Annotated in this window: 69 protein-coding genes, 2 tRNA genes and 1 pseudogene (1 of these 72 running past the window's edge); 44 read left to right on the forward strand and 28 right to left on the reverse strand. The window is 54.1% G+C overall.

Annotated elements, in window-relative coordinates; all coding sequences use genetic code 11:
- The 3 genes from BWM17_RS04425 to BWM17_RS04435 all read left to right on the forward strand — a co-directional run.
- Positions 1-260 carry the end of an Eco57I restriction-modification methylase domain-containing protein gene (locus BWM17_RS04425; RefSeq protein WP_309492727.1) on the forward strand. 1,792 nt of this gene lie to the left of the window's left edge, so the window shows 260 of its 2,052 coding nt (coding positions 1,793-2,052); its start codon lies off the left edge, out of view; its stop codon occupies positions 258-260.
- Between the two features lie 291 nt (positions 261-551).
- Positions 552-1,136, forward strand: a complete 585-nt coding sequence (locus BWM17_RS04430) for a transposase (protein WP_309493723.1) — start codon at positions 552-554, stop codon at positions 1,134-1,136.
- The gene (locus tag BWM17_RS04435; RefSeq protein ID WP_309492728.1) at positions 1,108-1,401 is read left to right on the forward strand and encodes a type II toxin-antitoxin system RelE/ParE family toxin; all 294 of its coding nucleotides are present in this window, start codon (positions 1,108-1,110) and stop codon (positions 1,399-1,401) included. Before BWM17_RS04430 ends, BWM17_RS04435 begins: the two co-directional genes overlap by 29 nt.
- Before the next feature lie 463 nt (positions 1,402-1,864).
- On the opposite strand, the gene BWM17_RS04440 is transcribed toward BWM17_RS04435, so the two are convergent.
- A complete protein-coding gene (locus BWM17_RS04440) occupies positions 1,865-2,797 on the reverse strand; it encodes a tyrosine-type recombinase/integrase (RefSeq protein ID WP_309492729.1) in 933 nt (310 codons plus the stop codon).
- 65 nt (positions 2,798-2,862) lie between these two features.
- On the opposite strand from BWM17_RS04440, the gene BWM17_RS04445 reads away from it, so the two are divergent.
- The 4 genes from BWM17_RS04445 to selD all read left to right on the forward strand — a co-directional run bounded on the left by BWM17_RS04445 (position 2,863) and on the right by selD (position 5,531).
- Positions 2,863-3,051, forward strand: a complete 189-nt coding sequence (locus BWM17_RS04445) for a hypothetical protein (RefSeq protein WP_309492731.1) — start codon at positions 2,863-2,865, stop codon at positions 3,049-3,051.
- Positions 3,052-3,079: 28 nt separating this feature from the next.
- Positions 3,080-3,262 (forward strand): hypothetical protein, encoded by a 183-nt coding sequence (locus tag BWM17_RS04450; RefSeq protein WP_309492732.1) that lies wholly within the window; start codon positions 3,080-3,082, stop codon positions 3,260-3,262.
- 307 nt (positions 3,263-3,569) lie between these two features.
- Positions 3,570-4,016, forward strand: coding sequence for a hypothetical protein (locus BWM17_RS04455; RefSeq protein WP_309492733.1), 447 nt, complete (start codon positions 3,570-3,572; stop codon positions 4,014-4,016).
- Positions 4,017-4,523: 507 nt separating this feature from the next.
- A complete protein-coding gene (selD, locus tag BWM17_RS04460) occupies positions 4,524-5,531 on the forward strand; it encodes a selenide, water dikinase SelD (protein ID WP_414641338.1) in 1,008 nt (335 codons plus the stop codon).
- A gap of 25 nt (positions 5,532-5,556) precedes the next feature.
- Here the strand turns inward: selD and BWM17_RS04465 are convergent, their stop codons facing one another.
- A complete protein-coding gene (locus BWM17_RS04465) occupies positions 5,557-6,246 on the reverse strand; it encodes a class I SAM-dependent methyltransferase (RefSeq protein ID WP_309492735.1) in 690 nt (229 codons plus the stop codon).
- A gap of 143 nt (positions 6,247-6,389) precedes the next feature.
- On the opposite strand from BWM17_RS04465, the gene BWM17_RS04470 reads away from it, so the two are divergent.
- Both BWM17_RS04470 and BWM17_RS04475 read left to right on the forward strand, forming a co-directional pair.
- Positions 6,390-6,749 (forward strand): hypothetical protein, encoded by a 360-nt coding sequence (locus BWM17_RS04470; RefSeq protein WP_309492736.1) that lies wholly within the window; start codon positions 6,390-6,392, stop codon positions 6,747-6,749.
- Positions 6,750-6,846: 97 nt separating this feature from the next.
- A complete protein-coding gene (locus BWM17_RS04475) occupies positions 6,847-8,925 on the forward strand; it encodes a thioredoxin domain-containing protein (RefSeq protein WP_309492737.1) in 2,079 nt (692 codons plus the stop codon).
- On the opposite strand, the gene BWM17_RS04480 is transcribed toward BWM17_RS04475, so the two are convergent.
- The 4 genes from BWM17_RS04480 to BWM17_RS04495 all read right to left on the reverse strand — a co-directional run bounded on the left by BWM17_RS04480 (position 8,918) and on the right by BWM17_RS04495 (position 11,288).
- Entirely contained in the window at positions 8,918-9,709 is a 792-nt protein-coding gene (locus BWM17_RS04480; RefSeq protein WP_309492738.1) for an SDR family oxidoreductase, read from the reverse strand. The genes BWM17_RS04475 and BWM17_RS04480 overlap by 8 nt on opposite strands.
- 13 nt (positions 9,710-9,722) lie before the next feature.
- On the reverse strand, positions 9,723-9,962 hold the full coding sequence (locus BWM17_RS04485; protein ID WP_309492739.1) for a hypothetical protein: 240 nt from the start codon (positions 9,960-9,962) through the stop codon (positions 9,723-9,725).
- 132 nt (positions 9,963-10,094) lie between these two features.
- Entirely contained in the window at positions 10,095-10,787 is a 693-nt protein-coding gene (locus BWM17_RS04490; RefSeq protein WP_309492740.1) for a ZIP family metal transporter, read from the reverse strand.
- Between the two features lie 9 nt (positions 10,788-10,796).
- Positions 10,797-11,288: a cation diffusion facilitator family transporter gene (locus BWM17_RS04495; protein WP_309492741.1), complete on the reverse strand. Its 492-nt coding sequence runs from the start codon at positions 11,286-11,288 to the stop codon at positions 10,797-10,799.
- Between BWM17_RS04495 and BWM17_RS04500 the strand changes: the two genes are divergently transcribed.
- Complete coding sequence (locus tag BWM17_RS04500; protein WP_309492742.1) at positions 11,289-11,558, forward strand: cation diffusion facilitator family transporter; 270 nt, start codon at positions 11,289-11,291, stop codon at positions 11,556-11,558. It begins immediately after the preceding gene.
- Positions 11,559-11,754: 196 nt separating this feature from the next.
- On the opposite strand, the gene BWM17_RS04505 is transcribed toward BWM17_RS04500, so the two are convergent.
- Positions 11,755-12,156: a hypothetical protein gene (locus BWM17_RS04505; protein WP_309492743.1), complete on the reverse strand. Its 402-nt coding sequence runs from the start codon at positions 12,154-12,156 to the stop codon at positions 11,755-11,757.
- Positions 12,157-12,227: 71 nt separating this feature from the next.
- On the opposite strand from BWM17_RS04505, the gene BWM17_RS04510 reads away from it, so the two are divergent.
- From BWM17_RS04510 to BWM17_RS04535, 6 genes and pseudogenes are all read left to right on the forward strand, one after another.
- A complete protein-coding gene (locus BWM17_RS04510; RefSeq protein ID WP_309492744.1) occupies positions 12,228-12,674 on the forward strand; it encodes a putative metallopeptidase in 447 nt (148 codons plus the stop codon).
- A 33-nt stretch (positions 12,675-12,707) separates the two neighbouring features.
- Positions 12,708-13,844: an MFS transporter gene (locus BWM17_RS04515; protein WP_309492745.1), complete on the forward strand. Its 1,137-nt coding sequence runs from the start codon at positions 12,708-12,710 to the stop codon at positions 13,842-13,844.
- A gap of 175 nt (positions 13,845-14,019) precedes the next feature.
- Positions 14,020-14,850: pseudogene (locus BWM17_RS04520) on the forward strand (DUF2156 domain-containing protein).
- Positions 14,851-14,991: 141 nt separating this feature from the next.
- On the forward strand, positions 14,992-15,261 hold the full coding sequence (locus BWM17_RS04525) for a Gar1/Naf1 family protein (protein WP_309492746.1): 270 nt from the start codon (positions 14,992-14,994) through the stop codon (positions 15,259-15,261).
- 52 nt (positions 15,262-15,313) lie between these two features.
- Positions 15,314-16,180: a transcription initiation factor IIB gene (locus BWM17_RS04530; protein ID WP_342766492.1), complete on the forward strand. Its 867-nt coding sequence runs from the start codon at positions 15,314-15,316 to the stop codon at positions 16,178-16,180.
- 163 nt (positions 16,181-16,343) lie between these two features.
- Positions 16,344-17,504, forward strand: coding sequence for an MFS transporter (locus BWM17_RS04535; protein WP_309492748.1), 1,161 nt, complete (start codon positions 16,344-16,346; stop codon positions 17,502-17,504).
- Positions 17,505-17,528: 24 nt separating this feature from the next.
- Here the strand turns inward: BWM17_RS04535 and lysA are convergent, their stop codons facing one another.
- The 3 genes from lysA to BWM17_RS04550 form a co-directional block, all read right to left on the reverse strand.
- Positions 17,529-18,842, reverse strand: coding sequence for a diaminopimelate decarboxylase (lysA, locus tag BWM17_RS04540; RefSeq protein ID WP_309492749.1), 1,314 nt, complete (start codon positions 18,840-18,842; stop codon positions 17,529-17,531).
- 544 nt (positions 18,843-19,386) lie between these two features.
- Positions 19,387-20,070, reverse strand: a complete 684-nt coding sequence (locus BWM17_RS04545) for an RAD55 family ATPase (RefSeq protein WP_309492750.1) — start codon at positions 20,068-20,070, stop codon at positions 19,387-19,389.
- Between the two features lie 14 nt (positions 20,071-20,084).
- Positions 20,085-20,840, reverse strand: a complete 756-nt coding sequence (locus BWM17_RS04550; RefSeq protein WP_309492752.1) for a V4R domain-containing protein — start codon at positions 20,838-20,840, stop codon at positions 20,085-20,087.
- Positions 20,841-21,130: 290 nt separating this feature from the next.
- On the opposite strand from BWM17_RS04550, the gene BWM17_RS04555 reads away from it, so the two are divergent.
- Positions 21,131-22,453 carry a site-specific integrase gene (locus tag BWM17_RS04555; protein ID WP_309492753.1) on the forward strand — a complete coding sequence of 441 codons (1,323 nt, stop codon included), beginning with the start codon at positions 21,131-21,133 and terminating at the stop codon, positions 22,451-22,453.
- On the opposite strand, the gene BWM17_RS04560 is transcribed toward BWM17_RS04555, so the two are convergent.
- A complete protein-coding gene (locus BWM17_RS04560; protein ID WP_309492754.1) occupies positions 22,450-22,737 on the reverse strand; it encodes a hypothetical protein in 288 nt (95 codons plus the stop codon). The two genes, BWM17_RS04555 and BWM17_RS04560, sit on opposite strands and share 4 nt — an antisense overlap.
- 91 nt (positions 22,738-22,828) lie before the next feature.
- Between BWM17_RS04560 and BWM17_RS04565 the strand changes: the two genes are divergently transcribed.
- The gene (locus BWM17_RS04565) at positions 22,829-23,137 is read left to right on the forward strand and encodes an HTH domain-containing protein (protein ID WP_309492755.1); all 309 of its coding nucleotides are present in this window, start codon (positions 22,829-22,831) and stop codon (positions 23,135-23,137) included.
- 231 nt (positions 23,138-23,368) lie between these two features.
- Here the strand turns inward: BWM17_RS04565 and BWM17_RS04570 are convergent, their stop codons facing one another.
- Positions 23,369-23,779, reverse strand: coding sequence for a hypothetical protein (locus tag BWM17_RS04570; protein WP_309492756.1), 411 nt, complete (start codon positions 23,777-23,779; stop codon positions 23,369-23,371).
- 353 nt (positions 23,780-24,132) lie between these two features.
- Complete coding sequence (locus BWM17_RS04575) at positions 24,133-24,291, reverse strand: AbrB/MazE/SpoVT family DNA-binding domain-containing protein (RefSeq protein WP_309492757.1); 159 nt, start codon at positions 24,289-24,291, stop codon at positions 24,133-24,135.
- Between the two features lie 108 nt (positions 24,292-24,399).
- On the opposite strand from BWM17_RS04575, the gene BWM17_RS04580 reads away from it, so the two are divergent.
- The 14 genes from BWM17_RS04580 to BWM17_RS04645 all read left to right on the forward strand — a co-directional run bounded on the left by BWM17_RS04580 (position 24,400) and on the right by BWM17_RS04645 (position 34,175).
- Positions 24,400-24,654, forward strand: a complete 255-nt coding sequence (locus tag BWM17_RS04580; RefSeq protein WP_309492758.1) for a hypothetical protein — start codon at positions 24,400-24,402, stop codon at positions 24,652-24,654.
- Positions 24,651-24,824: a hypothetical protein gene (locus BWM17_RS04585; RefSeq protein ID WP_309492759.1), complete on the forward strand. Its 174-nt coding sequence runs from the start codon at positions 24,651-24,653 to the stop codon at positions 24,822-24,824. The genes BWM17_RS04580 and BWM17_RS04585 overlap by 4 nt, the downstream gene beginning before the upstream one ends.
- Positions 24,825-25,148: 324 nt before the next feature.
- Positions 25,149-25,418: a hypothetical protein gene (locus BWM17_RS04590; protein WP_309492760.1), complete on the forward strand. Its 270-nt coding sequence runs from the start codon at positions 25,149-25,151 to the stop codon at positions 25,416-25,418.
- Complete coding sequence (locus BWM17_RS04595) at positions 25,415-26,296, forward strand: hypothetical protein (protein ID WP_309492761.1); 882 nt, start codon at positions 25,415-25,417, stop codon at positions 26,294-26,296. The genes BWM17_RS04590 and BWM17_RS04595 overlap by 4 nt, the downstream gene beginning before the upstream one ends.
- A gap of 1 nt (position 26,297) precedes the next feature.
- Entirely contained in the window at positions 26,298-27,185 is an 888-nt protein-coding gene (locus BWM17_RS04600) for a hypothetical protein (protein WP_309492762.1), read from the forward strand.
- Positions 27,178-28,707, forward strand: coding sequence for a hypothetical protein (locus BWM17_RS04605; RefSeq protein ID WP_309492763.1), 1,530 nt, complete (start codon positions 27,178-27,180; stop codon positions 28,705-28,707). Before BWM17_RS04600 ends, BWM17_RS04605 begins: the two co-directional genes overlap by 8 nt.
- A gap of 1 nt (position 28,708) precedes the next feature.
- A complete protein-coding gene (locus tag BWM17_RS04610; protein WP_309492764.1) occupies positions 28,709-28,903 on the forward strand; it encodes a hypothetical protein in 195 nt (64 codons plus the stop codon).
- A complete protein-coding gene (locus BWM17_RS04615; protein ID WP_309492765.1) occupies positions 28,875-29,087 on the forward strand; it encodes a hypothetical protein in 213 nt (70 codons plus the stop codon). Before BWM17_RS04610 ends, BWM17_RS04615 begins: the two co-directional genes overlap by 29 nt.
- Entirely contained in the window at positions 29,084-32,275 is a 3,192-nt protein-coding gene (locus tag BWM17_RS04620) for a hypothetical protein (protein ID WP_309492767.1), read from the forward strand. The genes BWM17_RS04615 and BWM17_RS04620 overlap by 4 nt, the downstream gene beginning before the upstream one ends.
- The gene (locus tag BWM17_RS04625; RefSeq protein ID WP_309492768.1) at positions 32,275-32,514 is read left to right on the forward strand and encodes a hypothetical protein; all 240 of its coding nucleotides are present in this window, start codon (positions 32,275-32,277) and stop codon (positions 32,512-32,514) included. The genes BWM17_RS04620 and BWM17_RS04625 overlap by 1 nt, the downstream gene beginning before the upstream one ends.
- Complete coding sequence (locus BWM17_RS04630) at positions 32,498-32,836, forward strand: hypothetical protein (RefSeq protein WP_309492769.1); 339 nt, start codon at positions 32,498-32,500, stop codon at positions 32,834-32,836. The genes BWM17_RS04625 and BWM17_RS04630 overlap by 17 nt, the downstream gene beginning before the upstream one ends.
- A gap of 88 nt (positions 32,837-32,924) precedes the next feature.
- The gene (locus BWM17_RS04635; RefSeq protein ID WP_309492770.1) at positions 32,925-33,833 is read left to right on the forward strand and encodes a hypothetical protein; all 909 of its coding nucleotides are present in this window, start codon (positions 32,925-32,927) and stop codon (positions 33,831-33,833) included.
- 12 nt (positions 33,834-33,845) lie between these two features.
- Positions 33,846-33,954 (forward strand) — tRNA-Pro (locus BWM17_RS04640).
- 68 nt (positions 33,955-34,022) lie between these two features.
- Positions 34,023-34,175: transfer RNA gene (locus tag BWM17_RS04645), tRNA-Ser, on the forward strand.
- Positions 34,176-34,301: 126 nt separating this feature from the next.
- Here the strand turns inward: BWM17_RS04645 and BWM17_RS04650 are convergent.
- Entirely contained in the window at positions 34,302-34,589 is a 288-nt protein-coding gene (locus BWM17_RS04650; protein ID WP_309492771.1) for a hypothetical protein, read from the reverse strand.
- Between the two features lie 182 nt (positions 34,590-34,771).
- Between BWM17_RS04650 and BWM17_RS04655 the strand changes: the two genes are divergently transcribed.
- The 3 genes from BWM17_RS04655 (at position 34,772) to BWM17_RS04665 (ending at position 37,395) form a co-directional block, all read left to right on the forward strand.
- Positions 34,772-35,932, forward strand: a complete 1,161-nt coding sequence (locus BWM17_RS04655) for a pyridoxal phosphate-dependent aminotransferase (protein WP_309493726.1) — start codon at positions 34,772-34,774, stop codon at positions 35,930-35,932.
- A gap of 28 nt (positions 35,933-35,960) precedes the next feature.
- Complete coding sequence (locus tag BWM17_RS04660; protein ID WP_309492772.1) at positions 35,961-36,545, forward strand: glutamine amidotransferase-related protein; 585 nt, start codon at positions 35,961-35,963, stop codon at positions 36,543-36,545.
- A gap of 76 nt (positions 36,546-36,621) precedes the next feature.
- Positions 36,622-37,395, forward strand: a complete 774-nt coding sequence (locus BWM17_RS04665) for a tRNA (adenine-N1)-methyltransferase (RefSeq protein ID WP_309493727.1) — start codon at positions 36,622-36,624, stop codon at positions 37,393-37,395.
- A gap of 23 nt (positions 37,396-37,418) precedes the next feature.
- Here the strand turns inward: BWM17_RS04665 and BWM17_RS04670 are convergent, their stop codons facing one another.
- The 4 genes from BWM17_RS04670 to prf1 all read right to left on the reverse strand — a co-directional run bounded on the left by BWM17_RS04670 (position 37,419) and on the right by prf1 (position 40,894).
- Positions 37,419-38,102, reverse strand: coding sequence for a phosphoadenylyl-sulfate reductase (locus tag BWM17_RS04670; protein ID WP_342766502.1), 684 nt, complete (start codon positions 38,100-38,102; stop codon positions 37,419-37,421).
- Between the two features lie 45 nt (positions 38,103-38,147).
- Complete coding sequence (locus BWM17_RS04675) at positions 38,148-39,248, reverse strand: sulfite exporter TauE/SafE family protein (RefSeq protein ID WP_309492774.1); 1,101 nt, start codon at positions 39,246-39,248, stop codon at positions 38,148-38,150.
- Positions 39,249-39,261: 13 nt separating this feature from the next.
- Positions 39,262-39,486 (reverse strand): hypothetical protein, encoded by a 225-nt coding sequence (locus BWM17_RS04680; protein WP_309492775.1) that lies wholly within the window; start codon positions 39,484-39,486, stop codon positions 39,262-39,264.
- A gap of 136 nt (positions 39,487-39,622) precedes the next feature.
- Positions 39,623-40,894 carry a peptide chain release factor aRF-1 gene (prf1, locus tag BWM17_RS04685; RefSeq protein WP_309492776.1) on the reverse strand — a complete coding sequence of 424 codons (1,272 nt, stop codon included), beginning with the start codon at positions 40,892-40,894 and terminating at the stop codon, positions 39,623-39,625.
- Between the two features lie 211 nt (positions 40,895-41,105).
- On the opposite strand from prf1, the gene pyrH reads away from it, so the two are divergent.
- Positions 41,106-41,786: a UMP kinase gene (gene pyrH / locus BWM17_RS04690; protein WP_309492777.1), complete on the forward strand. Its 681-nt coding sequence runs from the start codon at positions 41,106-41,108 to the stop codon at positions 41,784-41,786.
- Between the two features lie 72 nt (positions 41,787-41,858).
- The gene (locus BWM17_RS04695) at positions 41,859-42,128 is read left to right on the forward strand and encodes a hypothetical protein (protein ID WP_309492778.1); all 270 of its coding nucleotides are present in this window, start codon (positions 41,859-41,861) and stop codon (positions 42,126-42,128) included.
- A gap of 19 nt (positions 42,129-42,147) precedes the next feature.
- Here the strand turns inward: BWM17_RS04695 and BWM17_RS04700 are convergent, their stop codons facing one another.
- Positions 42,148-42,390: a sulfurtransferase TusA family protein gene (locus BWM17_RS04700; protein WP_309492779.1), complete on the reverse strand. Its 243-nt coding sequence runs from the start codon at positions 42,388-42,390 to the stop codon at positions 42,148-42,150.
- A gap of 160 nt (positions 42,391-42,550) precedes the next feature.
- Here BWM17_RS04700 and BWM17_RS04705 point away from each other — a divergent pair, with 160 nt between their 5' ends.
- Both BWM17_RS04705 and BWM17_RS04710 read left to right on the forward strand, forming a co-directional pair.
- A complete protein-coding gene (locus BWM17_RS04705; RefSeq protein WP_309492780.1) occupies positions 42,551-43,051 on the forward strand; it encodes a YkgJ family cysteine cluster protein in 501 nt (166 codons plus the stop codon).
- Positions 43,052-43,172: 121 nt separating this feature from the next.
- Positions 43,173-43,724, forward strand: a complete 552-nt coding sequence (locus tag BWM17_RS04710; RefSeq protein WP_309492781.1) for a uracil-DNA glycosylase — start codon at positions 43,173-43,175, stop codon at positions 43,722-43,724.
- On the opposite strand, the gene BWM17_RS04715 is transcribed toward BWM17_RS04710, so the two are convergent.
- Together BWM17_RS04715 and BWM17_RS04720 are read right to left on the reverse strand one after the other, a co-directional pair.
- A complete protein-coding gene (locus BWM17_RS04715; protein WP_309492782.1) occupies positions 43,721-43,846 on the reverse strand; it encodes a hypothetical protein in 126 nt (41 codons plus the stop codon). The genes BWM17_RS04710 and BWM17_RS04715 overlap by 4 nt on opposite strands.
- On the reverse strand, positions 43,836-44,150 hold the full coding sequence (locus tag BWM17_RS04720; protein ID WP_309492783.1) for a hypothetical protein: 315 nt from the start codon (positions 44,148-44,150) through the stop codon (positions 43,836-43,838). The genes BWM17_RS04715 and BWM17_RS04720 overlap by 11 nt, the downstream gene beginning before the upstream one ends.
- Positions 44,151-44,333: 183 nt before the next feature.
- On the opposite strand from BWM17_RS04720, the gene BWM17_RS04725 reads away from it, so the two are divergent.
- Together BWM17_RS04725 and BWM17_RS04730 are read left to right on the forward strand one after the other, a co-directional pair.
- Positions 44,334-45,302 carry a TIGR03560 family F420-dependent LLM class oxidoreductase gene (locus tag BWM17_RS04725; RefSeq protein ID WP_309492784.1) on the forward strand — a complete coding sequence of 323 codons (969 nt, stop codon included), beginning with the start codon at positions 44,334-44,336 and terminating at the stop codon, positions 45,300-45,302.
- 85 nt (positions 45,303-45,387) lie between these two features.
- A complete protein-coding gene (locus tag BWM17_RS04730; RefSeq protein ID WP_342766503.1) occupies positions 45,388-45,606 on the forward strand; it encodes a NifU family protein in 219 nt (72 codons plus the stop codon).
- Positions 45,607-45,656: 50 nt separating this feature from the next.
- Here BWM17_RS04730 and BWM17_RS04735 read toward each other — a convergent pair whose 3' ends face one another.
- Positions 45,657-46,661, reverse strand: coding sequence for an MtaA/CmuA family methyltransferase (locus BWM17_RS04735; RefSeq protein ID WP_309492786.1), 1,005 nt, complete (start codon positions 46,659-46,661; stop codon positions 45,657-45,659).
- Between the two features lie 84 nt (positions 46,662-46,745).
- Positions 46,746-47,336 carry a hemerythrin domain-containing protein gene (locus BWM17_RS04740; RefSeq protein ID WP_309492787.1) on the reverse strand — a complete coding sequence of 197 codons (591 nt, stop codon included), beginning with the start codon at positions 47,334-47,336 and terminating at the stop codon, positions 46,746-46,748.
- 149 nt (positions 47,337-47,485) lie between these two features.
- Between BWM17_RS04740 and BWM17_RS04745 the strand changes: the two genes are divergently transcribed.
- Complete coding sequence (locus BWM17_RS04745) at positions 47,486-48,640, forward strand: glycosyltransferase family 4 protein (RefSeq protein ID WP_309492788.1); 1,155 nt, start codon at positions 47,486-47,488, stop codon at positions 48,638-48,640.
- Here the strand turns inward: BWM17_RS04745 and BWM17_RS04750 are convergent.
- The 3 genes from BWM17_RS04750 to BWM17_RS04760 all read right to left on the reverse strand — a co-directional run bounded on the left by BWM17_RS04750 (position 48,632) and on the right by BWM17_RS04760 (position 51,163).
- Positions 48,632-49,498, reverse strand: coding sequence for a UbiA prenyltransferase family protein (locus tag BWM17_RS04750; RefSeq protein WP_309492789.1), 867 nt, complete (start codon positions 49,496-49,498; stop codon positions 48,632-48,634). The genes BWM17_RS04745 and BWM17_RS04750 overlap by 9 nt on opposite strands.
- 79 nt (positions 49,499-49,577) lie before the next feature.
- The gene (locus tag BWM17_RS04755; RefSeq protein ID WP_309492790.1) at positions 49,578-50,642 is read right to left on the reverse strand and encodes a hypothetical protein; all 1,065 of its coding nucleotides are present in this window, start codon (positions 50,640-50,642) and stop codon (positions 49,578-49,580) included.
- Complete coding sequence (locus tag BWM17_RS04760; protein ID WP_309492791.1) at positions 50,639-51,163, reverse strand: hypothetical protein; 525 nt, start codon at positions 51,161-51,163, stop codon at positions 50,639-50,641. The genes BWM17_RS04755 and BWM17_RS04760 overlap by 4 nt, the downstream gene beginning before the upstream one ends.
- A 116-nt stretch (positions 51,164-51,279) precedes the next feature.
- On the opposite strand from BWM17_RS04760, the gene BWM17_RS04765 reads away from it, so the two are divergent.
- Both BWM17_RS04765 and BWM17_RS04770 read left to right on the forward strand, forming a co-directional pair.
- A complete protein-coding gene (locus tag BWM17_RS04765) occupies positions 51,280-51,579 on the forward strand; it encodes a hypothetical protein (RefSeq protein ID WP_309492793.1) in 300 nt (99 codons plus the stop codon).
- A gap of 136 nt (positions 51,580-51,715) precedes the next feature.
- A complete protein-coding gene (locus tag BWM17_RS04770) occupies positions 51,716-52,504 on the forward strand; it encodes a hypothetical protein (protein WP_309492795.1) in 789 nt (262 codons plus the stop codon).
- A 45-nt stretch (positions 52,505-52,549) separates the two neighbouring features.
- On the opposite strand, the gene BWM17_RS04775 is transcribed toward BWM17_RS04770, so the two are convergent.
- A complete protein-coding gene (locus BWM17_RS04775) occupies positions 52,550-52,942 on the reverse strand; it encodes a DNA-binding protein (RefSeq protein ID WP_309492796.1) in 393 nt (130 codons plus the stop codon).
- Complete coding sequence (locus BWM17_RS04780; RefSeq protein WP_309492797.1) at positions 52,909-53,040, reverse strand: hypothetical protein; 132 nt, start codon at positions 53,038-53,040, stop codon at positions 52,909-52,911. Before BWM17_RS04780 ends, BWM17_RS04775 begins: the two co-directional genes overlap by 34 nt.
- Between the last annotated feature and the right edge of the window lie 23 nt (positions 53,041-53,063).

The raw sequence follows: 53,063 nt of genomic DNA on the forward strand, positions 1-53,063 counted from the left end.
ACATCTGGTACAAGATTCAGAACATTCCCCTGGCTAAATTCCACAAAAATGAGGGGCAAAATGAAAAAGTTGTGGTTAAACTTATTAATGATTACTTGAGAGCAATTAATAACCGAAGACTGTTGCAACAAGAAATTCAAGCCACGGATAAAATACTAGATGAAAAAATCTATAAACTCTACGATCTAAATCAGGATGAAATATCCTTAATAGAGAGTTCTATACAGCGATATTTTGTTGAGGAATCCTTTTACATCTAAAGAATTACCCTACCAAACTAAGGCTTTCATCACTTTCCATGGGAAGATGCATGTTTAAAGACTTATCATGGTGGCTGCCATGGATGTTGATTACTTCATTGAGTATTATTAGGTTAATGCATAATTCGTTTTTCTTCCTTTTATTCTTTGGCGTCTGATGAGTCGTCTCCTAACCCTTAGGCGTCTCTCCGCAAAGGTCGATTTGGCTTCTCTGGCTGGGGTTGAGGTTTCCTACTCCGGGCTTGGGCCTAGGCATTACCCTGTGAGGGCTAGTTCCTTGCTTTGGTTTTGATGCACCTTCTGGCTGTGCCTTCGGAGACCATGCTGGCCGGGTATCTCTCGGCTCACAGGGATGTGGCTGAGGCCTGCGGCTTCAACCGAAACCCTAAGAGCCATAGGGGGGCTCCCAGCCAGTCGGCTCTGAACAGGTTCAAGCACAGGGTCGGAGTTGAAGGCTTCCAAAGTGTCTTCGAGGAGCTGGCCCAAGGCCTCATGAAGGCTGGTGTGGCCAAGGGCCGATGGGTTGCCGTGGACTCCTCGGCTGTGAAGGCCTACTTCCGCGGCGACCCAGATGCGCGGTGGGGCTATACAGATGTGGATAAGCCCTTCTTCGGCTATAAGCTCCATATCCTCATCGACGTTAAGACCGAGCTGCCCGTAGCCTTCAGAATCACCCCGGGCAACGTCCACGACAGTCAAGAGTACCTAAACCTCTTGGAGGATGCGGAGGAGGCCGACCCTGAGCATGCTTACGGGGATGCTGCCTACGACTCCGAAGCCCTCAGGGAGACATCCAGAAGCCTCTACAACCTAGAGCTCCACACACCCAGAAACCCGAGACGTAAGGGTGGAAGGCCCGAAACAGCAAGACCCTGAAGCGCATGCTGTCAGCAGTGGAACGGAGCTTCTCCCGGCTGAAGCTCTTCCGCCTCAAAGACCTCAAGGTGAAGGGCTTCACATCCACAGCCATCCACATCCTCCTCGCCCTAGTAACCATGCCCCAGACCTGGCTAAGCTGAAGGGGAGGGAAAACTATTACAGGCTCAGAGTCGGCGACGTCAGGGTCGTGTTCAAGATAGACAAGCCTGCAAAGACCATATACGTCGAAAAGATAGGCTACAGAGAAGCAGTCTACAGATAACGTTGCAGCATCGTCGAAGCCGGAAGGCTACCTTTTCTTCGGCCTCAGCCTGACCTCGTCGCCCGCACGCTCAAACTCCAATTCTTTGTCGACTAGGTCGCTTACGTCGAAATCTGCGGGGAACTCATTATCCATTACCTGCATAAAATCTCCTCCTAATCTTTAAAATCATTCCATCGCCCAGCTCATTCCACGGTTCCGTTACAACCTCAAAATCAAGCTCAGTTTCAAAAGCACTCATTTTTCCTCCTCGCCTTGACGTATTAAAGCCCCTTTTATCTAGAACGTTTTTAGCTAAAAAACTCTACGACTACGTCTCACAAGGTGACTGGTAAATAGTTTTTCAGAGTAGATGGCATTTTACAGGCGGCTGGATTTGAACCCTCAATTTACCCTCTCAGCCCCAGTACCACTTCGCTGGGCGTCGGGGTTGCAAAGCGGCGTGCTGGCACTCCAAACCCCGTCACCTAACAGGGCGTTCAGGTCCGTAAGGGGATAGGTAGGGCTCTGCTTTCAGGTAGGCCCGTTCCAGCTCCGGCCGCGGCGGAATGAAGTAGGCGACCCTCAGCCGGCCTAGGCTGTGGCCCATCATGTATTCGACCACGGCCTCGTTGACTCCCGCCAGCTTGGCCATGGTGTTGAACCACTTCCGGAGTGAGTGGCAGGTTATCTGACCGTCGACTCCGGCTTCGGCGGCCAGCCCTGTGACCAGCCGGCGGGCTGTGCGGTCGCTGATGGGGAAGACCCTCTCTTCTGCGCTCGGTTTCCCGTCCTCTTGGAAGTAGGCTTGGAGGGCGCTGCAGGCGTCCCGGCCTAGGAAGGTTTCAAACCACCCTTGGGTTTTCTGCCTCCGCAGCCGCAGGTAGACAGGCCGTTTTCCAGCCTCCAGCTCGGTTTTGACGGCGCCGTAGGTGAGGGCCAGCAGGTCCGCCTCGGAGAGGCCGCTCTGAGCCTGGCAGAGCACGTAGGCCCGCCCGCGGGGGTCCGCCAGGTCGCACATGGCCCTGAGCTCCTCCCGGCTGGGCACCCGGCTGGCGGTCTCCGTCCAGCTCTGCGGAGCCTTCACCTTGAGGGGGAGGTAGTTGGCCGTGAAGAAGCTGCGCACCGCGGCGTGGGCGAACGCGGCGGAGCTCCGGCGGAGGCCCTCCCTGCGCTGGAGGTGGTTGAACCAGGCTGTGAGCCGCTCCTCCATCCTCCGCCGGACGGCCTCATCCTTCGCCTCCAGCTCCCGGCGCCGCCGCTCCACCAGCTCATCGGGGGACATTTTGACGAACCCGCAGAACCTTCGCAGCCAGAGCCCGTAGGCCCGCCGGGTGTTGGGGCTGCCGGAGTGTTCCCCGGCCAGCCTCTCGAACCACCGCTCCACCGCTTCGCCGCCCGGCTCCTGAGGGCCCACTTAACCCACCTGAGAGAAAAATTGTCCGATTTTCTTACGCAGCCCTTTTTTTGTGGGTGGAAGTGTTGCGCAGAAGATTCGCCGTGGAAAGGGGGCGCAGGTTCAGGGAGCCTGTGCGAAGAATTCCGCCGCGCCAGTTGACGCCCTCCATCAGGAAGATGCTGGTGGGCGACGCTAGGGACGCAGCCGTCTTTCGCGTTGTCCACGAAGGTTTGAAGCACGGCGCAGACATCACCCCCTGCTCTTTTATGTAGGCCTTCAATTCGCGTTCCACTTTTTCGGGTGAAGGCCGCAGGTGTGACACCCACCGAGGAGCAGGTGAAGGAAATCCTGGATGAAGTGACATACGGCGCCGATGTCCACGGCTTGGTCGAATCGGTGCTTGAGCAAGCCCTCAAAGCAGATTTGGGAGAGAAAATCAGCAGAAAAGTCGAAGTCGACGTTAAAATCGAAAGACAGGGCTGAATCCGCCGGGCTGCCTTTATTTTTCAGCGGAAATTCAAATTTTAAAAAAAATTGTAGGATAACCCACATTTTTTGACCGATTACAATAAATAATCGGACACCCCGTTTTTAGGCCTGTTTTGGGCTTTTTTCTGCCTGCTGAGGCTGTTTCAGGGCTTTTCCCCGAGGCCCCTCAGGCCGGCCTCTGTGGGATAGGAGGGGGTATAGTTCTATAAAATTATAAAATCATATTAGCTTATCAAGGACGACCCCCCGGGCCAGACTTGTCGTACAGTCACACTGTCACACATTTTTCGGTTGAAGGGCCATGGGAGACTACACCAAGATGACTCTATACCTTGGAAAGGCGGAAGTAGGGGAAAAACTCGAAGCAGCCGTGAAGGCGCTGGGCTACCGGAGCATCAGCCACTGGGCCTCGGAGCAGGCCAGGAGGGCCATAGCCGAAGCCGAAGGCAGCCGGGGTCAGGGTCACCCCCGCCCCTCCGGCCGAGACAGGGAGGCCCTCCTAGCCGAGCTGGTCTCCGTCCGCGAAAGGGCGCAGCGGCTGAGGGCCAAGCTGGGCGGGGAGCTGCCCGCCCTCAGAAAACTCTACGCCCAGCTGGGCGGCGACGAGAAGGAGCTGAGCAACCTGGACGAGGCCCTGCCCCGGGTCTACGCCCACTACCGGGGGCCGCTGGAGAAGGCCGTGGTCTTCGAGCAGTACGCCCGGCTGAGCAGGCGGGTCTTCGAGCTGCGGCGGCAGCTGGGAATATAGCCCGCCCGCTTTTTTCTCCCGAGAAAACCTTGGCCGGCAGGACGCCCAAGCCGTTGCTCCGCATCTGGCTGGCCTTCACCACGGCCGGCGGAGAGCTCAGACGCTGGAGCCTCCTCGTCTTCAGGGCCCCGCCCAGCACCCTGAGGTCTGAGACTCGCCAAGCGTCAGCCTGTTCGACAGTCGAAAAGGCCATAAAGGGTAGAGGAGAGTGAAACTGTTACCCGGCTGGGATTTTAACAAAAAGTCAGAAGCCCGGCCAGGGCGCCAAATCATTTCTCCCTAATTTAGTCCCTCCGACTGTAGCAGACTGGCGGCTCATAGTTGGCAAGAGATAAAAGAAAAAGATAGGGTTAAGTATGCGCAGGAAGTGAGTATGTTAATGAGTGTTAAATATTCTTGAAAGAAAAATCTAGCGTTACAAAAGTGGATGGGTGTGGAGGTAGACGGAGGGAGTTTGAACAGCCGTAAAAGGAGAGATAATGTATGACGTCAGACAGATTGACACAGATGGCGGAGCTGCATGGGTGTAACTGTAAACTTGGAGAGCGGGACTTGAAGTCCTTGCTTGAAGCCTCTGGGATGTTCGTCCCCGAGTCAGGAAGCCTTCTCTTGGGGCCTGGTGACGATGCGGGGTCTATACGGGTTCGCGGCGATCTCGCCTATGTGACCCACTTGGACTTTTTCACTCCCATTGTGGATGACCCTTACCTCTACGGGAAGATTGCCGCCTGCAATGCGGCCAGTGATGTTTATGTGAAGGGTGCTGTTCAAAACGTCGGGCTGCTGGTTATAATGGGGTTCCCCTTGGAGGTTTCCAGAGAAACCATGCAAAAGGCCCTTGGGGGAATACGGGATTTCTGCTCGGAGACAGGCGCCCAAATATTGGGGGGTCATACCATAATAAATCCCTGGCCTCTCCTAGGAGCTGCTGTTACGGCGACGGCTTCCCCCAGTCAGATAATCCGTAACTCCACCGCTAAACCGGGAGACCTTCTCTTCCTGACTAAGCCCCTCGGCACCCAGCCGGCTATGGGGGCTGTGAGGAGTCTGGCGCAGATGAAGGAAGAAATAACCTCCGTCTTGTCGGAGGATGAGGTTTTAGCCGTGGGAGACTTCGCAGCGGAGCTCATGTCCACTCCCAATAAGGGAGCGGCGGAGGCCATGCTGGAAGTGGGGGTTAACGCAGCGACGGATATCACTGGCTTCGGCCTTTTAGGCCAAGCAAAGACCATGGCGAAACGGAGTGGGGTGGACATTCTGATCAGCCGAATACCGGTCATCAAAGGAACGTTAGAGCTCTCTCGGCTCTTCGGCTACGGTTTAGAAAAAGGAGAGGCGGCGGAAACTTCGGGAGGGGTTTTGGTTTCTGTTTCACGAAGTCGGAGAGAGCTGTTCGTTCGCAGTCTTGAAAAGCGGGGTATCCCCGCCTACCAAGTCGGCGTGGTTGAAGAGGGGAAAGGCACGGCGGCCGTAGAAAAGGATATTGAATTAATCGAGGTCCCTCCCCCTCGCTGAGGGGTCTGAAAACATATTGGATGTGTTATCTTTTCCCGCCAGTAGCCGGTTTCCGCTTCAGCGTGCTTGAATCCCTAGATGATTCTGGGGCGGCGTTTCCCTTTTTCTTGGCCTCCATAAGGAAGGAGAGAAAGTAGAGTTTACGGCCGGAGACGTTTTCCACGAAGGATTCTTCCCGGGTTTCCAGTATTCGGAAGTGCTTGGAGAAGTATCCTCTGATGTCGCTTACCTTAAAGTGGTTCCAAGCCGGGCCGTTCCGCCAGCTGAAACAAGTCATGAAATATCGGCCCCCCTCCGCGAGCACCCGGTGGAGACCTTTGATGAACCTCTCTCTACGCTGAGGTCTGATGTGGTGGAAGCACCCTCGGTCGAAGATGAAGGTGAAGAAACCGTCTGGGTACTTTAGGTTCGCAGCGTCCCCGGCGGTAAGATGGCAGACAGCTCCCTTCTTTCTACATCTCTGTTTCGCCATGTCGACGGCGGTGGGGGAGATGTCTATTCCGTAGACTTCGAAGCCTTGGACTGCTAAGTATATGGTTTGGGTTCCTAAGCCGGAGCAAATGTCGAGGACGCGTCCTCTGGCTATTTTTCCCTTTTCCACAAGCTCTACTAGATTGCTGTCTGGCTTGCCGGTTTCCCAAGGCAGCCTGTCGGGGGCGTATTTTCTGTAGAAGCTCTCCCACCCCCACTTGACATCCTCAGAAGAGCCGCTCATGACGGTCACATCCATTTCAAGGTTTTTGGGAGGTATACGGGATTTCTTTTAAAAGTTTCCGCTTCGGCTTCTCTGCGGCGTGGAGGCTCTGTTGAAGGTAGGTTAATATCGGATGCAGGGAATAGCCTTGTTGGGATGGTTTTATGGAAGCTGTTTGGGAGAAGCCTGTGATAGTGTTCTTCAGGGAGAAACTCAGCAAGCCTGAAACTGAGCCCTTCGCCGTGGTTAAAGCTCGAAGGCTGACGGTGAATCGAAGCGATAAAACCGGCGCGTACAAGGGGAAGATAACCGATTTCTTCACCTACATGGGTGATGTGGACGTTATCTCGCCGGCTAAGAGCCCCTATGTGCTGTGCTGGATGGATGACAGGGAAGACGACTTCGGGAAGGCTTGGAGGCGCTTAACCGGAGTGACTTTCCCCCGGGGGTTGAGCTTCAAGGTTAAAGCTGGCAAACGCACCTATCAAGCAGCGTTTGAGGCTAAACATGCAAAACTGGAGTAGACTCCCAGTCATCGGCCAAGTAGGCAGCCGGTTTAGAGCTCCCGGCTGTGCTCTGCATGTTTTCTAGCATTCATCTGGTTTAGAGAGGTAGGCTAACTTGTCCTCTGAGAGAGGGGAAGATGACGGGAAAAGGACTCCCAATGCCTTGATAAGGGAGAAGAGCCCCTACCTGCTCCAGCATGCTTACAACCCTGTAAACTGGCAAGCGTGGAATGAGGGGGCTTTAAAACGCGCCAAGCTGGAGGATAAACCCATCTTCTTAAGCATCGGCTACTCCGCATGCCACTGGTGTCATGTCATGGAGAGGGAGTCCTTTGAAAACCTGGAAACAGCCAGAATCCTCAACGAAAACTTCGTCAGCATAAAGGTAGACCGAGAAGAGCGGCCAGATTTGGACGAAGTCTACATGAAGGCTGTTCAGCTGATGACAGGCTCCGGAGGTTGGCCTCTCAATGTCTTCCTCACACCAGACCTGAAGCCCATCTTCGGCGGAACCTACTTCCCCCCGGAGCCGAGGCATGGTTTACCCCCCTTCAAGGAGGTGCTTCTGAGCGTGGCGAGGCTTTGGCGGGTGCAACGGTCGCAGATTGAAAGCCGCGCGGAGCGGATGTTTCAAGCTTTGCAGGGATTGTATCTGCAAAAACCGGGGAAGGAGACACCTTCCGAGGGCCTTCTAGACGGCGCCTACGAGCAGCTGGTACTTCAATACGATTCAACCTACGGAGGGTTCAGCCGGGCTCCCAAGTTTCCCATGCCCAGCCATCTTTCCTTTCTCCTCCGATACCACTTCAGAAGACGGGAAAGCCTAGCCTTGAGCATGGCGGCCAAGACCCTCAGAGCCATGGCGAGGGGCGGCATCTACGACCAACTGGCAGGAGGCTTCCACCGCTACTCCACCGACCGGTTTTGGCTGCCCCACTTCGAAAAAATGCTCTATGACAACGCCCTGTTGGCGAAGGTCTACTTGGAGGTCTTCCAAGCCACCGGCGAGGCCTTCTTCGCCCAAGTCGCCCGGGAGACGCTGGAGTGGGTGCTGCGGGAAATGACCAGCCCTCAGGGAGGCTTCTATTCCGCCATAGACGCTGACACCGAGGGCGTAGAAGGCGCCTTCTACCTGTGGACTGTGGAAGAAATGAAGGCGGTGCTAGGTGAGCGGGAGGGAGAAGCAGCTTGCCGCTATTACGGCGTCACCCAGCATGGAAACTTTGAAGGCAAAAACATCCTCTACTTGGCCGGCCGAGCTGACGATGAGGAAACCTCCGAGGAGATGCATAAGATTCGGTTGAAGCTTCTGGAAGCCAGAAACCGGCGGACCCGTCCGGCTGTGGACGACAAGGTCATCACCGGGTGGAACGGCCTCATGATAGCCGCCATGGCTTACGGGTACCAAGTGCTCCGGGAGCAGCGTTTCCTCCAAGCCTCTGCCTCCGCTGCAGATTTCATCTTAAATAACCTCCAAAAACAGGGACGGCTGCGGAGGCGTTACTGCGCCGGTGAAGCGGCTGTGGAGGGAATGCTGGAGGATTACGCCTGCCTCATCCTCGGGCTGCTTGACCTTTACGAGGCTGACTTCAACCCTCGATGGCTTCGAGAAGCCCTCAGGCTCAACGAGGTCATGGTGGAGGTTTTCTCAGACCGGGGAGGGGGAGGATTCTTCCTGAGAAGCGAGGAGAATGTAGGGTTGAAGCTGCCGGTGAAGGACGCCTACGACGGCCCCATGCCCTCCGGTAACTCCTTGGCCGCCTCAAACCTTCTAAGACTTGCTGCCTTGACGGGGAGGGAGGACCTTCGAACCCTAGCCGGAAACGTGTTCAAGGCCTTCTCCACGCAGCTGGAAGAAAACCCCACAGCGCACACGCAAATGCTCTGCGCCCTAGACTTCTACTTAAGCAACCCTATGCAGATCGTGCTCGTAAGTCCCCGCGGCGCAACCGGGGGTGAAGAATTCGCCGCGGAGATCAGCCGCCACTACCTGCCCCACAAGGTTGTAGTCTCCGTTCCTGAAGAAGATGCCGGCCGGGAGCTTGTGGAAATGATTCCTCTCCTAGAGAGCAAGAGGTCTCTTTCCGGAAAGCCCACCGTCTACATCTGCGAGGCCTTCACCTGCCGGGTTCCCGTCACCGACTTAGAGGCCTTGCGCCGGGAAATGGCCTCCTTGGCTGCGGGGGCTAGATGAGGCTTTTGATGAATCCGCCGTCCACTTGGATCACAGCCCCGGTTACGTAGCTGGCTCTTTCCGAGGCTAGGAAGACGACCACGTCGGCTATTTCTCGAGGCTGCGCCATCCGCCCCAGGGGGATGCCTGCCTCCCAGCCTCGGAGAACCTCCTTGTAGGGTCTACCTGTTTCCTCGGCTTGCGCCTTGGCCAGCTGCTGAACTCTTTCCGTCAGTGTCCACCCCGGGCAGACACTGTTCACCGTGATGCCGTAGGGAGCCAGCTCGTTGGAGAGGGTTTTGGTCAAGCCGAGGATCCCTGCCCTGACCGCGTTGGACGTGACCAGCCGCTCGGCAGGCTGCTTGGCGGCGAAGGAAGCCATGTTGACGATCCGCCCCCATCGCTGCTTCTGCATGCGAGGAATCACCTTATGGCAGATGTGGACGACGCTCATCAGCAAGGAGTTCACAGCGTTTCTCCAAGCTGTTTCCGTGGTTTCTGAAAACGTGGAGGGAGGAGGCCCCCCGGTGTTGTTGACCAAGATGTCCACGCTGCCGAATTTCTTCACCGTCTCAGCCACCAGCCTTTCTATGTCGCCGCGGTTATTCAGATCGGCCTGAACCGCCAAAACCGAGGCCTCAGCGGCGGAGCGAAGCTCCTCGGCGGCCTCCCTCAGCTGAGCCTCGTTTCTAGCGCAGATGGAAACATTCACTCCTTCTTGGGCTAGGCCTAGGGCTATGGCTTTTCCGATGCCTCTGCTGGACCCTGTCACTAGAGCTGTGCGCCCTTTCAATCCCAGCTCCAAAACCTCAGCCTCCTCACATGCGGTGGACGTGTCTGACTTTCCCCAGCCCCGCGGGCTCCATGTTGAAGATGATGGTTTTCAGGTAGGTCATTTCTTCAATGCTGTAGCCTATGCCTTCTCTCCCCACTCCTAAGTCTTTCCACTTCACCCCGCTGAATATCCTGAGCAGGGAAATGCCTTCGGCGCCCCGTTTCAGCAAGGGGTCGGGGAAGCTGTCTAGGCTGATGTTTAGATCGAATTTTTCAGAACCCAACTAAACCTCCTCCTTGTAAGAGATCTGAAAAGGCGGGAAGTTTATATGTAGATCTAGGGTCAGCTGTCTTTCCATGCTTCCGGCGGTGGGAACACTCCAGAGATTTTCACCTATTCTGAGGGATGATCCAGCCTAAAGGCCTGAGGCCAGTTCTAAGAGGGCGATGACGGCTACACCTAGGATCACCATCAAGACCACCTGAACGTTGAGAACCCTGTGAGCCTCGGGTAGAAGCTCCCCTGCGCCAATATAAAGGAACTCTCCCGCCACGAAGGCGATGATAAGCCCGTAAACCTCCTCGGGAAGGAGAACCGAAAGGGAGGCGCCCGCTGGGTAGAGCATCGCCGCGACGCCTAGGACAGTGAGAATTTTCACCGAACTGTAGCCTTCGCTCTTCATGACCACGGTGGTGGTTAAGCCTTGGGGCACCTCGTGGACCACCACAGCCAAGGCTATGAACAGCCCTAAGAGGGGGTTGGTGAAAAAACCCACGGCTATGGCTACCCCGTCGACGAGGTTGTCTAGGGTGATTCCCAGCAGCGCCGGCAGTCCTATGCGCTCGATTCTGCATTCTTTTTCTCCGCAGGTGTGGATGGTGACGGCCATTTCGATGAGGTAGAAGGAGAAGAAGCCCAGCCCTATGATAAGCCAGTTACCGGCGGGGTTGGCGGCGGGGATCATCTCGAAGAGGGCTGTGCCTATGACGATGCCTGAAGCAAAGCCGACCACGTACCTGAGGTTGAACTTCACCCTCGGATGGAGGGGGAGAAGCCCGCTGAGAATGGTGGCGGCGCCGGCGATGCCTGCGTAGACAAGATACAGCATGGTTTTCCCTCACTCGGCTTTTCCGTGCACCTCGCCCAGTTCCTTGTACTCTTCGCTTTCCATCTGCAGGGTGGTATGCCTGATCCTGTATTTTTTCTCCATCTCCGCCTTGATGCTGTTCATAATCTGCTCGCTGTCTTTCAGGTGCCGCTTATCGACGACGATGTGGGCGGTCAGGTAGTGCATGTAGGAGGTGATGCTCCAGACGTGGAGGTTGTGCACGTCTCTGACCCCCGCAATCCCCTTTATGGTTCGGTCGATTTCCTTCAGGTTCATTTTCCGGGGAGCCCCTTCGAGGAGAATGTGGACGACCTCCCTCATCATCCGCCCGGTGTTGAAGATGATGATGAAGGCGATGGCGACGCTGAGAAGGGGGTCAGCGTAATACCAGCCGGTGAAATACATGAGAATCCCCGCAGCCACCACCCCCACGGAGGACAGGGCGTCGCCCAGCACGTGGAGGAAAGCTGCCTTAACGTTCAAGCTCATCATACATGGCATATGCTCACCGACCTCTTGGCTTTGGTCCTCTGCCTTCTAGCCGGGAAGATGGCCCTCAAGCCACCCACTTGGGATAAGACCTTCGGATACTACCGGGTGGAAATCCTATCCGCCTTAGCCAACGGCATCACCCTCATCCTCGTAACCTTCTACATCTTCTACGAGGCCTACCGCCGGTTTGTGTCTCCCGTCGAAGTTCGCACCGTTGAGATGATCATCGTCGCCGTAATCGGCTTGACGGCGAACCTCGTGTCCATGACGCGTCGCTGAGCAGGGCGAGGCTGCCAGATATTATTCCGCCGAAGATTTCAACCGCCATGATTCCCGCGGTTACGCCGATGGCGATCTGCAGGCTTTTCTGCTCAGTCCGCTTTTCTCTGCTGGGGTTGCCCATGTGTACACCGCATTTTCCGTTGAGCTTCAACATTCACCTAAATCAGGCTGCTGATTCTCTAGACGTAACGGCTCAAAAGAATTTTGCAGGCGGCGATATGGGCGGGTGGAGGAAAGGTATCCCTATCAGGGCGAAGGCGAAGGCTAAGGCCACCATGATCACCACCAGCATAAAGACAGCCAGAAGCGCTATGCCGAAAGCCCCCAGCCAGCCTGTCTGAAAAAACGACCTGATGAGCGCCAGCCAGATGATGAAGACCAAGAACCCTCCGATGATGGGGGTGAAAAGCGCTGCTAAGAGAACAGAGAAGAGGCTGATGACCACGACGCCGACAAGGGTTAAGGCAAGAGCCTGAGGATAGGTCGCCCTGCTGCCCGCGACAACCCGGGCTGCAAAGAAGACGGAAAGAGCAGTGATCAACCATACAGCCACGCTTATGATGAGGAAGCCGGCTAGGTTGATGAGCGGCAGCATACAATGGACTAAGATAGAACGGAGTAATTATATCTTTGGAAAGACCTCGCTCCCCCGAGGCTAAACTATAAATGCTCCCTGAACAACGCATCAAAGTCATGGGCTCCATCAAGTACTACGCCGCGCCGGATGTGAGAGAACTTTTCGAGAACATCGTAACCAAGCTAGGCTTCAGCCATGTGGACTGTGGCAAAATCAGCTTCTTCCGGAGTCAAGGCTCGAAAAGCCGGTACACCGTCGCCCGAGTCTACGGGCTTCCGAGAATTTGGCAGCAGGCCTTAGGCCTTGAACCGCACTACGTGCTGGAGGTAATCTCAGAAAGATACGACAGACTAACCGAGGAGGAAAAAGAGAAAACCCTCATCCATGAGGCTCTCCATATTCCCAGAGGCTTTCAAGGTGGTTTCAGGCATCACAAGGGAAACATCGACAAAAGAAAGATTGACAGACTTCACAAGGCCTACAGGAAATGCTTTGCAGCCTCAGCCTCGCAGAGTATATCCGTTACTAAACATTAAATAAGCCTCTCTAACTGCTGGTTTGAAACAGCCATGAAAAAAGAGTGGGTTATTCTCTTCGTTTCCTTTTTCACCGCCTTCTCCTACCTTTTCGCTCTTCAGTCCTACCCACCCATAATCCCCCAGGTGATGGAAGAGTTTGCGCTGTCGTACACCGCGGCCAGCTTGCTGATGTCCTTGGTGACCTTGGCAGGAATCTTCCTGTCGCTGCCCGCTTGGGTTTTTATCTTCAAATGGGGGCTTAAAAAAGTCGGCGCTCTAAGTCTCGCCCTCTGCACGTTGGGGGGTCTTGTCACTTTTCTCAGCGGCTCCTTTCTCATGCTGGGGTTGGGGCGGGCTATCTTGGGTGTGGGCGGCGCTTTGATCAACATCATCAGCTTCGCCATGGTGCCTCTTTGGTTTCCTAGGAAACATAGGGGAAAAGCCATGGGCATCAAAGGACTGGATATGCCTGTGGCCACCGTGGTCGCTTTGAACTTCCTTCCTCTGGTGGCGGCAAGCTACGGCTGGAGAGCCAGTTTCGCAGCCTCCACCCTTCTCCTCCTAGCGTCCACGGCGGTCTTCATTCTTCTGTTCGAGGATAGGCCGCTGGGAAACTCGGCGGCCAAGATGTTCGAGGGCCTCTGGAACAGGCAGATGTGGCTTTTGGGGGCAGTCTGGTGTTTCGTCAACATGGGGACCATAGCCTATTCTACTTGGGCTGGAACCTTTTTCCTCCAGCTTAAAGGTGTCCCCGCCCACTTGGCTTTTTTCATGGCGGGCATTTTGATGCTGACTGCTCTACCGTTAAATCCCGTGGTTGGAACCCTATCCGACAGGTTGGGGAAGAGAAAAATATTCATCACTCTCTCGATGGCTCTCATGGGAGTTTCCTTCACGCTCATCGCCTTCCTCTCCCTTCCTCTGCTCTTTTCAGCAGTAGTCTTGCTGGGATTTTCCGCCTTCTACGCTCCAGTCATCTTCGCTTCGACCTCCGAGCTTCTTCCAGAGGAGAAAGCAGGATTAGGCTTCAGCATCCTGTTCACCTGCGGTTTTGCGGGGACCTTCCTTGGCCCTTTCTTAGTGGGATATATTCAAGACGCATTCCCTGGAGGTACTCCCAGCTTCTTAGCCATGGCCGTTTTCTCCGTTTCAGCATTGATGTGCAGTAGGCTTCTGAAGGTGCGTTGAAAATCTCTTCCCTTTGCTTGGCTTCATATTTAACCCTCTCAGCCTTCACGTTATGTCAGTGGCGAAAAATTCTAGGCTGACGGTGACGCGGATTTAAGGTGTGGAGTTATAAATGGACTCAGCCGGACTGCCTCGTTTCCCTGCTTTCAAGCCTTTGGAGCTGAGCGATCGGGCGATGGTGGAGAAGGCCTTCCGGGAAAACCAGCCTCAGATTTCCGAGCACACTTTCACCAACCTTTTCGTTTGGCGGGGATCTAAAGAGGTTTTCCTCTCCCAGCTTGACGACTTTCTCCTCGTCCGGAGAAAACATCGGGGAAAATATTTTTTATTCCCTCCCATCGGGTGGAGAAGTCTTTCCAGCGTGGTAGAGGAGTTGAAATCTCTGGCCGGGGGTGAAACCCTAGAATTCTACGGCCTAACCTCGGCTCAGGCGGAGGAGCTCAGGCGGAAGGGCTTCCAGATCACGTCAAGCCGCGCCGATTGGGACTACGTCTACCTAGTCAGCGACCTAGTCAACTTGCCCGGCCCGAGGTTTTACAGTAAACGGAAGGAAATCCAGAAATGCCTTTCGAACCACAAGTGCGAATACAAGGCCCTCACGTCAGAGATTCTCAGCGACTGCCTCAGCCTTCAAACCCGATGGTGCAATGTGAAGCACTGCGAAGCGGAGCCGGGGCTTACGGGGGAAAACTAAGCCATCCGAGAAGTTTTCACCCATTACGGGGAGTTGAATGTTTTCGGGGGAGCCATCTACGTCGACGGCTGCTTAGAGGCTTTTGCCCTCGGGGAAAAACTGAACGAGAACACTGCGGTGGTGCACTTTGAGAAAGCCAACCCTGAGATAAGAGGCCTCTACCAGCTGATAAACCAGTGGTTCTGCAAGAACGTCCTCCAAGGTTTCACCTACGTAAACCGGGAGCAAGACCTGGGCAGCGAAGGTCTCAGGAGGGCGAAGATAAGCTATCGCCCTCACCACATGGTGGAAAAATTTTTCGCAACAGGATAAAAGACGGCTAGAGAATGTTACTAGTTTTGAAATGTTTTACAACCACGAAATGGCCGTAAAGGTTTCTTGAACGATAAGTTTAAATGCGAAGTTTGTTGGTATTTTGCTGTCGCAAATTTTCCCTTGAGGAGATCATATGACTTGAGAAAGCTTGGGAAGACTTTACATGTTTCTCAAGCTACAGGGAATGTGATCGTTAAAGCCTCAGTTAACCCTAAGATTGGAGAAAAAGTTTTCGACGGAGACCTTAAACTGGTGGGCTCCGTCTTCGACGTCTTCGGACCTGTGACGTCGCCCTACGTTTCCGTCAAACCCGTTCAACCTCTCCCCAAGGGATATGAAAAAACTCTCTTTTTAAGCGACCAAAAGAAGGAGCGAAAAAGGAAAGGGGAGCGGTTGAAATCTGTCTAAAAAAGTTTTAGTTAAAAACAGAGTTTGCCCGGAGTGCGGGGACCCTAGGCTGATGAGCGACTACGACCAAGGTGAACTGGTCTGCATGAGCTGCGGCTACGTCCTCGACGACAAAATCGCCGACACAGGCCCGGAGTGGAGGGCCTTCGACGATGAGCAAAAAGCCAAAAGGACCAGGGTGGGGGCTCCGCTTACCTACACGATCCACGACAAGGGGCTTTCCACTCTCATCGACTGGCATAACAAGGATACTTCCGGCCGGGACCTCTCCCCGGTGCAGATGAGCCAGGTTTTCACGTTGAGGAAATGGCAGCGGAGGACTAGGGTGGCGGATGCCTCAGAGAGAAACCTCGCCTTCGCCCTTTCCGAGATGAGTAAGATTTCCTCATCCCTCAACCTCCCCAAGAGTATTCTGGAAACAGCCGCGGTCTTCTACCGGAAGGCTGTGAGGAGGAGGCTTATCAGGGGCAGGTCTATTCAGGGTGTAGCCGCTGCCACCATCTACATGTCCTGCCGGAAATGCAACATCCCCCGGACGCTGGATGAGATCGCCCAAGCTACCCCTGTGGGGAAGAAGGAGATCGGCCGCTGCTATCGGTTTTTAGCCAAGGAGCTGGATGAGTTCATTCCGCCCATCTTCCCGTCCAAATACGTGTCCAAGATCTCCAACCAGCTCTCCATCATGGGGAAGGCCGAGCTTGTAGCCGCCACCATCCTAGAAATCGCCAGCAGCCTCCGCCTGACCAGTGGAAGGGGCCCCACCGGCGTGGCGGCCGCCGCGGCGTACATAGCCTCGGTGCTCGCTGGGAACAGGAAGACTCAGAGGGAGGTGGCCTTGGTGGCCAATGTCACCGAGGTCACCATCAGAAACCGGTATAAGGAGCTCATGGACCGCATTCAGATAAAAGTTAAGCTTTAAGAAAAATTTTCCCTCAGCCCTGTTTTCGGAGGCTGAAAAGTTTTCACTCTCCCGTATCCAACGGGATAACTTTACTGCCTACCCTTCTCTAATAGATGGGGTGAAAGAAATTCACCCCGTCGCCTAGACGTGGGTGCGGCTGGATAGGAGAAGGTGCGCTGGTGTGGAGAGACGCACGCTCTTGGGGTTGAATTTCAACGTTTTCCTTCTAGGTTTAGTAAGCTTCCTCACCGACGTCAGCAGCGAAATGGTCATGCCCATTCTGCCTCTTTTCATCGTCTCCCTCGGCGGCGCCGGGCTGGCCGTAGGCCTGATAGCCGGGCTGAGTGAGAGCGCCTCCAGCGTCCTCCGGGTTTTCTCAGGCTACTGGTCTGACCGGTATGGGCGGAGAAAGCCCTTTGTGGCCTCTGGCTACGCGGCTTCCGCGGCGGCTAAGCTTTTCTTCCCCCTCTCCACAACTTGGGCTCACATCCTAGTCCTCCGGCCTTTGGAGAGGGTGGGTAAGGGGTTGAGGACGGCTCCCCGAGACGCCATCATCGCTGAGTCCCTAGCCTCCGGGGTGAGGGGGCGGGGTTTCGGTGTTCACAGGGCCATGGACACTTCCGGGGCTATCCTAGGCTCGGTTTCAGCCTTCCTCCTCTACTGGTTTTGGGGCTGGGAGCTGAGGCCGATTCTTTGGGCCGCGGCCTTGGTGGCCTTCTCCTCCTTGGTTCCCCTCTACTTTGTGGGGGAGAGGAGGTTTAAGCCTCAGGCTAAGACCTTTAAGCTCAGCCTAGCCGGGCTGCCGGGGAACTTGAAGCTCTTCGTCGCCGCGGCCACAGTCTTCGCCATGGGAAATCTCAGCTATATGTTCCTCATTCTGAGAGCTCAGGAGCTCTTCGCGGGGAGAGCCGCTGTGGCCGTGCCGCTGCTGCTCTACGTCCTCCTCAACGTGGTCTTCGCCACCCTAGCTGTTCCCTTCGGGGTGCTCTCTGACAGGATAGGGCGGAAAGGGGTGCTGTTCGCCGGGTACGTCCTCTTCGCCTCCGTCTGCTTGGGTTTCGCCGCCCTCAGCTCCCTGCCCGCCTACGTCGCCCTGTTTGTCCTCTACGGGGCGGTCTACGCCTTGGTGGAGGGAAACCAGAGGGCCTTCGTGGCGGACTTCGACGTGAAGGAGCTGAGGGGCACAGCCCTCGGGGTTTTCCACACCTCGGTAGGCCTCGCTGCCCTTCCAGCTAACTTCCTTGCAGGAGCGCTCTGGCAGTATGTCAGCCCAGCGGCAGCCTTCGCCTACGCAGCTGCCCTTTCCATGGCTGCGGCTCTGCTTCTGTTGAGGGTGAAGTAGGCTTGTTTCCTCAAACTTCTGGGGCTAGGGCTCGGTGAGCCTCGAGGGTAGAATGTCCCGTTTCACGATGTCTTCGTAGGTCTCCCGTCTTTGGATAAGCTCCACGCCATGCTCGCTGAGAAGCAGGGTCGGCGGCCGGGGGTAGGCGTTGAAGGTGGAAGCGGCCACTTGGCAGTAGGCTCCCACGTCTAGGAAGGCTATGATGTCGCCTTCCTCCACCCGGGGCACCCTGCGGTTTTTGGCGAGGATGTCCCCTGCGAAGCACAGAGGCCCGGAGAAGTGGACGGCTTCCTCCTCCGCCCTGTCCGCCTTGTTGGCGACGGCAGCCTCATAGTGCCGGTTGAATTCTGTGAAGATGCCGGGGAGCAGGTTGGTGGAGGCGTCGACGGAGGCAAACTTGCCGGCGGGGGTGTCCTTCACGTTTCCCACTCGGGCTAGGAGAACCTCCGAGTCGCCTACCAGACACCTCCCCGGCTCGAGGATGAGCAGAGGCTCCCCCAGCCGGCTGAGCCTAGGCCTCAACGCCCCCACCAAGGCCTCGGCTATGGCCTCCGGAGCTAGGGCAGGGTCCTCCGGCTTGTAGGGGATGCCGTAGCCGCCTCCGAAGTCAAGGCATGTGGGGGTGAAGCCCAGCTTTTCTTTCAGGAGTTCCACAAAGTCCAGAACCCTCTCCACAGCCTCGGTGAAGGGTTCGGTGGAGAGAATCTGGGAGCCGATGTGGAAGTGAACTCCCACGGTTTCCACGTTCTTCATCCTCAGAGCGGCTTCGTAGACTCGGAAGGCGGCTCCGCTGGGAATGTCCACCCCGAACTTGCTTTCTTTTACAGCCGTAGCAATGTAGGGGTGAGTCGGCACCTGGATGGAGGGGTTCACCCTCACCATTATCTTCGGGGTTTTACCCAAGCTTCCCGCTGCCTCATCTAGCTTTCTGAGCTCCGAAAGAGAGTCGACAACGATGAAGCCCACGCCAGCCTTGAGGCTTTGGGTGAAATCCTCCCCGGTTTTGTTGTTGCCTGTGAGAACCAGCTTCTCCGGAGGGATGCCGGCTGAGAGGGCGATGCGGACCTCACCTCCCGGCAGAACCTCGGCTCCCGCGCCCTCCTGCGCCAGTATCCTCACCACTGCTAGGGTGAAGTTGGCCTTGACCGCGTAGGCTATGAGCACCTTTTCGTAGCGGCCGCGGAAAGCGCTGTGAAGCTGCCGGTACTTTTCGCGGATGCGGGCTTCTGAGACCACGTAGAGGGGTGTGCCGTAGCTGTCAGCTAACTCCACCAAGTCGTAGCCGTCCAGTGTCAGCCGGCCTTCTGGGTTGACGGCGAAATGTTCATGCTTAACCATTTCTCTTTTCCTCTCACCTACGCTGAGCTGTCACCATTTTTTGATGGCGGCCCTCAGAAAAAGCAGCGCAGCACGCTGCCTTGCCGAGGTTTGCGAGCGGAGGGGGTCTTAATCTAACCTCTTAGATGTAAATATATAAAAAGTTAGTTTAGACAAAATTCTAGCCGCGGACCGGGTCCAAAGAAGAGGTTTTCCCACTTTAGAGGCGACAAGCCATATATGGGGGGTCCGCCTTAACTATAGCTAGGCCGCCGGGGAAGCCCGGCTTCTTACCGGCTTGGTGGGGGAAGCCTTGCCAAGCCAGGTAAGAGTCGATATCGCAGCATACCTCGAACGGCTTCGCTCAGGGGACTGGGCTTGAAACCCTGAGTGAAACCCGCCCTAGTATGCTGCGAAGACGGAGGATACCGCCGGCAACGAGCGAAAATTGGGCGGTAGCCGGTGGGAATCACCAGCTGGGACCCAGAGGCGGTCGAACCTAATTTTTCCCTAGGAACTGAAAGGTTGAGTTTCACGGTTTCTAAAAATTTCCCATGTCAGTCTTTTAGATCGTTATGCCCTTATCGGTGATTTTGAACGGCACCCACGATGTGCTGTGTTTGACGCCTTTCATGGAGTAGACGCGGAGGTATCTTTTCAACTCTCCTCCCTTTTCATCCATTTTCATCTCTAAAACCCCGTCGAAGATGAAGCGGAGGAAATTCATGAAATGCTCGTCGTGGATGCCGCTTTCGAGAGTGAAGAGGCCTGAACCCTTACTCTGCTTTATCCTAGCCAAGAGGATGGGCAGAAACTTCTGGCCTGTCCCAGGCCCCGCCTCCATAGCCAACGTGGAAACAGAGTCAAAAACAACTCTGAAGCCAAGCCAGTTTTTTCTGGCTTCCTCAAACGTTATGCTTAACTGAGAAGGGCTGGCAAGCGTGTCCACGAAATACTTGCAGGCGCATTCAAAACCAAACCGCTTAGTGTAACAGTCCACATGTCTCAATCTGTCAGCCGCTAGGTAAGGTTCAACGTCGAAGCCCATGAAATTCATGCTCGCCTTGAACGTTTCCGGGCTTTCATCGGTTAAAACGCAGAGAACTTGTTCCCCTCTTTTCAGACTGTTCCGGATGAAATGTTTGGTGAAGATGCTTTTCCCAACTCCCGGCGGGCCGACGAGAAGAAGCACTCCGCTGGGAATAGGGCCTTCCACTAATTTACGGGCTCCGGGAAAAACTTCTGACATGCGGCCCCTCCTGTCTACATGGGTTTTGGCTTTTCGAAGAAGTTTATCTGAAATTCGCAGTAGGGGTCGCCTTTGGCTTCGCAGAGGCTTTCTTTCCCATGGCAGACCATGTCAGGTTCTAGATGTTGAAGCAATCCGGCCCAAAAACCGCGTTGGAAGTCGCAAGCAGGCTCCGTGGACTTTCGCTCGACGCTTTCAAAACTGCCACGGAGGCGGATGACAGCTTTTTTCTTAGGTTCGAAGGAGGCTGTCTCAATTTTATTTGCCCATCCCGAACTTGTGGTGGCTTCCACCACCTTGTTGAACAACTCCTTTCCTGCGAAGCCTTTCTCCGCCACCTTTTTGGCGAAGATGCCTCCCGCCTCCTTCCCCGCTCGGTAGAGCATGAGGGAAACTGCCCTCGGCTGGTACATTCGCTCAAGCCCTTCCCGAAGTCCGCGGAATATTCCCAAATCCAGACTGATATGCCTGAAGGCCCTGCTCAACGATGAACGCTCCCGCCATAGCATGGCAATCAAGCTTAGGGCGATCACCGTCAAGAGTATTTTGGGGCCAATCCATATTTTCAAAACTCCCGGATACCATCGGGCTGGGAGAACCGCAGCCTGACCCGGATTGGTTGCCACGGTTAAGAAAAAATAGATTTCCTGCACCGTCAGAAAAAGGGATGCCATAACCATGAAAAGAAAGGGGCTTCTCAATTCCCCAGTGGAAACTTTAAACTGTTTGACGAAGTATCCGAATAAACCAGCCCACAAGCAAATGTTCAAAATGTAAACCGCTAAAACAAAAAACCAATAACTCAATCTACTGACCAATAATCTTTTCCTAGAAAGAAATTTAAACTTTGCCTAAAAAACAGATTACGGCGCCTCACGCCTACACTCCTTCCAGTTGAAAGGTTTTAGCGCGGGAGCGTCAAAACTAAAAAGGTTGAACCTAAAACCTGTTTAGGGAGGGCCGTCCCCTCGGGGCCGTGGGCTAGCCTGGTTTAACTTACGATGTTACCGTAGCATAAACTTTATTAGAGAGGTTTGCGAAGAGTATTTTTTGAGGAGAAGTGTCCAGGGTAAGAGATTCTAAGGGGCGTTTTCTGAGGCAGGAGCACAGCTATTCCGCGTTGATGGGCTACCCTCAGGTGCGAAATTGGATAGACAATTACAGGAGCAAGGAGACCCGGGAAGCCTACATGCGCTGTTTGGAGACGGTGGTCAAGGAGACGGGGCTGTCCCCTGGCAGGTTGGTTAAGCTTCCAGTAGACAGGGCTAGGCACGCGGTCATGGGGGTGGTTCGGAAGCTTGTGCAGGATGGTAAGCTTACCATGGCCAAGCAGATTCAGATAGCCTTGAAGGGTTTCTTTGAGGCCAACGACAAGGAGCTTAAATTCAAGAGGGCGGAGCAGGTGAAGAGGGTTTCCAAGAAAGTTCATGCCCAAATCACCCCCACCCAGGAGGAAATCTACCGGATGGTCGACGCCCTGCCGGAGAAGAGGAACAAGGCCATTATACTGTGTCTTTTCCAGAGCGGTGTCCGGGTGGGCTGCCTCTGCCGGTGGACCTATGGACTGGTCAAAGACCAACTTTACCCTGAAATAAAGGTCCCCACGGTCTTGAAGATCACCAACGAAATCGACACCAAACTAAGCGGCTACGGGCTCCCCTACTATTACACTTTCCTCCAAGCTGAAGCAGCCCAAGCCTTGAGAGACTACTTGGATGAGCGAAAAGCCAAGGAGGGAGAGCTTAAGCCGGAGGACCCTGTTTTCGCCCCCCTGACAAGCAAGGCTACCAAGGAGGGCATCGACGAGGTTAGAGTTTTAGAAGTGGTGAAGAGGGCGGCGAAAAGCATAGGCCTAGACCCCCGAGGCGTTTGGACCCACACCCTCCGAAAAAGCTTCAGGAAGGTCCTCTACGCCGCCAACATCGAAGACGACATGGCTGAAGCCCTGATGGGCCACAAGCTCCGGGGGTCGAAGGAAAGCTACTTCGACAAGAAAGACCTGAGAGAGATTGCGGCCAACTACATGAGGGCTAACTTTTCAAGGGCCACCGTGCAGGTTACAGAGGAAGCATGGAAGGAAATCCGACGTCAACAGCTACGCCGCGACATGAAGGAGCTTTACGGCGTCGACTTAGAGGAGCTTCTACGCCCCAAGATTGCGAAGATGAAAAGGCCGCTCACCATAGACGAGGAACTGGAGACCCTTGAATCCAAAGTTCGAGAGCTGTGGGGTATGAAACTGGCCAAGAAGCAAGAACCCAACGGCAGCGGCTTGGAACACCGCATAGTCCGCGAGGTGGAACTAGTCGACCTCCTGAACCAAGGCTGGGAAATGGTTAAGGAGCTAAGAGACGGCAGGATCCTAGTGAGAAAATCCGCCTAATATTTAGGAGGGACTTTTCCCCCAACGATGGTCTCTATCTCTCTTTTCCGTTCTTTATTGAGCAGAAACATGTCCTCATGGGGCTTCTTGTACCTTTGAAGTAAACCCTCCTTAGCGAGTTTTTCCACCTCATCCTTATACCAGCTGGTAGGGTAACATTTAGGCAAACCTTTCGGAATGTCGGTTTCCGCTATGTAGTTTCTACCCCAATTCCTACCCATGACCAGCTTCTCGATGATGAGCCTTCTGATCTCCTTTCGTTCATCCTCGGAGGGTTTTCTCATAAAGTACTTTACCTTAAAGTAATATTTAAAGGTATTTTCAGTAATGCTTATATAGCCAACCACCAACTAACTAACATGAAGGTACCCGGCTATGGAAAGGAAACCTGTGATAGAAGGAACGTTCAGCCGCCTCTTCGAAACACCCTTAGGCCGGGTGCTGGACGTGCTCATTCTCCACCGCGGCTACGACCTCTCCCTCAAAGAATTAGCCAACTATGCGGGCATTTCCCCGAAAACTCTCTGGAAGACCATGGCCAAACTCGAAAGCCTAGGCATCGTCAAACATACCCGCCGAATCGGCAACGCGAAAATGATCACCTTTAACCAAGACTCTAACCCCCTAGGAGAACATCTTATCGCCCTAGAATATAGTATACCCCTCAAAGAAATGGAAAGTTAAACCTTCTCCGATACGCAAGTTATAAAGCTGAATCTGCATTTCCCCGGAGCCTTCAAGCATATCACCTACTCCCCGGAATGGAAAAAGCCGGCGTTCACCAGCTAGTGCCTATCAATCCCCCAAATACCCTCTGTTAGGCACTGGAAAACCCCTACGTGGTGACTGTGGAGGTCTGAAACGGTGAAACCCATAAAATCAAGGAAATGTAGGAAACTAAACTAGATGGTTCGCTTACCTCAATTGTTTGATGGCTTTATCTATGATTTCAATTGCTTCTTTGAACCTTTTCTTGTTGAAATCCAACATGGATATGCCCATCGGGGGGTCTGGACTATGAGAAAGTCCATGAATTGTCTCATCGTACGTATTCCTAATGATTCTATAAGTCTTTGCATCTAACTTCCGAACAAGGTCCGGTGTCAAATATGAATAGATCTCCCTATGATAGTTGCGACCGCCGGTAAACCCGCTTTCTAAGTCTGAGGCTATGTCGCTTCTAATAATCTCAAGTTCTTCCCTTATACGTCGCTTTAATTCGGTTTTTTCATATTTTTGTACCCAAGAATAATGAGCTATGGAAGCCAAAAATCCGATAACTATGCCTAGACTTATCGAAAGGAGAGATGCCCAAAGAATTTCCATCAATTTAGGTTACCAACTATATATAGTGCTCTATCTTGTTTAGGCTTTTTTCATGTCTTTACGTTTATTAAAGGGTTTTTCCTTAAACTTCTCGAGAAAAAATGGAAAAACCTGATAGATGCCCAAAATGCGGAAAAGTCCGTAAAGGATACGTATTCCCTGCTGGACCTCAACCACCCCAAAACGTCGAATATTGCGATTGCGAACCCGAGCCACCCTATGCTAAGTAGGCTTTCTCAAAAGTTGTGTCCATCCTTGTTCAATGCTGACCAAATTTTTGGACCGCATTCAAAGCAAAGGATGTTGAGAGGGGACCCTAGCCAAAAATTTGGCGAGGGTAAAGCTGTTGAGGTTTAGAGTTTTTTAACCAGCATATCCCCGTCGGTAACGGTTACACCCAACAAGTCGCCTTCTTTTATCTCTAGGGCCTCCACCACTTCTTTTGGGATGGTCATTCGTAGGCTGTTCCCTATTCTTGTAACCTTGACCTTTAACATTATTGGCATGCTCATAAGTTATACAAGGGTTATACTTAAATATAAGTGTATCCCTAATTATAATTGCGGATATACTCCGTATAACAAGAGAGATGGGTAAAAGTATGGGGGTGAGAAAAAGGGTTGCCTAAGAAAAACTATGTGCAAAGAAAATTCCTGAACCCAATTGACCTGCACGTCTCCGTTCCCGGAGGCCTCTGGGAGGAACTCAAACGCCTGTTCTACGACCCCAGCTTCCACGTGGATGACAGCCATTTCTTAACGAGGATTCTGGAGGAATACCGCGACTACAAGTGGCCAAGAAAAGCCCTCTTAAATTTGGTTGAGTTGCACCGTGAAGAACTTGGCAAAGAAAAGGGGGTGAGCAAAGGGCCTTGAACGACTATGTATTAGGCGCTCTAGAAACCTTGGCTTGGGTTCGAAAACAGATAGAAGCTGGGAGGAAGCCCGCGGAGCTTAAAGCCGAAATCAACAGCCTTCTCAAAGAGATCCTAGACAACGCGGCATTGCACGCTCTAGGCAAGGTTAAAGCCCAAGCCACCATCTAAAACCTCCCTCTACCCTATTTTTTTAGAAAATTTATGTCTAAAATTTTAGTCAAATACTCGAGAAAATTTTAAAATTTTCGATCAGAAGTTTAAAATCGATGAAGTTCCCTATCTTTACTAACTACGTAATGAGGGTGATCGCGGACTTGTACTCCGGTTGGATCGGGCATGGGCGGCCCAATAATTTCATTCCGCGATCCGTATGAGTGAAAGGACTGTCCTCCGAAAGCTTTTTTCCTTTGTTCACTCGAGCTTAAGGACTTTTCAAAATCCCAAACTTTTAGAGGGGGGTCGAGACGGCTGAACAGAAAAGATTGTGCATCTTTGATTTTAGAAGTACTCAAAAAGGCTGAGAGGCCGCTAGACGTAAAGAAAATTCAAGAACTAGCCGGCATCGCCCATTGGTCAGTTGCCTTGAACCACTTATTACAGTTGCTAATTGAGGGCCAAATAGCCGGCTTCAAGACCAGCAAATCATGGATATTCTTTCTCCCGGAGAACCTTCCTAAAACTCTTCTTGAGGAGAAACTCCAACCCAAAAACACGCTTGGGGGGACTGTATACGGCTTGAGAGAGGTGAAAGGTGAATCATGAGCGAAAAGACCCCCACACCCTCTCCACGAGAGGATGTTTTCGCCATCATGGAGAGGAAGGACGAGGACCAGATTATTGCGGAACTGAAGGGGGCCTACCTGGATGAATTCGTCTACTCGTTCGAGCATGGTGATCGTCGTGTAGTTGGGCTTTCATGGTCAGGGGTAAAGGAGATAGCGTGGCGGCTGGGTTCAATCAGCGTAGACGACCTAACCGTTGAGGATAAGGGTGATTTTTGGCTAGCCAAATGCTCTGCGACTGACCACGTGAGAGGGAACCGGCGTTGGGGAGCCGCGGTCCAACCCAAAAAAATCGGCGACAAAGAAGACGTGTTTGCCCTCCCTAAGGCTGTTTCCAAAGCTCAACGAAATGCTATCAGAGCGGTCATCCCCGAGGCTATGATTAAGACATTCATAGACCGGTTTCTCGAAGAGAGCCGAACCAAGCAACCATCTCCTACCCCTTCCGCAGAGGTTAAAACCGCCGCTGAAAAATCGTTGGCAGCCAATAATTTGGGCGAAATAACAGAGCTTAAAGCAAATGATGTTCCGCTGGCCATCTTAACCGTTAAACATGATGAAGCTTTCCTTACGCCTCAGCAGAAGTTTCATCTTTCCACGCCTCCTTGGGGCTCGTTTTTTGTAGCTAAGGTTTTGGAAGCTATGGTGGCGAAAGATGCCGAATTGGCGATGAAGGGGGAGATAGGACCGACCGATTTGTTCAGCTATAACATCGATGAAGAGGGGGGAATTCTGCGAGAGGTGTATGTGCGAAACTGGAGAACAAAGGAAAGGCTTTCTCAGATTAAGAACGCAGCACGATGGACCCTAAGTAAAATGCTGGAGCGGAGTAAAACGCCGCAGGCTGGGGGCTCCTAGCATGGAGTATGAGAGCATCGTAAGTTGGACGCGGGGTATCATAAGCCAGTATTCCATGGCCCTCACTTTGCGGCAGATCTACTACCGGTTGATTAGCCAACATCCCAGCATCCCCAACACGAAGAGCACCTATAACATGCTCAGCAAAATCTTGGTTAAAGCCAGGGAGCGGGGCGACATTCCTGAAGACGTCATCGAGGATCGGAGCAGGGAAACGATAGGCGGCGAAGGGTGGACATGGGACAGCCCCGACGACTTTCTTGAATACGTTATGGAGGATTTCTCCTCCAAGTGGATGAGCTACAGTCGAAGCCTATGGGCTAGTCAACCTTGCTATGTGGAAGTTTGGGTGGAGAAAGACGCTCTTTCCCGGATAATCAGCGACGCTGTGGACGGTTTTAGGGTTAGAACTGCACCGAGCCGGGGCTATTCAAGCTTCACCTACGTGAGGGATGCGGTGAAACGGTTTGAAGGCTTACCCAACCGGTGGGTCGTAATATTGCATTTCTCGGACCATGACCCCAGCGGCTTGGATATGACAAGGGACCTTCAGGAGCGCTTTGACAGGTACGGTAACGGCCTCGAAATCCACGTGGAAAGGGTGGCCCTAACCTATGAACAAGTTCAAAAATACGGTTTGCCGCCAAACCCCACCAAGCGGGCGGACACCCGAAGCAAGGGCTACATCAGCCGATATGGGGATGGGTGCTGGGAGCTTGACGCCATAGAGCCTGACGAGCTTCAGCGGATGGTTAGAGCATCGGTGGCGAAGCACATCGTTCCCGAAGTTTGGAAGGGAGCTGTGGATAGGGAGGAGCAGGAGCGGGAACGTTTGAGGGTGAAATTTGAGGAATTCACCCGGCTTTTGAAGGGGAACGACCATGACTAGTTTTTACTATGACCATTTTATCCCCTACGTTCAAAATAAGGTGAAGTGGGATGATCCCCTAGTTGACACCATCGCCAGGGTGGGTTTCTCCGCCTTCACCGACAATCCTTTAAACCTGTTTTTGAAGGGCCCCTCCAGTATTGGCAAGTCATATATTGTGAAGCATACCTTAGCTGCTTTCCCAAAGAAATGTAAATGGAACTTAGGGGGGATAAGTCCCAAGGCTCTAATCCACGACCCAAGGGCTGTTTTGGTCGATGAGGAGGGCAACATCCTCGAGCCCCCCACTGTTTCCAAGAAAGATGGCCCTGAAGCTTGGGAGGAATATAAAAGCAAGTTAAAACGCAGCCGGTATCTGATAGATCTTAAAAATGTTATTCTAACTTTCCTTGAAAGCCCAAGCGAAGACACCTTCAACATGCTGAGGCCTATCCTAAGCCATGATGAAGTGGAAATAGAATACCGCATAGCCCCAAGAGGGCAAAGTGAGACTCATACCAAGAATATTGTGGTGAAAAACTGGCCTGCCATGATCTGTGCTACGACAGACAAGGATTATTTAGAGGACTTGGCCACCCGGAGCATAACCGTAACCCCGAATGAATCCATTGAAAAATTCGCCGAAGCGCATAAAGTCACCGCGAAAAAGTATAGCATGCCCTCTTTACCCCAAGAGGACCTAGAATTTAAAGCTATCCGGGACTGGATAGCTCAAAAAATAGGTTCCGGCGTAAATGTTGTTTCCCCTCAGGCTGAAATGGTGGCTGTGTGGTTTCCCCACAATTTAGCCCGAGACATGAGGGACTTCGACAAATACCTGAGCTTCGTAATTGGCAATTGCATCATACACGAGGAAGACAGGCCTAAGATTCGAATCAACAAGCTATGGGAGTTCACCATCACAACTTTGGATGATTTCTTGGCGATCGACCGTTTTTGGAGCCAAATTATCAAAACTACCCGGATGGGGATCTCCGCTGGGGCCATCGAACTATATGAGAAGGTCCTTATTCCCCTTAGTGAGGAAGGCATTAATCTTAACACAATAACCATACGTGAAAGGTATTCCGAAGTTTTCAAAAAACCCATAGCTCCCTCCAACCTTTCAGGCAAACTGAAAGAGCTTCTAAATTTGAACTTGATCGAAGAGGCGACCGACGAGGCGGACCGTAGAAGAAAGCGGTATATCCTCATAGACAGTGATAAGGCTGAAAATGTTTCAAATTACTTCAGTAATCGATTGGTGGGCTTATTTGACCAAGACATCCTCAATATGTGGTTAGATTCTCTAAAAAATTATTTCACGCAAAAAGGACTTTGTAAAGAATCATTCAACTACGAGTTCATCTACAAAGGTGATGTTATAAAAACTGAATTTTTGCTGAAATATCTTAACTCTTTCAATTTAGTTCAAAAAACCAATTCAAGCTTAGAAATTAAATCAAAAAACGAAATGAAACATTCTGAAGGAAATCTCGAAACACTTCAAATTAAAACTTTTAGGGAGGCTGAAACTGGTTGAAGTGTCCCATCCTGCCAAATCACAGTACAGACATCGACGGGCGTTGCTCAAGGGAAGCCTTCTGCCGGTATGCCCGCCTCCCAGAGTGTCCGCGCCGCCGCGGCAGAGCAAGGGAGGGAAAGCCGTAGTGGCCTCCCTTTTTCATGTTCACGTTCATGGTGTAAAAGATGAAGAGAAAGAAAACCCTCCAAACTGAGGAAGCGGTTCCGAGCTACGCCGCAGATGGCCCCTGGCCATTCCCTTGGGTGTCCATCAGACTGGAAAGTGAAGGCGAGGCCTTCAACATCACCCTGCACACCCTCGTTTCCGTCGACGCCATGGCAAAAAGCGTTGAGAAAATCGCCGACGAGTTGAGGAAGTTGAGGGGCTTGAAAATATGAGCCAACAGGAAGCCCAAAAGAAAAACGGCGAACCCTTAACAGCCGTCGCCTACGTGGACACTTCCAAACTCCCCAAAGGTTACCGGTGGTCAGGGACACCGGGCCGGTCGGCCATTCTTACGCCCCGCGGCGTGGCGATTCCCCCGCCGGGTCCTAGAGGCTACGAAACCTACGGGTCAGCGGAAAAAGAGCAGCGAGAATTTGAACGGTTAGCCACGAAAATCGAGATCCGCGGAGGCCCCAAAGCGGGGAGAGCCGTCACCGTCACAGGCCTCGCCCCCGGCGAAACCGTGGAAGAGGCTGCCCGCCGGGCGGCTAGGGAGCATGTGAAATTGGCCACAGGCAGAGAGCCTAGGGTCCAAATCGTCTACGGAGCCCGGGTGGCTGCGAGAGGCGGGAGAAGGGTGGTTGAACCCGTAGCGGGGATAGTCCAACCCACTGGCGTACCCGTGTTCGCCTTGAAAGCTGAACTCACCCCGAAAGCCAAACGGGAAGTCGAAGCCTTCCTAGCGGGAACCCCCTACAAGGAGCCGGAGTTGAGGGAAACACCGGAAGGCGTCGAACTAGCCTACAAGGTGGAGGAGCCCGGTGAAACCTATTGGGTGGTGGAAGGCTATCCTGAGCGGCGGTTTGCCACCGAGGCGGAAGCCCGAGCCTTCGCCGAACTGGTATCAGGCCCAAGAGCCGAATTGGCAGCGGACCTAGGAGGCAGGGAGGGGGCGATCCCCCTAGCCCCCGGCATCTTCAAAACCATCGAGGACACCGTGTTCGACCCCGACGCGCCCATCCTAGGTTATGTGGAAATTCCCCGCAAACCTTTGGCTGTTCACCCCCTCGGAGCCTACCCGGCTCCCTTCACCACTTACAGGGAAGCCCGGCCTTTTACCAGCGTTTTTGAAACCCCAACCGGGGAAACCATGGTCGAACCCGACGTCTTCGCTGAACCGCCTTCTCTGCCCAAATCCTTAACCGAGCAGCGGCTTGAGAAGCTTTTCGCCCTAGAGAAAATGCTGGGAGAGCTTGAGGGACCTCCTGAAGAGTTCGCCGCCCTCGGAGCCTACGCCATAGGGGTCCCCCCGACCAAGGAGGAGTTTGAGGCTGTCACAGGCTACCGGCCTGAAAGGGAGGCCGCCCAGCTTCTCGGCAGGTCCATAATCGAGTATGAGAAGGCCTTCGCCGCGCCCGTCTACGGCATCACCGAGAACATCGTTAGAACCGTGGAAGACATCCACGGAGCGGTCACGGGAAGAGAGCTTTTCCCCATCCCCTATGCCGTGAGGGTGAAGGCTGCCCCTGAAGAATTCCTGTCCCTAGAAGCCCGCGCCGTCACGGGGAGGATTTCGAAGAAAGAACTGGAAGCCGTCGCCGCCTACAGGCCTGAGTTCAGGTTTGAAGTCGTCCCTGAACTTGAAAAACCCTACACGCCGAAGCCCTACGCCCCCACAGCCTTCCAAGCGGTCCTCACATCGGTTCTGGAAACTGGAAAACCCCTAGCCGAACCTCCACCTGAAGCCCTCCCAGGTTTGGGGAGGTTGGCTGTCGGCGTTCCCCCCACCGAGAAAGAACTTGAAGCCATCACCGGCTACCGCCCCACCGTTAGGCCCGTCCTTTCCAAGGAGATGCGGCGGCTGCTCAAACCTGAGATGCGGGGTTACGCGTTGGGCTCCCTTCTCTACGAGGCCGCGCTGTGGTATGGAATAAGCAAACCCTTGGAGAAAGGGCTTAGGCTCACCTCCAAAGGTATAGGCAAAATAGTTGAATATTATAGGGCTCCCTTCAGACCAAGGGTTCCTCCCACAACCAGATACGTTGAACGAGTCCCCGGGGCCCTAGTTAAGAGGGTGGGGTATCCGAAGAGAACTCAGAAAACTTTCCGGGAAATCCCCTATACGAGGCTTGGCGTGGAAGACCTTAAAGTGGTCCCTCCTGAAGGGTACAGGCCTCCCTTGGCTAGCCATTTACGGGTCATCGAGGTGACCGCAAAGCGGCAGGCCAAGCTTCCAGAATATTTCGTGATAACAGCCAAAGACGTAACTGATGTAATCCCATCCAAAGAGGCGGTTTCCCTATTTCCCAAAATCTTGGGGAAAACCCGTAGAATCCAAGTCCCTCCAACCCAGGCGACGGAGTTCATCTTCAGAATTAAGAAGGGCAGAATCCGGTTGGTGGCGGAGGTTCCCTCGACCATGCGCGGTGTCCCCATAGCGATGAGGCCTTGGAAGAGGGTAGGGGGTCTACAAGAAACCTTAGGCCCTAAGTTTCGATGGACCCCCGTCAAACCTAGAGCTAGGGAGATTCTGAAGATTGAAGAAGAGTTCACCAAGGAAGTAGGCTACAAACCTCGAACACCGATTCCCCCCAGCCGCCAAACCTTCCTAGCCCCGCCTCCACCGGGGAGGCCCTATGAAGCCATACCCGCCCCGCCTCCCTCGGTCATGGAGAAAGCCGTCGAAGCCGTGGACCCCTTCGCCCGGTGGTCCCCCATCCTAGCCGCCCAAGCCTACCTCCAACCCCGGGTCACGTATCCCAAGGGAACCGACATGTGGGCCCGGTTGGAGGGGAGGTTTAAACTCCCACCCGAATACCGAACACCCACCAAGTTAGGCGTAGCCCCCACCCGCAAGCCTAAGTTTAAACCCTACCCCAAACCGTACCCCGCCATCCTCCGCATGAGAAAAAGAGGGAAACTCTTCGAAAGGGGAACCGTCGGGTTTAATGTCGACGTGGACCGCGCCTTACGCCCCTTAACAAAGATAACCCGCCAACCCGCCCGCAAACCTAAGGAGGCCCCCGCCGCCGACATCGCCCAAGAGATCTTCCCCAGGATGAGGGAGAGGCCCACCGTCGGGGTTACGCCCACTCCCCGTTTTAAGGTGGCCCCTGGGCAGAGGGTAGGCGTCATGCCCCGGCAGCTTCTCAGACAGGTTGCTGAAACTGTTCAAATGCAGGTTGAGCGCCCATGGGAGAGAAGACGGATACGCCGTCCTCCACCGCTGTTCCTGTTTCCCCCCCGACGTGGGAAAACTAAGAAGACACTCTTGCCTGAATGGCGCTACAAGGAATACCGACACTACATAGGCGACCCGTTTCAGGGAATGAGGGGTCCCCTCAAAAACTTGAACGCCTTCTTGGCCGGCAAGAAGCCGGCGAAAAAGAAGGGGAAACGCAAGAAGCGGAGGAAAAGGTGATGGTGTCGAAGAGGTTGGTTAAAATCACCCTCCGAGCCCGCAGGAAGGGGCCCCCTGTTTGCCGGTACTGCCATCGACCCCTCCAGCCTAGGGAACGGGCCTGGAGGTATGTCACCCGATATGGCGTCGTCTACGCTTGCCCAACCTGTGAGGAAAACCCGGTCATCACCCCTGTGCTCCCCGTTCCCCGCAAAAAGAAACCCGTTCAGGTGGAACTACCGCTTGGAAGGCCCTCTTAAAGCCCAAGAGGAAAGGCTGCGGAGAGAGTTGCGGAGGCTTGAACGCAGCCTAGGCCTAGTTCCAGGTGAGTTACGCCTAGAATGGATGCCGACGGAAGACGGAAAAGAAAACGACGGTGAAGTGAAAGGGGGAACTGTCCGCATTTATGCTAAAGATTTTAAAAAGGCCAAACAGACCCTCAAACATGAGTTAGTGGACTTGGTCCTGTCAAGGTATGAGCAGCCTTGGAGGGACTTGGCTTTCACCCTTCTTGAAAACTTCACCAAGTCCCAATATCGACGAAAGGAGGCTTTGGTCGAACGGCTTTGCAACCTAATTTAGGCGGAAAGGCGGCCCTCCAAAAAGGGCCAAGGGTCGGCCTCCCTTTTCCCTTGGTTTGGCCATGGCCCACCGCCCCGCAAACAAGGAGATGGTGAAACTGGAAGTGGTTGAAGAGGAGGTTGAAGAGGAAAAGGGCTTAGCCGCCGCCAGCCTCTTCCGGCAAGCCTATAAGAACCATGGCTACGTGCAGCTTTTCATCATCGGCCCCCAAGGCGTAGGCAAGACCACCTACTCCTTGCAAATAGCTTGGGAAGTCTACCGGAGCCTCCACCCGCAACTAACCGACCAAGAAGTTTGGGACCTAGTCTTAGACCGGCTTTTCTTCGACGTTCGCCCTTCCATCGCCCTGTTCCGGTGGGCTCGGCAACACGGCAAACGCATCCCCCTGGTAATCTACGATGACGTAGGCGTCCACCTGTCCAAGTACACTCCGTTTCAGAAGGGAGGCTACGGGGTGGTGAAGGCTGTGGCCTCTCTCTTCGACACCATAAGAACCATCTGTAACGGTGTGATCATCACCAGCCCTAAGCTTCACAGCATAAAAGCGGTGCAGGAGCTTTCCTGGTACAAGGCTAAAATCTTCAAAACCGATGACGGCCTAATCCGCCAAGCTAAGGTTTGGGAGTACACCGAGGAAGTGTGGGGGGACCCTTGGCATTCATGCATAATAACGGATGACTTCTACCTGTGGCTCCCTCCCGACGTGAGAAAACGCTATGAAGAAAAACGAGGGGAAACCGTCGACGCCATCTTGGATGAGTGTGAACGAGCCCTAACCAAGACTCCGAGATATACTTTAAATTGCTGTGAAGTATATGAGCTATACCGGGAATGTGGTAACTTGAGAGAAACAGCTAGAAGGTTGAATAAGCCTTATTCAACCATCCAGGGAGCCTTAGACCGCCACCGCCGACACACAGGGATGAACGACGACGCCTCAAGGGTTTATGGTAATGCTCCCGGAAAAATCCACATTCCTGAAGAATCAAAAAATTGAATATGCTACGTTGGGGCCGTGGGCTAGCCTGGTCTATGCTTGGTGGCTTGGGCCCACCAGATCGCCGGTTCAAAAGGGCGCAGGCGAAGGCTGAGCCCTGAAACTCCGGCCGGCCCCACCACAGAGCTGAAGTTTTCCAAGCCTAGGCCCAAAAAACTTTAAGGTTCAGGGCGGCTCTGATCTAATCGCGCCGGGGTCGCCTAGAAGCACCCCTAAAGGGTGTTGGGAAACCTGGTAGGGCGCAGTTCCCGCGCGAAGGGAGCCCAAGCCTGCTAACCGGCTGAGGCAGCGAGTCTGTGGCTCGTTGGAGCCTCATGGGTTCAAATCCCATCCCCGGCGCCACCAACCCCACCCCTGAGGGTTGCAGCCGGGCAGCCGGCTTGCTGTCTGTTTCTGTCTCTCCAAAAAAAAAGCTATACCATATTTGGCCAAATATGGTATAGCCGGCGTGGGGGTTCTTCCAAGGGCTCAGCTTATCTTCGCGGGTTTAAACCTAGGAAGTCTGATGGACTGGTAGGTTCTTTTCCCAACCCAGCTGGAGAGCAGAACTCTGGTGCTGACCCTGTCCCTCACCGTCCGGTATCCGAGGATGAGGGTTACCTTCCCGTTTTCATGCCGGCAGGAAAAGATTTTAGCGTGGCGCTTCAGTCTGCAGGTAAGCCTGTAGAGTTCAGCTAAGCCTATGGAGGGGAAAACCTCCTTCCAAACCTCCAGTTTCTCCCGAACCTTCCTCCGGAGGCTGGGCTTCCGAGACATGGGTAACCGAAGCTTATACCCCTCCGAGGCTTATAAGTTGCTATTTAACACCTGTAAAACACTCGGCCGAAAAGGTTCCTGAAAGCTCGCAGGGAAGGGAAACGTTTAATTTCGTTCCCCGCCCACTATAAGGTCCAGTTGGCAGCGGAGCCAAAACTGGAAGTGAAAGCCCCTTGAAGGAAATGGCGGAGAGAGGCAGAACCCTCACCCGGCCCCTCTACCGGGAGCTAAAGGACTACGCCGCCCAGCTGGGAATCCGGGACATGATCTACCTCAACATAGGGGAGCCTGATTTCCCCACGCCTCTGCCCATCGTGGAAGCGGCTAAGAAGGCGATGGACGAAGGCTTCACCCACTACACCGAGGAGCGGGGAATCCTCGAGCTGAGGGAAGGCATAGCTGAAAGGCTGAAGGCTGAAAAAGGATTGGACATAGACCCCAAAGAAGGCATCCTCATAACCAACGGAAGCTCCGACGCCATTTTCCTCACCATCCTAAGCCTCGTAGACCCCGGGGACGAAGTAGTTCTCCCCGAACCCTACTACCCGCCCTTCCTCTCAGCCATCAAGCTGGCCTCCGGAAAGCCAGTGACGCTTCCCCTGAACAGAGACACCCTCACCCTCGAGCCTGACCAGGTGGCAGCCGCGGTGGGGGCGAAGACCAAGCTCATGGTGGTCAACAGCCCCTGCAACCCCACGGGCATGGTCTACGGGAAAGACGTCCTCAAAGCTGTGGCGGAGCTGGCTGTGGACCACGATTTTTATGTGGTCTCCGACGAGGTCTACGACAGGTTCGTCTACGACGGAGCGGAAAGCCTCAGCATAGCCGCCTTCCCGGGGATGACGGAGCGAACCCTCATCCTCAACAGCTTCTCCAAAACCTACGCCATGACCGGGTGGAGGATAGGCTACGTGGCCGGAGACGGGCAGAGGGTCTCCCGAATCCTCCGGGTGAAGGGCGCGGGAAACGTCTGCCCCAACTCCATAGCCCAGAAGGCAGCCGTGGCCGCGTTGAGGGAGGGAGAACCCTACGTGGCTCGGATGCTGAAGGAATACGCGGAGCGAAGACAGCTGGTCTGGGAAGCCCTACAGCGGCTGCCTGCCTTCCGATGCCCCAAACCCCAAGGCGCCTTCTACTTGCTCCCCGATGTCTCCGCTGTCGAAAAGGACTCCCTCAAGTTTGCGAAATACCTCATCAAGGAAGCCCACGTGGTGGTGGGTCCGGGGGTAGCCTTCGGCCCCAGCGGAGAAGGCCGCATCAGAATCTCCTACTCAGCCTCCAAGGAAAACCTAACCCAAGCCTTTGAGAGGCTCAGGCAGGCTGTGGAAAACTACGGAGGCTGAACCTCCACCCTTCCAAGGGGGGCGCTGTTTGAAGCTATTGGTCCTCAACAATAAGAGTGAAACCTTGGAGCAGCTTTTAGGCTTTCTCGAAGACCGCGGCCTCTCCTACCATGTCAAAACCCCCATGGAGCCCCTCAGCCTTCAAAACTACCAAGGCGTCATCATCTCCGGAGGAGTCCTCCCGGGCGGCCGGTACAGGGAGATGTTAGAATGGTACAGGCGGCTTCTGAACTCCACACTTCTCCCCACCTTGGCCATCTGCCTCGGGCTGAGGATTCTCGGCTACTGCTACGGCTCCAGGATGAGGAGGCTGGAGAAGGCGGAAAAGGGAGTGGTAACCCTCCGCTTTTTCCGAGAGTTCCCCCTAACCCCCGGGAGAAAGGAGCTGACAGTCTACGAGGACCACGACTATGAGCTTCTCTCCCTCCTCGAGCCTCTGGAAAACCACGCCAGCTCCCCCACCTCCAAGATTCAAGCTGTGAAACACAAGGCCAAACCTCTCTTCGGAGTTCAGTTTCACCCCGAGGTGGCAGCTGGAAACGAAGGCTCCATTGTTCTAGAAAACTTTGTAAAACTGTGCTCTGAAAGGCAACCCAGCCCCGGTGGCTCCTGAGGCAAGTGAAGCCGGTATCTTCATGTCCCCTGAACAAGCTTAGAAAATAGGGGAGGCAGCGGAACTGGGCGAGGAAATCCGAGAAGGCGACGACGTGGTCCTATACTTGGATGGGAGAAGAAGGTACCTAACTCGGGTTAAGAGAGGCAGCACCCTCCACACCCACAAAGGCTACTTGGCCCACGACGACCTGATAGGCAAGGCCTTCGGCTCCCCCATCCAGAGCAGCCTAGGAGCCCGGTTCGTAGCCCTTAAGCCCACCCTCAGGGACTACCTCCGGAAGCTGGCAAGGAGAACGCAGGTCATGTACCCCAAGGACATGGCCCTCCTCCTGGTCTACGCCAACATAGGCCCAGGGGCCAGGGTTGTGGAAGCCGGCACGGGCAGCGGAGCCTTAACCAGCCTTCTAGCCTTCTACGTCAAGCCGGAGGGCAGAGTTTACAGCTACGAAACCCACGGCGAGTTCCTTGAAACTGCGCGGAGAAACTTGGAGAGAACAGGCCTCCTGGAGTTTGTCACCCTCAAGGAGGGGGATGTCACCCAAGGCATCGAGGAAACCCAGGTAGACGCTGTGGTGTTAGACCTAGCCACCCCCTGGCTGGTGGTCCCCTACGCCTTCAAGGCTTTGAAACCCAGCGGAGCCTTCGCCTCCTTCAGCCCCACCATTGAGCAAGTGGTGAAAACCGTGGAAGTCTTGAACCACCATGGATTCGTGGACTTGGAAACGGTGGAGTGCATGACCCGGAGGTATCAGGTGGAAAGGGGGAGAACACGGCCTGAAACCTTAGCCGTAGCCCACACAGGCTATCTGACCTTCGGCCGAAAAGCCGTCTCACAACATGGGGAGTAAACCAAGCCTTCCCTGAGAAAGTTTCAGAGGTGCAGACCGCATTCTTTTTTGTCCCTACCCCTCCACCTCCCAGCCCGAGGGTCTTCGCCGGGAGCCACGGGTGTGGTGCACAGGGTGCAGCCGATGCTGGGGTAGTTTCGGTCGTGGAGAGGGTTGTAAGGAACATGGTTTTCGGTGATGTATTTCCAAACATCCTTGAAAGTCCAGTGGACGAGGGGGTTCACCTTCACCAAGCCGAATTTTCTATCCCTTTCCACCACGGCTGCGCTGGCTCGGGTGGGCGACTGCTCCCGCCTTATCCCCGTCACCCAAGCTTCCAGCCCCGCCAGCGCCTTCTTCAGCGGTTCAACTTTCCTGATCTGGCAGCACAAGTCCGGGTTCCGCTGGTAGAGGTTTTCACCGTAGAGCTCCCTCTGCCTCTCGAGGGTGAGCTCGGGGGCGTATCGTTCAGGTTTGATGCCGTATTTTTCCGCAGCCTTCTCTATCAGTTCGTAGGTTTCCTTGAAGAGGAGGCCTGTGTCGATGTAGAAAACCCTCATCCGGGGGGTCATCTTGGAGATCATGTCCAACAGGACCATGTCCTCGGCTCCGAAACTGCAGGCGAAGGCTATGGTCGGATAAAACCTGTCCAACGCCCACCGGAGAGTCTGCTGGGGAGGCTGACCTTCAAACTTTCTGCGCAGTTCCTCCAACTCCTCATCCTTCATCTTCCCCGCCTCTTTTCCACCGGATATCTTCAACAGTTTCCCCTCCTAGCTTTCTTTTAAAGGCAGCCCATCCGCCGGCTGGGCTGGGCTGATGACCAGAGACCTGAGCCTCCGGGGCACAGGACGTCCCCTCTGGGCGAGGAGTCCGAAGACCATCAGCCCTATGATAGTGCACACGAGGAGTGTCATCTCCCCCAAGGTGAACGCAACAGCGCTAAGCCTCAGCAGTTCGATTACCCTGCCTGTGAGGACGTAGCCCAGCCTTAGGGCGGCGCCGATGATAGCCAAAAGTATGGAGTAAGCAAGGATCAATCGGATGGAAGGGCCCCGCACATACCGTGTCGCCTGAGCTCCGATCTGCGCCCCCACCGCCGCGCCCACCAGCATGATGACGGCGGCGGTGAGGTCGACGTTGCCGCTCATGGCATGCCTCAGGCTGCCGAAACCTCCGGACAGGCTCATGATGAAAAGGTCTGTGCCCACAGCCATGAAGGTGGAGCAGCCGAGGCCGTAGGCGAGAGCCGGGGTCCTCAGAAATCCTCCGCCCACACCGAAGAACCCGGAAAGGGTTCCGGTGGCAAAGCCCAGGAAGAGGACCACCCAGAAGGAGGCGGAAACCTTCGCAGCCTTAAAAGACACCATAGGCCGCCATTCCAGGGAACGGATTCGCTTGGAAAGGCCGGAGGCGTAAACTTCCGAGGGGAGGGGTTTTCCTTCGTCGTACCATTTGTCCAGAAGTTTGATGGATTTACGGCTTTCCCACGCCATGAACGACCCGATGCCCACCAGCATGGCCAAGGAGGCGCCCAGCACAGCCACATCTGACAGGCCAGTTCCCTTCAGGTGGTTCAAAATCCGAACACCCAACTCGATGCCTAGGAGGGTGCCCGCCACCGTCAGGAGGCCCAGTTTCACGTCCACGTTGCCCAAGTGCCAATGTCTGATGCTGGAGATGACGGATTTTCCGAAGATGTGGGTGATGTCCGTGCCCACGGCCAGATGCCCGGGGAAGCCGAAGACGATGAGGGCGGGAGTCACCATGTAGCCGCCTCCTATGCCTATGAAGCCTCCGACCACGCCCACCGTGAAGCCTATGAAAACCAGTAGAATAGGGGAAACTTCAACCCCGGAGGCAGCTGGCAGCACCCTACATCAGCCCTTAGGAAAGCGCAGACTTATCCTTCCCCTTCTCGAAACGGAAGGCTTCGGTGAACTTCTGTCCTGCCATGCCTAAGGAAAAGCCAAGTATAAGCATTATGGTTATTACGAAGACGGCGGAAAGAGGAGCGCCGCCCTGAAAAACACCGGCGGAATCGTGGAAGAAAGAGGTGTTGATAACAGCGTGTAAAACTAGAAGGGAAACAGCTCCCCAAAGAACCAGCATAAGGAATGCTTTCCCGTTAACAGTAAACCTTCTTTCAGAGGTCCCGGCAAACTAAATCCCTTCTCATGGTCCCTGCCCTCGAAGGATGGTGTAAATTATAACATTGTTATATTTAAATTTTAAACCAAAAAACCGCCTAAGCCTTATATCTAAGTAGGGCGGCGACGCCTCCGAAGGATTTCAGCAACATCTCTCCCTCCTCGTGGGAAGTCGAAATCATCTCAACCTCCCCATTGGACTTTTCCGCCAGCTCAGTTAAGGCGTCGATGAGGTCTGTTTTCTCCCCCAGTTGAAGGGCGGCGACGCCGCATCGGGGGCAGGGTTTCTTGGAGGTTTCAGCCTCTAGGCTGAGCAGCTCCCCCTCTTTGACAGTTCGCTGCTCGGAGAAGCCGCAGGCGGAGCACTTCACGGTGACGGCGAGGAGGTCTAATTCTTCCGAAAGCAGCAGAACCCTGACCGAGCCGGCTTCCAGATGTTTCCGAACCTCCTCCACACCGTAGACGGCTAAGCCTGAGTCTCGGCCCAGCTCTCCGAGGAACTGCTGGACGAGCTCCCTCTCCTGCACATATCGGACGTTCTTCAGGATTTCAGGGGCCTTGGCCATGACTTCCTTGACCCCCTGCTCATCCACGTAGGCCGTGTCCACCACAGCCAAGACCTTGTCCTGAAGCGTGTAGTGGAGGTATCTGCCTTCGACGAAATCCTGCTTGGTGGGACCGGGGCCTCCTATGATGATACCCTTCAAGTCAGGGATGTCCGAGAAAATCTGAGCAGCATAGCTGGCCGCCCTCTTGAAGTACTCGTTGATCTCCACTTCCCTAAGCCTTTCAAACCTTCGAGCCGACTGGCCGCCGGCCCGGTGTTTGCCGGCAATGCCTGAACTGATGGACTTGACAATTTCCAGCCGCTTACCCCTGAGGATGGCGTAGGTGGCGCCGCTTCCGTCGATGACCATTATCCCGTAGGTAGCCTTCTCTTTGAGGATGTCGAAGAGAGGTTCTAGGTGGAAACGGGAGTCGCAGCGGTAAAGGTAAACGCCGATGGGTTCCGGGGGAACCAAGACGTAGAGCTCCATTTTCTCTGAGCCCGGGGGCCCCTGGGCTACGGCTCCGCAGAAAAGCGCCAGCCCGGTGGGTGGCACTTGGTCTATGAGCTTCAGCCTCTGAATGGCTTTCTCAATGGCGGACTGGACATTGTGGCGGGTGGTCCGAGATTTAATATTGGAGGCGGTTCCGTACTCCTCCCGCAGGTTGGCTATGACATCGCTGACCTGGCGGCCTGGGGGAATGTAGAGGGTGATAAGCTCGGTGTGGCGGCCTTCCTTGGAGGCCAAGTCCTCCAGCAGCCTCTTGGCTTTGAAAACGCCCACGGACCGGCTTTGTTTACCTGTATTCTCCATCCTAGTCATAGGAAAACCGCTTCCCAGAAAACACGCCCTTAACGCTCGGCTTTTGGAAAAGTTTCCGTCGGCTGATTTCCTGACAGGTTATTCCCTAACTCATAGCCCGGTGAACACCAGCAGTCCATAATGCGGCTTCATGGGTTTTAAGGTTTATGGGCCGGGAAGCGGAAATTTCTTATTCTAAAGGCTTCTAGTTTACTAAGCGAAGGGACAGCCTTTGAAACTGGTCATCAAACTGGGCGGCTTTCTTTTCCCCCAGAAACCCAGCTCTCGCAGGCTGAGGGAATACGCTGGAGTTTTAAAGAGGCTGGCTGACGAAGGACATCGCCTCCTCGCCGTCACCGGAGGCGGAGGGCTGGCGAGGAGCTACATCAACCTAGCCCGGAAGCTGGGAGCTGATGAAGGAACCTGCGACCAGCTGGGCATCGAAGCCTCCCGGATGAACGCTCGCCTGCTGGCCTTGGCCCTCGACGACTACGCTTTTCCCGAAACCCCCACCACTCTAGGGGAGCTGAAAAAGTTTTTCCAAGGGGGGAAAATCGTGGTCATGGGCGGCTTGACACCCGGCCACTCCACCATGGCTGTGGGGGCTTTGGCGGCGGAGGCTGTGAAGGCGGACTGCTACATCATCGCCAGCGACGTGGACGGAATCTACACCGCGGACCCTAAGGTGGATGAGGAGGCTGAAAAACTGGAGGAAGCCTCCACCGCCCAGCTGCTGGAGATGGCGATGAAGAAAAGACTGTGGGCAGGATCCTACCAGCTGGACCCTTTGGCCTTGAAGGTTTTAGACCGTTCGAGGATACCCGCCTACTTCATCGACGGAAGGAAAACTGAAAACCTAGTCAAGGCGGTGATGGGGCTGAAGGTGGGCACCCGTATCTCCGCCTCCCGGTGAAAGGGCGGGCTGGAGAGGCTTCCATTTAAATATAGGTCGGTTTTCAGAATAAACCCAAGAGGGGCTGCGGGGTTGCTGGAGAGGATTTTCGGCAGCAAGACGCAGACGAGGTTGTTGGAGTATTTTCTGGCGAACCCCAACAAGGTCTTCAACCAAGCTGGGCTTTCCCGTTTTCTGAACTGCTCTCCTTCTTCGGTGGCAAGGCTCATCCAGCCTTTGGTGAGGGAAGGAATCCTCGCCTACGAGCAGATCTCCGGGCAGATGAAGGTCCTAGCCCTCAACACCGAGTCGGAGAAAGTGAAGCTCCTGCTGGAGTTCTACGAGAAATACAAAGCTCTTTGACCCGAAGGCCGCCCGGGATTTAGGAAGTTTTCCTGATGAGAAAGTGAAAATCCTTACCTGTCTTCCAAACTTTCAAAAGTTCATTTTCAGTCCTTCTAGCCCAGCTTCGAACATCCTCTTCCGAGGCAGGGTCGTCGGCTATGACCTCCAAGACTTCACCCTCAGCCATCCCTCCGACTTCCGCCGCTGTTCTGAGGACGGGCTCAGGGCATGTGAGGCCGCGGGCGTCCAGCACTTTGTCAGGTCTCGGGCTTTTTTCCAACCCACTCCTCCTCCGAGGCGGCTTATGGAGATGGGGAGTTGGAAGTTTTTGAATTTTTTGGTAACACTCCGGGCCCGAATTAGATAGGGTTAAGTTTAAGGGTTCAACTAATTAACTGAAAGCCTAAAGGTTCGTTTGGGGGTTATAAATTCTGCTCCTCGTGGTCGGTGAGCCTGTAAAGCGGTGGAAGTGCGCCTACAAGGCCTGCGAGGCCCTCTGCTGCAGGATGGAAAGGGAATTAACCCTGAAGGATATAAGGGAAATCTCCAAAGCCGCCGGGAAAAAGGTGGAAGACTTCGTTCAGGTTAAACCCAACAGGAGAGGCGCTGTACCTTTCACTCTAAAAAGAAAAAGGGGCCGATGCGTCTTCCTCCAAGAAAACTTCCAATGTCAGCTTCACCCCCTAGGGGCTAAACCCTCCCTATGCCGGATATACCCCTTCCTCCTAAGCCGGGTCATCTACGGCGACGAGCCCATCCTAGAAGTAAGGCCCGCTCAAGATTGCCCGGGAATTGGTAGGGGGCCGAGGTTTGGGGAGGAAGCCGTAAAGACTGTGGCGGAAAGCGCGAAAAACTACCTAGAGGGGCTGAGGGAAGTCGTCAAACTTTCCCGACGGGGACTGAAACCTGAGGAAATCCTAGAGAAACTGGAAGCCGCCTGAAAAAAGTATGAAAAAGACATAAATTTCATACCGGTTCTTCCGCCATGCTGGGAGACGGAGTCCGCAGCCTATCCGGGCTTCCCGCGCAGTTTGCTTCAAAAACGTTTTTGGGAAGAGGAGGATGGATAAAAAAAGGGAGCTTCAAAAACTGAGCGAAGAAATAGCCTCCTGCAGAAAGTGCGACCTCTACCAAACGAGACGGAAAGCCGTGCCCGGGGAGGGAAAGGAGGATGCTGAAATATTCTTTGTGGGCGAGAGCCCAGGGGAGGAGGAAGACAGGCTAGGCCGGCCTTTCGTGGGTAGAGCGGGGAGGTTCTTAGATGAGCTTTTAAAGGCCTCAGGTTTGAGAAGGGAGGACGTGTTCATCACCTCGGTGTTGAAGAGTCATCCCTCAGGAAACAGGCCGCCTAAGAGAAGCGAAGTGGAAGCCTGCCTGCCTTATCTGAAGAGGCAGCTGGAAATTGTAAACCCAAAACTCGTAGTCCTCCTCGGCAACGTGGCCCTTCGGTCTTTGCTGGGGGCTGAGAAGGTTTCTCAAACCCACGGCTTCGTCGAGAAGAATGGCAGGATGTTTTTCGCCACCTACCACCCCTCCGCTGGGATGAGGTTCCCTAAGATCAGGCGGAGAATGCTGGAGGACTTCAAGAAGCTGAAGACCTTCATCCGAGGTTAGGGAGAGGAAAGGAAGGGAATGAGCTTCAGCATCCAAACATAGATCAAGATGATGAGCAGCACCGGGATCATCAGCATTAAATAGAAAACTAGGAGAGGAGACGGCCTCTCCTTAACCTCCAACGGTGGCTTCTTCTTTTTCCAAAACTTCTTTTTTCTCTTGAAGAGACGCCTTTTCATGGGAGGAAGCCGTCCTGAAAAACCCTCTTGACGGAAAGATGATAAGCGTCTTTTTACCAATGTTTAAATATCCTAGGGACAAATAAGGTTCTTGATGATGAGGTCGTCCCAGACTGATCGTCCCGAAGCGAAATGATGACCACGCGACGAACTGAATCTTCACTACCCTCCCGCTGAAACCTTTCTGAACCGCCCAAGAGCCGCCAGCCAGCTTCGGTCGTGAAATCCTTATGAAAACGGAGAGCAATCCTCAGACTGTTTCGGAAGGTTTTCCGGGAAGAAAAACGTTGGAAACAGGGCTTAAGCCCCTCTGCAAATGTGCAAGCTGCGGCCAAATGCTCGGAAAGGCTACGAGGGACAACCCTTGCCCACGCTGCGGAAGCTCCTTTTTCACCGTAAAATATGAAAAGTCTCCCGGGATGGAAAAATCATGGGCAAACCCCTCCGATTTGGCGTGCACACCGCCCTCGAAGGTTTAGGTTTCGAAGACGTTCAAGCCCTCTGCTTGGAGGCGGAACGTCTGGGCTACGATTTCTTCACGGTAACGGACCATTTTTATCCCATGGGAGAAGCCTTCTACCCGAATTCCGGCTATCCCCTCGAATGCTGGAGCGCGTTGGCGGCTCTCGCGGCGGTGACGGCTAAGATAAGGATAGGCCCCCTTGTAACCTGCACCCTCTACAGAAACCCATTGGTATTGACTAAAGCAGCCACCACGGTGGACATCATCTCCCACGGGCGGCTGACCCTAGGCTTGGGGGCAGGCTGGTATGAGAAGGAGTTTAAAGCCTTCTTCGGGGTCTTTCCCCCTGCAGCCGAAAGGTTCCAACGCTTCGAGGAGGAAGTTCAGATAATAAAAAGCATGCTGGAGAACAGGGAAACCACGCATAGGGGGCGATACTACCGTCTTTTAAGGGTGGAAAATCTTCCCCCACCCGTTCAGAAGCCGCGGCCGCCCATCCTCATCGGAGGCACAGGCGAAAAAAGACTGCTTAAAATAGCCGCTAAACATGCCGATGAAGTTCAATTATATTTTAACCTCCCAGAGGCGGAGGTTAAAAGAAAAGTAGAAGTATTAAAAGAACACTGCAAAAACGTAGGCAGAAATTTCGGGAACATAGCCCTCCACATGGGTCTCTACGTTTTCCACCCTAAGATGCAGCGGTATTTTGAAGATATGCTGAGGCATCTGGCTCAGGTTGAAAACAGGCCGCTTGAAAAAATCAGAGAAAACTACCTCCCCCCCGACGCTGACCCGGAAGAGTATGTGGGCTTGATTCGAAAATATTCAAGCTTGGGAATCAACTGCTTCAACCTCGTGCCCATAGGGCCGCTTCCCGAACGGGGTTCTATGCTTAGGCGTTTTGCCGAAGAGGTGAAAGCCGTCTTCAAAGCCTAAGGAGTAGCTTGGATAACTTTATATGAGGAGGATTCCATATCCTTCCAACAATCTTTCACGAATAACGTTGGTGATGGGAATGTCTATGAAAGAAAAAGTGGAAAAAGCTGTTGAAAAGATAAGGCCTTTACTTCAAGCCGACGGTGGAGACATCGAGCTGATGGGCGTGGAGGGCAACGTGGTCAGGGTAAGGCTGACCGGAGCCTGTGCCGGATGCCCTATGTCTCAGATGACCCTCCAAATGGGCGTGGAGAAATCCCTCAAGGAGCAAGTTCCAGAAATAGAAAGAGTAGAAGCCGTGTAAAGGGGTTTCTGTCTACCTTTTAGGCTTTCAACTCTCTCAATCAGCTTGGCTTAGACCTTTTTTCTGCCGTATTCTTCCGCAGCTTCAACCATGGCCTTCATGTTGGCGATGGGTGTGTAGGGGGAGAGGCCGCATCCCGGAGCCAAGATGTCGATGCCTTCTTCGATGATCCTCCTACTCTCCCTCTTGACGTCTTCAGGTTTCCCTTCGATCATCGTCTTGACAGGGTCCACGTTCCCTATGATGGTTGTTTTGCCCTCCACCAGCGCCTTCGCCTCCTTGACGCTGACCTTCTGGTCGATGCTGAGGCCCTTCACGCCGCTTTCAGCCATCTGCCGGAGGATTGGCGTGGCGTTTCCGCAGACATGCAGGGCGGTGGGGCATTTGATGCTCTCCGCAGCCTTCTTCAGATAGGGCAAAGCATACTTGCCGAAGAACACCGGGCCGATGGTTGAAACTATGGGCTCTAGGAACGTCACCACATCCGCCCCCGCTTCAGCTAGGGCGTTGCCGAACTCAGCGGCCACCTGCCAAGTGATTTCAAGGATTCTCTCCACTTCTTCCGGCTTGGTTATGATAAGCCTCATTTGGAGGTCGAAACCCTGAACGGTCCCCGCCAGGTTGTAGGGGCCCACGATTCCGGCGATGACGGGAACATCGTCACCTACTTTTTTTCTGAGAAGCTTCACCGCTTCCACGATGACGGCCATCTTGCCCTCGGTGGGCGAGGGCACCCGGAGGCTGCTGGGATCGCTCACAGGCTTGGTGACCGTGGGCGTGAAGTCCTTTTTTCCTTCATGGTAGTCGACGGTGCAGCCTAGGGTTTCTGCCTCCGCGTACATGCCGAAGGGAACCCGCACCGCTTCGAAGCCGGCTATTTCATGGGCGGCCAAAGCTAGGGTGGCCATGGTTTCAGCTTTCACATGGGCTTCAGGCCAGAAGGCACCGCAAGCTTCCATAAGCTCTAAGGTTCCCGTCTGGGTTACACTCAGCGCAGGAACTCTGTCAACCTCCCGGCCCAGCAAAGCGTTCATAAATCTTTCTTTAGGAGTCATACCTTCACCCGACTGGGCTTCCTCAGTCTGGTTACAATATTTTGTCAACAGTATTTAAAATTAGGCTAGATCGGCTTCGCGCCTTCATCGCTGATGTCCATGATGGGATGCTTCTCCCGGTTCTAGGTGGAATTCTCTTTCCAGCCGCTCCAGAAGCTTTATGTACTGTTGATGTTTTCCTTCCCCCACCATCGTCTTCTCCACTTCCTCAAACTTCTCCAGCAACTCCACATGTTCTTTCTTCCCCAGAACCTGTTCGGCCAAAGGGTAGAGAACGTCGTCTTCCTTGGAGATATGCTGGGTGAGCAGGTCCACGTAGCCTCTGGCATTGGCCACGATGGCATGTTTAGCTTCCTCATCGCCGCCTCGATATCTTTCCACAGCCTGCGCCATCGCCTTCACGAATTCTCTCCCCCGCTCATGCTCCATCCTCATCGTCCCTGTAGGTCCGCCTTCCCTAGGAAGGCCGCGTCTCTCGAGGACGGGGAATAAGGTTTGCTCCTCTTTACCGTGGTGGCAGCGGTCTGCAAAGGTTCTGATGAAGTCGATGACCTCCTCAAAGACAGCTGGGGAGACCTCCTCGCCTCCCTCAAGTTTCTGGGCGGCTGCGGTTAGGACTTTAAGCATCCGCTTGATCATCCTGTGCTCTTCTTTCAGAATATCAGTCGCAAACATGACTTACACTCTTGCCTTTGGTGTAGGGTTAAACCAACAAAAGTTTTTCGGGAAATAAAAATGTAATATCCCACTAACAGGCATCTATAGCCTGTAACAGCCTAAGCTAAGCAGGTGGACAGCGGCAGCGTACCCTCCAGGGGAACCCCATGCGAATCCTCCTAGTGTCCCAGTATTATTTGCCCTACGTCAGCGGCATAACCACCTACATCGAACGCTTGGCAAGAGGCCTCTCCCAACGCGGCCACAGGTTGACTCTGGTCACGTCCCAGCACACTAAGGGGCTGCGGAGGCTTGAGACTGGAAACAGCCTCACCGTGCACAGGGTTCCAGTGCTGTTCAAGTTTCAGAGAGGAGCCTTTGCCCCTCGGCTCCTCTGGGAGGCTCTCAAACACATGCGGTCCAGCGACGCTGTCAACCTGCATGTTCCCCTCTTTGAAAGCGGCCTTCTGGGGGTGATGGCTAAACTCTGCGGTAAGAGGCTGTACCTCACCTACCACTCAGACCTAGCCCGAGGGAAAGGCCCCCTCTTCTGGGTGGTGGAGAAGCTCTACTACCTATCCCTCAAGCTGGCTTGCTTTCTCAGCGACGGCATCGTCGTGAACTCCCTAGGACATATGAAAACTTCGAAGGTCAAGAATTATGCGCGAAAGTGTGTTCAGATCACACCACCTGTGGACGTGGAGCGGTTCAGGAGAATAGCCGACACCGAGGATTTTCGGAAGAAAAACGGAATAGAACCCGGGGAAAAAATAATCGGAAACCTAGGAAGGTTCGCCCCTGAAAAAGGCCTAGAGTACCTGATAAAGGCTCTACCCCTAATCCTGCGGGAAATCCCCGAAGCGAAGGTCGTCCTAGCCGGCATCGGGGAGAAGATGGTCGGCGGGGAAAAAGAATCCGTGAAACCCCAGCTGGAGGCTCTCATCGAAAACCTGGGAATGGCCGGCCGCGTGAAATTCTTAGGCTTTCTGGACCACGAATCCCTGCTAAAGTTTTACTCCACCTGCGATGTCTTCGTTTTCCCCAGCATCTCCGTGGACACCTTCGGCTTGGTGCAAGCGGAAGCCTTACTCTGCGGAACCCCGGTGGTGGCCACCGACCTGCCGGGGCCTAGGGACGCCGTGGCCTTGACTGGAGGCGGCCTCCTTGCCAAGCCCGGAGACGAGGTTTCCCTAGCCCAAGCCGTCGTAGCCGTCCTCAAACACCCGGCTAAGTTTACTGTCTCCAGAAACCGGCTTCTGGAATTCTTCGGTGTGGAAAAGACAGCGGCCGAATATGAGAAGCTCTTCCAAAAACTAGCCTAGGGGAAGGTAGAGAGACAGAATCGTGACTATGAGCCATGCGAAAAGCCCGGCTGCCAGCAGTTTGTCTTTGAAGGCTTTCTCAGGCCTCCGCGCCATAGGATGGCCTTGGAGGGCGAAGTGGTTGAAGCGGAGGATCAGGAAGATCACGATGGGAAAGGTGGCTATCATCAAGAAGCTTCGGTCGAAGACGGTGGAGGTGTAGATTCCGTAAGCAACTATCAGCACCGAGGAAATGACCGTCAGATTACCCTTGAGTAGGTCGGGTGTGTAGTGGCTGAGAGCGGAATTCTGCGCACGAATTCCGTTCCCCAGCAGCAAGACTTCCCCCAGCCTCTTACAGATGGTTAAATACACAGCGAGAAGAAAAGCCGTCAGAATCAACCAAGGAGAAAGGACGGCTCCGATAAGGAAGGCTCCAGCCACAGCCCGCCAAACGTAGTTGGAAGATAACGTCATCAAATCCACGAAAGCCAGCCGTTTGAGAAAGAAAGAGTAAAGCTGAGAGGTCAGGAAGATCATCAAGGCGGAAACCCCGAACAGGACGTTCAGCCAAAAAGCCGGCAGCATGGCCAACGCCAAAACGGCACCCAAGACCATGGCTGCTGGTTTACCGACCTTGCCTGAGGGAAGCGGTCTCCTCCGTTTTTCCGGGTGTTGAAGGTCCCTAGAATAGTCGACGAGGTCGTTTATCACGTAGTTAGCGCTGGAGATAAGGCAGAGCAAGAGGAAGCCGGTCAGCAACGGCGGGTAAAACTGAATGTTCCCCAGCTGCCTAGCGAAGATTATGGCTACAAATATCAGGAGGTTTTTATACCACTGCCAAGGCCTCATCAGCTCCAAGAGGGATGCAAGCGACATTGCGCAGGAACCCCTTCCAGTGGAAGGTCGCCGGGGAACAGCGAGCGGGAGATGTTCACAGTATTGTCCTTCACCCACATTAATGCTTATTCCCAGCCGAGGCAGGGAGACGGCTGGATTTAAGCTTCAAAAACAGGGTTGAAGACAGGTGAAAGGTTTTAGTTAAAACGGTGTAGGCTCCGAAACCAGCCATCACTACCATGCTTTGAACGAGGAACGTGAAATACCTATCCATGAGAAGGCCGAAGCCCAGCAGGTCGTTTTTGGTAAGCAGGAAAGTAGCGGCAAACCAAGACAGAACCAGCAACCTAGGCCTAGCCTCCAAAGGGGAGGCCAGCGTGAAAAACAATCCCATGAAGAAGAAGGGAACCACCACGTAGCCGGCTCTGAAAAACAGAGCCAAGTCCACCGGTGAACCTGGGGAAAGCCCCACCAGCCCCACAAACTGGAAAAGCCTCATGAGAAAGGGAACCCCCACCAAGTGGATGAGCCACAGAGCAAACGCCCCTATAGACGTCAGCAGAGCCAAAAGCGCGGTTAAAAGCCCGCCTTTATCCCTGCGGACAGCTTGAGCTACCGAGTAGAAGAGTAGGGTCAACACAAGGACGGAGAAAGCCAGTTGATGGGTGAGGGCTGTGGCTATGGCGGCCGCCGCGGCCATAAGCCGGTAGTTCGCGTTGATGAGGTACAGCATCACCAAAACCAGCGGCAGGCTGAGAAGCTCAGGGAAAGCCCTCGCAGTATAGATGGTCAACTCAGGGGAAACCACGAAAAAGAAAGCTGCGCAGAGCCCAGCATAGGGGCTGTCGAACACTCTCCTCGCCAAAGCATAGGTAGCCGCCACCGTGAATGAGGCTGTGAGGACTGTTACCAGAGCCGAAAGGGTCATGGGGTCTATCTGGGTGGCCACGCTGAGGGAAGCCACGTAAATCCGGTAGAGGGGAACGTAGAGCCCTCTGAAGCCGCCTCCGTAGGACAGTTCCTCAAGAGGGTAGACGCCTGAGTCCACCGTCGCCCTGATGATGCCCATGTGGTACATGGTGTTGCCGTACATGGGGATCACAGGCCCGCTGAAAACCCTCAGCCTATACCACGCAGCCGCAGCCGCCAAGGCTAAGAGGAGCAGAGGTCTGAGGGCTTTCATGGGGCTACCGGCCTCACCCTGTATATTCGAACCTCCGGATTCTCATACACGAGGACAAAATACTGGGAGTCGTCGAACTTCTCAACCTGAGGATAGATCCACCCCAAACCGGAGTGCACAGACCTTTTCAGAGGAACATAAACGTAGTCAGCCCCATGCTCCACCGCCAGCTCGTAGGCTTCGGCGGCGGAGTCTGTCCGGTAAATTCGATGCACAGCCAGCATCTTCTCCACGGGGTCCGGAGCGTTAGCCCAGTCTCCTCCAACCAAAGGTATCCGGGTGGTCATGCCCATGATGAGCTCCCCTCCGAAGATGCCGGCTACAAACCTTGCATCCTCTTCAGTGTTCCCCCTGATCCACCGGGTTGCCTCCAGTTCGCCCTCGGTAACCACCGGGTCAAGCCAAGGGTCTGCTTCCTCTACCACTTGGCTTATTCCCACGTAGGAGAGAGCTGAGAAAAGGGCGACTACCGCGGCCAGTTTCAACATCAGCCCCGCAGTCATCCTCGACCCTTCACCCATGGCTCTTCACTGTGGGTTAAGCGAAAGTTTGTAGTCTAAAAATATTAAATATTTAATCTATAGCCTGAGAAACCTATTAGGCTTGAAGCCGACTTTGGCCGGTGGGGGGTTTTCTTATGGCTTTGGAAATAGGCTTCGGGGAGGGAGCTGTCTTCCTCCTAGCATTTCTGTACATGCTCTTCCTTCCCGGCTACAACCTCCTCAGAAGCACCGGCAGACTGAAGAAGCTGGAGTTGGAGGAGAAAATCCTACTAAGCTTCAGCCTCAGCGTTGTCATGGTGGGGTTAACCGCCTTGATCCTCAGTCGGGTGGAGGCTTGGGGGCTGACTGTTCAAAATCTCCTGATAGCGGTAACAGCCGTGCTGGTAGCTACGACAAAAGAGTTCCTGAATTTTCTGAGAAAACCTTTTTCTTAAACACTCGCTTGCCGGCAGAGAAGCTGAAGACCTCAAATCTGACTTCCTTGGCCTCCTCAGGGACATGGCAGAGTGAAAACTTAAATGTGGGAGGCCTCAATAATTTATTCGATAAATATTCCAGCGTATCCTGGCTATGGAACTCTCGATAACCTTGATGGCAGTTCCAAGGCTTAGAAAGTCCCATGCCAAACTGGCGCGGGAGCTGGAAAGGCTTCCCTGCGACTCCGTTTTCCTGAACTTTTCCAGAGGCCTAGAGGAATATGTGAGAGAACTGGCAGAGGGTCTGCCCTACGAGTATGTGTTGGCTGAGATCAAAAAATCCAAACTGGTGCAGGAGCCGTCCGGCGGCTGGGAGTACTACGCGGAGCCAATTTTGAGAAATCTTAAACATCTGCGGCGCATGAAGCCCGAGCTCGCCTTCCACTGTTACGAGAGCCCCTCCTACGACTACCTAGCCGCCAAAAGCGCTGAGAAAACAGCCCTCATGACCTTGAGGACGGCGGCTACCGGCAAGGTTGACGCTGCCGCTTGGAGAAGCCATCTGGAGGATGAAATAAGACTGAGGGAGGAAGCCGTTGAGGAGGAGGCGGAATTCATCGCCAGCATGGCTTCAAAATACGAAAAGCCCGCCTGCGTCACAGGTCTGCCGGGCCGCGGCTTGAGGGATGAGCTGGCGGAAAGAAACGTGGAAGTTAAGCAGAAGTTTCTAGACCTCCCTTATTTCTACACGCCTTTGGAGATGTTGAAAAACGAGTTAACGAGGTCTCATGTTTCCGATGAGAAAATCGTCCAACTGGTCAGGGAGCATGTCGACTACGTGAGAAAACACGTGATACCAAGCAAAAGCCTAGACGAAGCCTACCAGCAGTGGGTAGGAAGCAAAAACAGCCAAGCCCGCTCCCTCTTCCACTTCGGCAAATAATCTTTAACCGAACTGCGAATCGCCCCGAAAAAGGCCTTTTTCGGTCTAGCCCAGCTTTTCCCTGAGCAGTTCAGCTAGGGTTTTGGCTTCACCGTGCTTTTTGAACACCAGCCGAGTCTTGGGTCTGAGGGGCATGCGGAGGAGGTTGAAAATCTGCATTATCATCCCCGCGGTTACAGGGCCTCGGAGCCGACCGTTTTTTATCTGCAAAGCCAGGTTTTCAACCACCTCTTCTGTGATGTCTGGATATTGCTGGTAAGCCGTCTCTAAGAGTTCTCTTCCCCGCCCCGTCAGCCTCCCCATGACGATCTGAAGGGGGGTGGGCTCCACGGTCTCTTTCGGGGGAGAAGGCTTCTCCTCCGAGGCTTCGACCTTCGCTCTCAGCTCTTTCAGCTTTCTGAGCTTCAGCCGCTCCAGTTCAGCGTCTGCTTCAGCCATGGCTTTCTCAAACTTCTGTTGGTCTTCAACTGGATGATAAACTTATGGGTTGTAGCCGTGGAAGATGGACATGTTTTTATTGCTGAGCTTTGAGGCATAGGTTATAGGCTTTTCAGGGGTC

The sequence above is a fragment of the Candidatus Hecatella orcuttiae genome (genome assembly GCF_002009985.1).
In the GTDB taxonomy this organism is placed as follows: Archaea; Thermoproteota; Bathyarchaeia; order Hecatellales; family Hecatellaceae; genus Hecatella; species Hecatella orcuttiae.

Excerpts from the sequence above, each read along its gene's own strand:
- BWM17_RS04655 (WP_309493726.1), top strand. The coding sequence starts at position 34,772 with ATGGCGGAGAGAGGCAGAACCCTCACCCGGCCCCTCTACCGGGAGCTA.
- BWM17_RS04745 (WP_309492788.1), top strand. The coding sequence starts at position 47,486 with ATGCGAATCCTCCTAGTGTCCCAGTATTATTTGCCCTACGTCAGCGGC.
- BWM17_RS04570 (WP_309492756.1), bottom strand. The coding sequence starts at position 23,779 with ATGGAAATTCTTTGGGCATCTCTCCTTTCGATAAGTCTAGGCATAGTT.
- selD (WP_414641338.1), top strand. The coding sequence starts at position 4,524 with ATGGCGGAGCTGCATGGGTGTAACTGTAAACTTGGAGAGCGGGACTTG.
- BWM17_RS04730 (WP_342766503.1), top strand. The coding sequence starts at position 45,388 with ATGAAAGAAAAAGTGGAAAAAGCTGTTGAAAAGATAAGGCCTTTACTT.
- BWM17_RS04625 (WP_309492768.1), top strand. The coding sequence starts at position 32,275 with ATGGTGTCGAAGAGGTTGGTTAAAATCACCCTCCGAGCCCGCAGGAAG.
- BWM17_RS04615 (WP_309492765.1), top strand. The coding sequence starts at position 28,875 with ATGAAGAGAAAGAAAACCCTCCAAACTGAGGAAGCGGTTCCGAGCTAC.
- BWM17_RS04595 (WP_309492761.1), top strand. The coding sequence starts at position 25,415 with ATGAGCGAAAAGACCCCCACACCCTCTCCACGAGAGGATGTTTTCGCC.
- BWM17_RS04490 (WP_309492740.1), bottom strand. The coding sequence starts at position 10,787 with ATGCTGTATCTTGTCTACGCAGGCATCGCCGGCGCCGCCACCATTCTC.
- BWM17_RS04470 (WP_309492736.1), top strand. The coding sequence starts at position 6,390 with ATGGAAGCTGTTTGGGAGAAGCCTGTGATAGTGTTCTTCAGGGAGAAA.
- BWM17_RS04430 (WP_309493723.1), top strand. The coding sequence starts at position 552 with ATGCACCTTCTGGCTGTGCCTTCGGAGACCATGCTGGCCGGGTATCTC.
- BWM17_RS04650 (WP_309492771.1), bottom strand. The coding sequence starts at position 34,589 with ATGTCTCGGAAGCCCAGCCTCCGGAGGAAGGTTCGGGAGAAACTGGAG.
- BWM17_RS04600 (WP_309492762.1), top strand. The coding sequence starts at position 26,298 with ATGGAGTATGAGAGCATCGTAAGTTGGACGCGGGGTATCATAAGCCAG.
- BWM17_RS04530 (WP_342766492.1), top strand. The coding sequence starts at position 15,314 with ATGAGCGACTACGACCAAGGTGAACTGGTCTGCATGAGCTGCGGCTAC.
- BWM17_RS04680 (WP_309492775.1), bottom strand. The coding sequence starts at position 39,486 with ATGCTGGTTCTTTGGGGAGCTGTTTCCCTTCTAGTTTTACACGCTGTT.
- BWM17_RS04560 (WP_309492754.1), bottom strand. The coding sequence starts at position 22,737 with ATGAGAAAACCCTCCGAGGATGAACGAAAGGAGATCAGAAGGCTCATC.
- BWM17_RS04500 (WP_309492742.1), top strand. The coding sequence starts at position 11,289 with ATGCTCACCGACCTCTTGGCTTTGGTCCTCTGCCTTCTAGCCGGGAAG.
- prf1 (WP_309492776.1), bottom strand. The coding sequence starts at position 40,894 with ATGACTAGGATGGAGAATACAGGTAAACAAAGCCGGTCCGTGGGCGTT.
- BWM17_RS04510 (WP_309492744.1), top strand. The coding sequence starts at position 12,228 with ATGCTCCCTGAACAACGCATCAAAGTCATGGGCTCCATCAAGTACTAC.
- BWM17_RS04515 (WP_309492745.1), top strand. The coding sequence starts at position 12,708 with ATGAAAAAAGAGTGGGTTATTCTCTTCGTTTCCTTTTTCACCGCCTTC.
- BWM17_RS04740 (WP_309492787.1), bottom strand. The coding sequence starts at position 47,336 with ATGTTTGCGACTGATATTCTGAAAGAAGAGCACAGGATGATCAAGCGG.
- BWM17_RS04775 (WP_309492796.1), bottom strand. The coding sequence starts at position 52,942 with ATGGCTGAAGCAGACGCTGAACTGGAGCGGCTGAAGCTCAGAAAGCTG.
- BWM17_RS04505 (WP_309492743.1), bottom strand. The coding sequence starts at position 12,156 with ATGCTGCCGCTCATCAACCTAGCCGGCTTCCTCATCATAAGCGTGGCT.
- BWM17_RS04710 (WP_309492781.1), top strand. The coding sequence starts at position 43,173 with ATGGATAAAAAAAGGGAGCTTCAAAAACTGAGCGAAGAAATAGCCTCC.
- BWM17_RS04455 (WP_309492733.1), top strand. The coding sequence starts at position 3,570 with ATGGGAGACTACACCAAGATGACTCTATACCTTGGAAAGGCGGAAGTA.
- BWM17_RS04770 (WP_309492795.1), top strand. The coding sequence starts at position 51,716 with ATGGAACTCTCGATAACCTTGATGGCAGTTCCAAGGCTTAGAAAGTCC.
- BWM17_RS04545 (WP_309492750.1), bottom strand. The coding sequence starts at position 20,070 with ATGTCAGAAGTTTTTCCCGGAGCCCGTAAATTAGTGGAAGGCCCTATT.
- BWM17_RS04765 (WP_309492793.1), top strand. The coding sequence starts at position 51,280 with ATGGCTTTGGAAATAGGCTTCGGGGAGGGAGCTGTCTTCCTCCTAGCA.
- BWM17_RS04670 (WP_342766502.1), bottom strand. The coding sequence starts at position 38,102 with ATGAAGGATGAGGAGTTGGAGGAACTGCGCAGAAAGTTTGAAGGTCAG.
- BWM17_RS04755 (WP_309492790.1), bottom strand. The coding sequence starts at position 50,642 with ATGAAAGCCCTCAGACCTCTGCTCCTCTTAGCCTTGGCGGCTGCGGCT.
- lysA (WP_309492749.1), bottom strand. The coding sequence starts at position 18,842 with ATGGTTAAGCATGAACATTTCGCCGTCAACCCAGAAGGCCGGCTGACA.
- BWM17_RS04780 (WP_309492797.1), bottom strand. The coding sequence starts at position 53,040 with ATGCCTCAAAGCTCAGCAATAAAAACATGTCCATCTTCCACGGCTACA.
- BWM17_RS04605 (WP_309492763.1), top strand. The coding sequence starts at position 27,178 with ATGACTAGTTTTTACTATGACCATTTTATCCCCTACGTTCAAAATAAG.
- BWM17_RS04465 (WP_309492735.1), bottom strand. The coding sequence starts at position 6,246 with ATGAGCGGCTCTTCTGAGGATGTCAAGTGGGGGTGGGAGAGCTTCTAC.
- BWM17_RS04565 (WP_309492755.1), top strand. The coding sequence starts at position 22,829 with ATGGAAAGGAAACCTGTGATAGAAGGAACGTTCAGCCGCCTCTTCGAA.
- BWM17_RS04750 (WP_309492789.1), bottom strand. The coding sequence starts at position 49,498 with ATGTCGCTTGCATCCCTCTTGGAGCTGATGAGGCCTTGGCAGTGGTAT.
- BWM17_RS04735 (WP_309492786.1), bottom strand. The coding sequence starts at position 46,661 with ATGACTCCTAAAGAAAGATTTATGAACGCTTTGCTGGGCCGGGAGGTT.
- BWM17_RS04635 (WP_309492770.1), top strand. The coding sequence starts at position 32,925 with ATGGTGAAACTGGAAGTGGTTGAAGAGGAGGTTGAAGAGGAAAAGGGC.
- BWM17_RS04575 (WP_309492757.1), bottom strand. The coding sequence starts at position 24,291 with ATGAGCATGCCAATAATGTTAAAGGTCAAGGTTACAAGAATAGGGAAC.
- BWM17_RS04620 (WP_309492767.1), top strand. The coding sequence starts at position 29,084 with ATGAGCCAACAGGAAGCCCAAAAGAAAAACGGCGAACCCTTAACAGCC.
- BWM17_RS04725 (WP_309492784.1), top strand. The coding sequence starts at position 44,334 with ATGGGCAAACCCCTCCGATTTGGCGTGCACACCGCCCTCGAAGGTTTA.
- BWM17_RS04495 (WP_309492741.1), bottom strand. The coding sequence starts at position 11,288 with ATGCCATGTATGATGAGCTTGAACGTTAAGGCAGCTTTCCTCCACGTG.
- BWM17_RS04760 (WP_309492791.1), bottom strand. The coding sequence starts at position 51,163 with ATGGGTGAAGGGTCGAGGATGACTGCGGGGCTGATGTTGAAACTGGCC.